The 51,453-nt window shown below is 39.1% G+C and carries 37 protein-coding genes; 16 read left to right on the top strand and 21 right to left on the bottom strand.

Translation table 11 applies throughout. The annotated features are described in order from the left end of the window. The first annotated feature begins 125 nt into the window (after positions 1-125). Complete coding sequence (locus BW935_RS16490; RefSeq protein ID WP_245802726.1) at positions 126-344, top strand: hypothetical protein; 219 nt, start codon at positions 126-128, stop codon at positions 342-344. Positions 345-695: 351 nt separating this feature from the next. Here BW935_RS16490 and rfbB read toward each other — a convergent pair whose 3' ends face one another. The 8 genes from rfbB to BW935_RS16450 all read right to left on the bottom strand — a co-directional run bounded on the left by rfbB (position 696) and on the right by BW935_RS16450 (position 13,979). After that, a complete protein-coding gene (gene rfbB / locus BW935_RS16485) occupies positions 696-1,745 on the bottom strand; it encodes a dTDP-glucose 4,6-dehydratase (protein ID WP_076502891.1) in 1,050 nt (349 codons plus the stop codon). 12 nt (positions 1,746-1,757) lie between these two features. Then, the gene (locus tag BW935_RS16480; RefSeq protein WP_076502890.1) at positions 1,758-2,810 is read right to left on the bottom strand and encodes an NAD-dependent epimerase; all 1,053 of its coding nucleotides are present in this window, start codon (positions 2,808-2,810) and stop codon (positions 1,758-1,760) included. A 311-nt stretch (positions 2,811-3,121) separates the two neighbouring features. Further along, a complete protein-coding gene (locus BW935_RS16475; protein WP_076502889.1) occupies positions 3,122-4,285 on the bottom strand; it encodes a glycosyltransferase family 4 protein in 1,164 nt (387 codons plus the stop codon). Positions 4,286-4,379: 94 nt separating this feature from the next. Further along, positions 4,380-6,071 carry a potassium channel family protein gene (locus tag BW935_RS16470; protein WP_076502888.1) on the bottom strand — a complete coding sequence of 564 codons (1,692 nt, stop codon included), beginning with the start codon at positions 6,069-6,071 and terminating at the stop codon, positions 4,380-4,382. Between the two features lie 160 nt (positions 6,072-6,231). Beyond that, the gene (locus BW935_RS16465; protein WP_076502887.1) at positions 6,232-7,350 is read right to left on the bottom strand and encodes a glycoside hydrolase family 16 protein; all 1,119 of its coding nucleotides are present in this window, start codon (positions 7,348-7,350) and stop codon (positions 6,232-6,234) included. 12 nt (positions 7,351-7,362) lie between these two features. Beyond that, positions 7,363-9,408, bottom strand: coding sequence for a PKD domain-containing protein (locus BW935_RS16460; RefSeq protein ID WP_076502886.1), 2,046 nt, complete (start codon positions 9,406-9,408; stop codon positions 7,363-7,365). Positions 9,409-9,420: 12 nt separating this feature from the next. After that, positions 9,421-10,893 carry a RagB/SusD family nutrient uptake outer membrane protein gene (locus BW935_RS16455; RefSeq protein ID WP_076502885.1) on the bottom strand — a complete coding sequence of 491 codons (1,473 nt, stop codon included), beginning with the start codon at positions 10,891-10,893 and terminating at the stop codon, positions 9,421-9,423. A 5-nt stretch (positions 10,894-10,898) separates the two neighbouring features. Continuing rightward, positions 10,899-13,979: a SusC/RagA family TonB-linked outer membrane protein gene (locus BW935_RS16450; RefSeq protein ID WP_076502884.1), complete on the bottom strand. Its 3,081-nt coding sequence runs from the start codon at positions 13,977-13,979 to the stop codon at positions 10,899-10,901. Between the two features lie 243 nt (positions 13,980-14,222). Between BW935_RS16450 and BW935_RS16445 the strand changes: the two genes are divergently transcribed. Beyond that, positions 14,223-17,075, top strand: a complete 2,853-nt coding sequence (locus tag BW935_RS16445; protein ID WP_076502883.1) for a triple tyrosine motif-containing protein — start codon at positions 14,223-14,225, stop codon at positions 17,073-17,075. A 113-nt stretch (positions 17,076-17,188) separates the two neighbouring features. Continuing rightward, positions 17,189-18,034: an OmpA/MotB family protein gene (locus BW935_RS16440; RefSeq protein ID WP_076502882.1), complete on the top strand. Its 846-nt coding sequence runs from the start codon at positions 17,189-17,191 to the stop codon at positions 18,032-18,034. A 265-nt stretch (positions 18,035-18,299) separates the two neighbouring features. On the opposite strand, the gene BW935_RS16430 is transcribed toward BW935_RS16440, so the two are convergent. The 5 genes from BW935_RS16430 to BW935_RS16410 all read right to left on the bottom strand — a co-directional run bounded on the left by BW935_RS16430 (position 18,300) and on the right by BW935_RS16410 (position 24,374). Beyond that, positions 18,300-20,993 (bottom strand): M14 family metallopeptidase, encoded by a 2,694-nt coding sequence (locus BW935_RS16430; protein WP_076502880.1) that lies wholly within the window; start codon positions 20,991-20,993, stop codon positions 18,300-18,302. Between the two features lie 432 nt (positions 20,994-21,425). Beyond that, positions 21,426-22,394, bottom strand: coding sequence for an MlaD family protein (locus BW935_RS16425; protein WP_076502879.1), 969 nt, complete (start codon positions 22,392-22,394; stop codon positions 21,426-21,428). Next, positions 22,394-23,155 (bottom strand): ABC transporter ATP-binding protein, encoded by a 762-nt coding sequence (locus BW935_RS16420; RefSeq protein ID WP_076502878.1) that lies wholly within the window; start codon positions 23,153-23,155, stop codon positions 22,394-22,396. The genes BW935_RS16425 and BW935_RS16420 overlap by 1 nt, the downstream gene beginning before the upstream one ends. Beyond that, the gene (locus tag BW935_RS16415) at positions 23,148-23,945 is read right to left on the bottom strand and encodes an MlaE family ABC transporter permease (protein WP_076502877.1); all 798 of its coding nucleotides are present in this window, start codon (positions 23,943-23,945) and stop codon (positions 23,148-23,150) included. Before BW935_RS16415 ends, BW935_RS16420 begins: the two co-directional genes overlap by 8 nt. Before the next feature lie 54 nt (positions 23,946-23,999). Further along, positions 24,000-24,374 (bottom strand): response regulator, encoded by a 375-nt coding sequence (locus tag BW935_RS16410; RefSeq protein ID WP_076502876.1) that lies wholly within the window; start codon positions 24,372-24,374, stop codon positions 24,000-24,002. 1,147 nt (positions 24,375-25,521) lie between these two features. Between BW935_RS16410 and BW935_RS16400 the strand changes: the two genes are divergently transcribed. Further along, positions 25,522-26,904 carry a TIGR00341 family protein gene (locus BW935_RS16400; RefSeq protein ID WP_076502874.1) on the top strand — a complete coding sequence of 461 codons (1,383 nt, stop codon included), beginning with the start codon at positions 25,522-25,524 and terminating at the stop codon, positions 26,902-26,904. Between the two features lie 1,835 nt (positions 26,905-28,739). On the opposite strand, the gene BW935_RS16390 is transcribed toward BW935_RS16400, so the two are convergent. Further along, positions 28,740-30,035: a nucleotide sugar dehydrogenase gene (locus tag BW935_RS16390; protein WP_076502872.1), complete on the bottom strand. Its 1,296-nt coding sequence runs from the start codon at positions 30,033-30,035 to the stop codon at positions 28,740-28,742. Between the two features lie 1,291 nt (positions 30,036-31,326). On the opposite strand from BW935_RS16390, the gene BW935_RS16380 reads away from it, so the two are divergent. Further along, positions 31,327-31,782, top strand: a complete 456-nt coding sequence (locus BW935_RS16380; protein WP_076502870.1) for a MauE/DoxX family redox-associated membrane protein — start codon at positions 31,327-31,329, stop codon at positions 31,780-31,782. A 127-nt stretch (positions 31,783-31,909) separates the two neighbouring features. Beyond that, positions 31,910-32,197 carry a hypothetical protein gene (locus tag BW935_RS16375; RefSeq protein ID WP_076502869.1) on the top strand — a complete coding sequence of 96 codons (288 nt, stop codon included), beginning with the start codon at positions 31,910-31,912 and terminating at the stop codon, positions 32,195-32,197. A gap of 71 nt (positions 32,198-32,268) precedes the next feature. Here BW935_RS16375 and BW935_RS16370 read toward each other — a convergent pair whose 3' ends face one another. The 5 genes from BW935_RS16370 to BW935_RS18485 all read right to left on the bottom strand — a co-directional run bounded on the left by BW935_RS16370 (position 32,269) and on the right by BW935_RS18485 (position 39,976). Further along, positions 32,269-33,618 (bottom strand): RagB/SusD family nutrient uptake outer membrane protein, encoded by a 1,350-nt coding sequence (locus tag BW935_RS16370; RefSeq protein ID WP_076502868.1) that lies wholly within the window; start codon positions 33,616-33,618, stop codon positions 32,269-32,271. A gap of 75 nt (positions 33,619-33,693) precedes the next feature. Beyond that, positions 33,694-33,837, bottom strand: a complete 144-nt coding sequence (locus tag BW935_RS18490) for a hypothetical protein (protein WP_175606686.1) — start codon at positions 33,835-33,837, stop codon at positions 33,694-33,696. A 10-nt stretch (positions 33,838-33,847) separates the two neighbouring features. After that, on the bottom strand, positions 33,848-37,066 hold the full coding sequence (locus BW935_RS16365; RefSeq protein WP_076502867.1) for a SusC/RagA family TonB-linked outer membrane protein: 3,219 nt from the start codon (positions 37,064-37,066) through the stop codon (positions 33,848-33,850). A 52-nt stretch (positions 37,067-37,118) separates the two neighbouring features. Beyond that, positions 37,119-38,477 carry a TlpA family protein disulfide reductase gene (locus tag BW935_RS16360; protein WP_084565980.1) on the bottom strand — a complete coding sequence of 453 codons (1,359 nt, stop codon included), beginning with the start codon at positions 38,475-38,477 and terminating at the stop codon, positions 37,119-37,121. Positions 38,478-39,820: 1,343 nt separating this feature from the next. Further along, positions 39,821-39,976: a hypothetical protein gene (locus BW935_RS18485; protein ID WP_175606654.1), complete on the bottom strand. Its 156-nt coding sequence runs from the start codon at positions 39,974-39,976 to the stop codon at positions 39,821-39,823. A gap of 430 nt (positions 39,977-40,406) precedes the next feature. On the opposite strand from BW935_RS18485, the gene BW935_RS16355 reads away from it, so the two are divergent. From BW935_RS16355 to BW935_RS16335, 4 genes are all read left to right on the top strand, one after another. Next, positions 40,407-40,796, top strand: coding sequence for a hypothetical protein (locus BW935_RS16355; protein WP_076502865.1), 390 nt, complete (start codon positions 40,407-40,409; stop codon positions 40,794-40,796). A 211-nt stretch (positions 40,797-41,007) separates the two neighbouring features. Further along, positions 41,008-42,084: an AbiTii domain-containing protein gene (locus BW935_RS16345; RefSeq protein ID WP_076502863.1), complete on the top strand. Its 1,077-nt coding sequence runs from the start codon at positions 41,008-41,010 to the stop codon at positions 42,082-42,084. A gap of 176 nt (positions 42,085-42,260) precedes the next feature. Beyond that, positions 42,261-43,118: a RipA family octameric membrane protein gene (locus tag BW935_RS16340; protein WP_076502862.1), complete on the top strand. Its 858-nt coding sequence runs from the start codon at positions 42,261-42,263 to the stop codon at positions 43,116-43,118. A gap of 7 nt (positions 43,119-43,125) precedes the next feature. Beyond that, positions 43,126-43,503, top strand: a complete 378-nt coding sequence (locus BW935_RS16335; RefSeq protein ID WP_076502861.1) for a TIR domain-containing protein — start codon at positions 43,126-43,128, stop codon at positions 43,501-43,503. 563 nt (positions 43,504-44,066) lie between these two features. Here the strand turns inward: BW935_RS16335 and BW935_RS18130 are convergent. Further along, positions 44,067-44,435 (bottom strand): hypothetical protein, encoded by a 369-nt coding sequence (locus tag BW935_RS18130; RefSeq protein ID WP_175606685.1) that lies wholly within the window; start codon positions 44,433-44,435, stop codon positions 44,067-44,069. 521 nt (positions 44,436-44,956) lie between these two features. Between BW935_RS18130 and BW935_RS16320 the strand changes: the two genes are divergently transcribed. The 6 genes from BW935_RS16320 (at position 44,957) to BW935_RS16295 (ending at position 51,205) form a co-directional block, all read left to right on the top strand. Then, entirely contained in the window at positions 44,957-45,217 is a 261-nt protein-coding gene (locus tag BW935_RS16320) for a hypothetical protein (protein WP_076502858.1), read from the top strand. A 330-nt stretch (positions 45,218-45,547) separates the two neighbouring features. Continuing rightward, entirely contained in the window at positions 45,548-45,673 is a 126-nt protein-coding gene (locus BW935_RS18800; RefSeq protein WP_262484376.1) for a helix-turn-helix transcriptional regulator, read from the top strand. 37 nt (positions 45,674-45,710) lie between these two features. Further along, positions 45,711-48,149 carry a sensor histidine kinase gene (locus BW935_RS16310; protein WP_084565979.1) on the top strand — a complete coding sequence of 813 codons (2,439 nt, stop codon included), beginning with the start codon at positions 45,711-45,713 and terminating at the stop codon, positions 48,147-48,149. A gap of 11 nt (positions 48,150-48,160) precedes the next feature. Continuing rightward, positions 48,161-48,817, top strand: coding sequence for a hypothetical protein (locus tag BW935_RS16305; protein WP_076502857.1), 657 nt, complete (start codon positions 48,161-48,163; stop codon positions 48,815-48,817). Continuing rightward, positions 48,810-49,370, top strand: coding sequence for an HNH endonuclease (locus tag BW935_RS16300; protein ID WP_076502856.1), 561 nt, complete (start codon positions 48,810-48,812; stop codon positions 49,368-49,370). Before BW935_RS16305 ends, BW935_RS16300 begins: the two co-directional genes overlap by 8 nt. Beyond that, positions 49,367-51,205 (top strand): Eco57I restriction-modification methylase domain-containing protein, encoded by a 1,839-nt coding sequence (locus BW935_RS16295; protein ID WP_076502855.1) that lies wholly within the window; start codon positions 49,367-49,369, stop codon positions 51,203-51,205. Before BW935_RS16300 ends, BW935_RS16295 begins: the two co-directional genes overlap by 4 nt. Positions 51,206-51,230: 25 nt before the next feature. Here the strand turns inward: BW935_RS16295 and BW935_RS18585 are convergent. Then, positions 51,231-51,453: hypothetical protein (locus tag BW935_RS18585; protein ID WP_217695381.1), on the bottom strand; the 223-nt coding region annotated here is incomplete at its 5' end.

Below are 51,453 nucleotides of genomic sequence, written 5' to 3'. Positions count from 1 at the left end.
ACCTCTGGGACACCCAAATTCAAAATCAAAAAATATAAAACATTATCTATCAAAGCCTTACGATTAAATGGGACTGACGACTGTCGAAGTCAGGAGGAATCGTCAGAAACTTGTATCCAACTACCATGAGCAGGTTAGGTACTCCTAGAAGCTACGCAGCATCATCTTATGGTGCTCCAGGTCCTACTGAGCAACGCTTATTTGATCAAGCCAAAGAAAGTGCTGCTGAAGCATTGGAAGTTTGGAAAGTCTTCTTCGATAATGACTGGAAAGCTTTTGAAGAAAAGGCTAGAAATACTAAAATCGATATCTTCAAGGAAATTGAAATGGTAGACATCAATTGATGCATTGATTATTAAACAAAAAAGGCCATCCGGAAGGGTGGCTTTTTTTTTATTTATTATGTATTTCCGCAATTAGAGTAGTAACCAATTTATAATCGGACTTGAACCAAGCCGATATTGATAGATACTAGATATTAATTGATATTGGCTATAAATCAAAGGTTTATTCTATTGTAATGACTCTACTAGTAAGAAAGCGGAGAATCTTCACATTAAAATATGAGTTATCTAAAACCTTCAGGATTTTGCAAATTATAAATTTCAATTGATGAACAAAATAGAGCAATTTATGGAGTAACCGTAGATAAGAATCCGAATCTAGTAAGATTTGATTATTAATTCTGATTACATTCACTTACCATAGTGCTCCTCGTAATACTTCTGATAACTTCCTGAGGTCACATTATTCAACCAAGCTTCATGCTCCATATACCAGTCTATGGTTTTACTAATGCCCTCTTCAAACTGCAAGCTTGGCTCCCAGCCCAACTCTTGCTTGATTTTGTGGGCATCAATGGCATAACGCATATCATGTCCTGCCCTATCCTTGACAAACGTGATCAGCTGCTTTGAAGTACCTGCTGCTCGCCCCAACTTTTCATCCATTTTATCGCAAATCAAGCGAACGATGTCAATGTTTTTCCATTCATTGAAACCTCCAATATTATAGGTCTCACCTGATTTCCCTCGATGAAATATCAAATCAATGGCTTTGGCATGATCTTCTACAAATAACCAATCGCGGATATTCTCACCTTTCCCATAGATAGGAAGTGGTTTATTGTTTCTAATATTATGGATACAAAGCGGAATCAGCTTCTCAGGAAACTGGTTAGGTCCGTAATTATTGGAACAATTGCTAATTACAGTATTCATCCCATATGTATTGGTATAAGCCCTCACAAAATGATCAGACGAGGCTTTGGATGCCGAATAAGGAGATTGGGGATCATAAGGGGTAGTTTCGAGAAAATACCCTGATTCTCCCAAAGAACCATAAACCTCGTCAGTAGAAATATGATAAAAAAGATGCTGCTCAAGACTCTGCCAGATTTGCTTGCAAACATTCAGCAGATTCACTGTGCCTATCACGTTGGTTTGGACAAATGCAAGTGGGTCTGAAATCGAGCGATCTACATGAGATTCAGCTGCTAAGTGAATCACATCTGTGATTTGATATTGCTCAAATACTCGCATGAGCTCCTCAGCATTCAAGATGTTGACTTTTTCAAAAAAGTAATTTTCAGCATGCTCTATATCTTTGAGATTTTCAAGATTGCCTGCATAAGTCAGGCAATCTAGATTTACAATCTTGTATGCAGGATAGCGATTGACAAAGAGTTTGACCACATGACAGCCTATAAATCCCGCACCACCCGTAATAAGAATATTCTTTGACATATTGAGCAAACTTTATTTTTTGTAAAAATCATTGTACCAAGCTACAAACTTGGCCACTCCATCCTCTACTGAGGTGCTTGGCTTATATCCTGTATCTTCGCTAAGATCAGTTACATCTGCAAATGTAGCTGGCACATCACCCTTTTGCATTGGGAGCATTTCCTTCACTGCCTCCACTCCTAGTGCCTTTTCTAATGCACCGATATAATCCATCAATTCCACGGGATTGTTGTTCCCTATGTTATAGACCTTGAAGGGTGCGTAAGAACTCCCTGGATCGGGATCGTTTCCAGACCAAGTTGGGTTTTGCTTGGCAGGTCTATCAGATACCCTAACAATCCCCTCTACAATATCATCCACATAGGTGAAATCTCTTTTCATTTTCCCATGATTGAAAACCTTGATCTTTTCTCCCTTTTTCATAGCATCTGTAAAAAGAAATAGCGCCATATCAGGCCTACCCCATGGTCCATACACGGTAAAAAACCTCAGCCCTGTGGTAGGGATTTGAAATAGGTGACTATATGTATGCGCCATCAATTCATTGGACTTCTTCGTGGCTGCATACAGACTTACTGGATGGTCCACATTGTCTGTGGTCGCAAAAGGCATCTTGGTGTTAGCTCCATATACCGAGCTCGAGGAAGCATAGACCAAATGCTTTACAGGAAATGCCCTACACGCTTCAAGAATATTCATAAATCCTTGAATGTTAGCTTGAATATATGCATCAGGATTTTCAAGGGAATACCTCACACCAGCTTGGGCCGCCAAATTGATGACTACATCAAATCTCTCTTTTTTGAATAAGTCCATCATCAATTGCTTATCTGAGATATCCATTTGGATGAAAGTATATCCTTTTAGACTGCTCGAATCGACAGGTATCCCAGCTTTAATAGCTTTTCTAGAAACTCCAGCTGCCTCAAGTCTGCTATATTTTAGATTGACATCATAATAATCATTGATATTATCTACGCCTACCACTTCATCTCCTCTCTGTATCAAAGCATTGGTCAAGTGAAAACCTATAAATCCAGCTGTTCCAGTTATAAAATATTTCATCTTTGAATGGGGGCTATTAGTAATTAGTTATTGAGTTGATTGGGGATTAGTTATTGAGTTAATAGTGGAATTGTTACTGGTTATTGAGTTGATTGGGGATTAGTTATTGAGTTAATAGTGGAATAGTTACTGGTTATTGAGTTGATTAGGGATTAGTTATTGAGTTAATAGTGGAATTGTTACTGGTTATTGAGTTAATAGTGGATTGTTTATATGTTGGAAAGTTGGAAGGATACAAGGTTGGAAGAGCTTGTCCGTGACGAATCCAACATGCCGACATCGGGCAGGTATCAATCAAACTCTAGAAGAAATTATTTCGATGATTCCTTTTTTAGAAGTCGATCATAGTTTTCTTTAATGAGCGATTGGACTTTCCTGCGATCAAAACTTGATTTGATTACTTGGTACAAATTGTCCGCTAGCTGTTGCATGTATTCTCTTTTGACATAAGCAAACTCTAGCGCTTCTTTCAAGACATCTGCCTTCTTTACTGGAAACATCAACCCTGTGCTCCTATCTGTCACTATGTCTTTATTTCCAATGATGTTGGAGCAAATGATGGGAAGTTGCATTGCTCCTGCCTCTAGCAAGACGTTGGGGAAGCCTTCCCTATGAGAAGCGTGAACCAAAACATCCGATATGGCCATGTAATGTGACACATGATCCGTCCAATCTATCTGAACGATCTTGGGATGGTCTTGAATCTGCCTCAAAGTATGGTCATCGATTGGATTGAGATCTTGCTCAAAAGAACCTAATAAAACCAACTTTGCTCTGTTGACAATCTTAGAGTCAAGAAAAGCCTTGACCAACTCTTCTATCCCCTTATCCTTGACCAATCTACCAACGGCTAAGATAATGAATTCATTTTCACCAGGCATCACACGCATGGTAGCAGCGACCAAGTGATTTTCTTTCAAAGCTTCTCTGCTGTAGTGCTGCAAATCCACCCCATTGCTTGAGCCATCACCAATGACTTTCAACTTATTGGGGTCGCAAAGTTTCTCCTTAATAATCAGCTCTCCAAGTGAATATGAATTAGGCCATACCTCTGTTGCATATTTGTAAGTCCAGCGCTCTGCTTTGATCAAGAGATTTTTCTTATTTTTTTCAGCAACCATATAGGGCAAACCAGCCACAGTATGGATTCTCACTTTGACTCCTGCCAACTTTGCTGCAATCATTCCCAGTAGACCGGCTTTGGGTGTATGCGTATGTACCACATCAGGTTTTTCTCTTCTCAAAAGCTTGTAGAGTAACCAAAGACAGTACAAATCCCAAAATGGTGTTATTTTCCTGGTAAATGGAATGACTTGGTGTTCGCATCCTTCTTTTTTGGTGATTTCATGAATCTCCCTACCATCTGCACTGACAATCAAGACTTCCCAACCAGCAGACTTCATGAAATTCATCTGTCCCTTGAGCAAAAGTTTGAGTGAAAGCGGAACAGTTGTAATTCGAATTAACTTTGGCATTAATACAGCGGGTTAAAAGTTCAAATATAGGAGAATATTCCCAATCCGCAGGTTTTAGACATCGTGATATTTTGTATGTTTCTCTAAGATAGGGCTAATCTTTGCCATATATTTCAAAGAATTTGTTTTCAGCCTCAACCGTACCAATCAAAATGATCTCAGCTCCTTTATTCAGTTTTGCCTGAGGGTCAGGATTGATTTCGGTTGCATCGTTTTCTTTGATTGCGATGACAGTACAGCCTGTTTCCTTTCTGATTGAGGATTCGAGGATTGTTTTCCCATTCAATTGTTTTGGAACTTTTACCCGAATCAAATCCAATCCTTCTGCCACCATCAATATATCCGAGCGTTGTAGCAGGTTCAATATTGTAGTAGCACCCATCGAAGCATAAGACATCACAAAGTCTGCACCTGCTCTGTGCATTGTTCCCAAGTTTCGTTCCAAAGTTGATCGCGTAATGATCTGAATATCGGGACGAAGCATTCTACAATAAATTGTAAGATAAACATTGGTATCATCATCATGTGAAGTAATGATCACACAAGGGGAGCTATCTATACCTGCGATTTTCAAAATCTCCAATTCTGCTGCATCACCAAGTATGGTCGTCTCTCTATCATAGATCCTCAGTGGATCCTTTTCAATGATTCTATAGTCAATGTTTCTCCCTGCCAAGGCTTTTCCAGTAGCCCTCCCTACCCTACCACCACCTATGATGATAATGGGTGCATTGATCTCGGATTTTACGCCGTACGTTTTGTTATATAATTTGACCTGTTCTTCAGAACCCGCCAAAACTAGCACGGTACTTTCTGAAATCAATGTGTTTGGTTGGGCGGTAAGGAATTTCCCGCGATCCCATACACCTACCACACTCACGCCAACTTCTTGCCTGAGTTGGGTTTCTTTGAGCATTTTCCCTACTAAAAATGACCCTGTTACCAAAGCTTCTGCGATTTGTAAATCATCGAACCTTCCCACTACATGGGCACAAGCATCACCTCCATTGGCTCTTCTTGATAAGAAAACACCCATAATCTCTCCCAAATGCAGCACATGCGTACTCCCTGCAAGCTTAAGAATATCATCAGAATGGGCGAAATTACAAGTAGTAATGATAGGAACATCCTTGGACATTTCCCTAATAGTAAATGCCACATTGGTGTTCAACACATCGGATTCAGTAGATGCTACGAGCGCTGCATGGGTTACCCTTGCAGCCTGGTAAGTTTTCGGGTCAACCAAGCTCCCTAACATCACTTTGACCCCCTTATCTCTTAGCAGTAAGCCTTCGGCAATATCAGAGACCAAAACCACATATTTGTAATTGAACCTCTTGAGCTTTTTGATCAGTGCTTCTGTGACAATCCCATATTTGGTCAAAATCACATGACCTGACATGTCTTCGGGGAGTTCGCTTGGAACTTTGGCCTGCTCTTGAGCTTTCATCCATGGAGAATAGAAGAAATTGATAAAAGTAAAGGGGAATAGCACCAACAAAAAAAGCATTCCAGACAACAAAACTACGATCGAAAATAATCTACCAGCATCAGAAGAAAATGTGATATCTCCAAAACCCAGTGTAGACATGACTGTCAAAGTCCAGTAAAAACCAGTCAGATAAGAGAAATTTTGTCCTTCTCTGAGCATCAAAAAATGAAAGATGATGGAGAAAACTGAGATCATCACCAGCAATGCCAACAAAAATCTGAATAAGGTTTTGAGATTTCTTCTATCAGGTCTATTTTTTAAAAAAAGCGTTACTTGTGTTGTTAAAAACTTCATATTTGTTTACTTAGCTTCCTTTATGTAAAGCTAAAATTATCTCTTTAAAAATCAATTGATTCAAATGGGTTTCTTGATTCCTATAAAAATCAAGGCCATTGGTTCCCCAATGGCCTTGATAAACTGTGATTCAAACTGAATCTACGAAAATGGTATAGGTTTAATCTTTTTGAAATACTCGGACATAATCTACCGCCAACTGCTGTGGGAAGATGGTCGAACTGTCTGGATTACCTGGCCAATTCCCACCTACTGCAAGGTTGATGATAAAAAAGAAAGGCTCTCTAAACTCACTCATGGATGTAGGTGTGATATCTTGCTCGTGGTATACCACATCATCTAGCAGCCAAGTGATTTTTCTTTCATCCCAAATAATACTATAAACATGGAAATTATCAGCTAGAACTCCTTCACTGAGTCTTTTCTCTCCACCTCTATAGGCATAAGAACCATTGTTGTCCCAATGTAATGTTCCATGTACTGTATTATCTCTTCCTGGAACATTGCCACCGATCATTTCCATGATGTCGATCTCACCACATGCAGGCCAACTGATATCCGTGATACTTTCACCCAGCATCCATAGTGCTGGCCAAATCCCCTGACCTCTTGGCATAGCAGCTCTGATATCAATTCTACCAAAAGTAAAATTCTTACGACCTTGGGTTTTGATTCGCGAAGAAGTGTAATTCTTCCCTCCCACACTTTCTTGCTTTGCCGTGATGATCAGATACCCATCTTTCACTTCTGTATTTTCCCTTCTGTAGAATTGTTGTTCATTGTTACCCCAACCGCAGAGATTTGGACAACCATCACCAATTTCAAATACCCAATCGGAAGAAAGACTATTAGAATTGAACTCATCATTCCAAACCAAGGAATAGCCATTATACTCCATGGGGGATTCAAATCCTGTAGATGGAAGCCCTAAGCCAAGGGTTTGCTCAGTTATGGTTACCGTTCTGGTCTCTTTAATAAAATCTGCTTCTGTCGCATGTGCTTGTACAGTAATGGTATACTCACCTGGAGCAGTGTACCTAAACGAAGTTCTGCTGCCAGTCACAATTTCTGGTTCTTGGTTGTTTGCACCAAATCCTACACGGAAGAAATTGGTTCTTTCGGCTGAGAAATTGACTTCTACCAACCCATCGCCTAATTCCTCCACCACTACATTCAAGTTGGTTGGGAGCAATACCTGCTCCACACCATTGTCTTGATTGCAGCTATTGGCTGCGGCAAGGGTGAGGAACAGGAATATTGCTTGAATCATTTTTGTCATTATAATCATTTTTTAATCGTTATCAGGAACTAGGACAAAAGTCCACCAAACAGCCCCTGAATCTGTAATATCAATGGCTATGGTCAACTCCTGCGTGCTACTATTATAGTTTAACACATCATAAGTAACCGTTTCATTTGTTCTAGGAGGTCCTGCTGAATATTCTCCACCATTGTAGGCTTTTGGAAGCGCAATAAATGCGCCAGTACCTGTCACTGAAATTTTTGCATTTGCTCCACCAGAAGCAGGTGAAAAGGAAAACTCGTGCGTTCCAGCACCCCATGCTTCTCCCGCAGTACCTACTAAGTTGCTGGCTGGTTGACAACCTTCAGAGCCAGTACCCATATAACTTTCAGCAAAAATATCTCCTTGTGGATCATAGCTGTATTCTCCATTTGACTTGAATATAAATAGGTCATTGAATAAGCAATCTCTTTCACCTGAAATATTATTTCCATTAGGGAAAAACTCATCACTTCCTGGACGCGGACCTACGCCAAATGCACCTGCGGCAGGTTTCAATTTCCAAGCTCTCTCTCCACCTCCCGTTAGATCTGCAACAGTTAAAGCTTCTTGACCTACTGACTGATCTGCAGCAGGAATTAATGTGAAATTCCAGAAAACGGAACCATCATTGGTGATATCGATGGAGATGGTCATTTCCTCTGTAGCTTCGTCATAAGCGATCACTTCGTAAGTTACGGATTCATTAGCTCTTGGAGGAGCAGCGCTGTATTCTCCACCGTTAAAGGCTTTAGGCAAAGCGATGAATGCACCTGTGCCCGTTACGGTGATTTTAGGGAATTCTGTAGGCGTTCCTGGAGTAAAGCTAAATTGGTGAGAACCTGATGCCCAAGCTTCCGCAGCAGTACCGATTAGGTCTTCCTCTGGTTGGCAGCCATCAGGAATACCCAAGTAAGCTTCTCCGTAAACATCACCCTGTGCATTGTACTCATAGGTTCCATTAGAATTGAAGATAAAAAGGTCATTGAACAGACAAGGTCGATCACCCGAAATATCATCTCCATTAGGGAAGAAAGAGTCACTACCTCTACTAGGTCCTACACCAAATGCACCAGCAGCTGGCTTCAGTACCCAAACTTTTCTTCCATTACCAACCAAATCACTTTGTGTGAAACTCACATCCGGATTTACAGGCTCTGGCTCTGGCTCAGGTTCTGGATCAGGTTCGAAACCTTCTGGAATCAATCTGATATACCAAGCCAAGTCTGTATTCGCTTGATCTACGAATCGTAAGAACATTTCATTTTCTTCCAATCTTACAATTTGGTAAGTTCTACCTCCTGCAAAATAGCCTAAGAAGCCACCCTGTGTTACAGAAAGTTCTGGTAATTGTCCCTCAGGCTCAACCAAAGACCACCTTAGATTATCTGGCGCCTCGTATGGTGCAGACAAATCGCCCACTCCTGGATCAAAAGCACCGGGGAAATTGCTGCCTTGTGCACTATTCAAATAAACAAGGCCATTGGTCTCCATCACAAATCTAAATCCATCAAGGAAAAAGGTATAGCGATCTGTGTACATTCCTGAGCCAGCTTTTTCATTGGCTACTGCCTGGTACCACTCAGGGAAATTACTTGTTGGGATATTTGGACCTACACCAAAGTGTCCTGCTCGCCCTGCATCTATTTTCCAAGTCTTTCCTTCCACAGCATCCACTCCTCCTGTCAATAAATTGAATATTGGCCTATCGAGCAATAATGGATCTGTCTGCTCAATCACAATATCTCTTGTGAAAGTAGCACTACCACCAGAATTGAAAACTGTCAAGGACACGGTATACGTACCAGCCAAAGGATAAGTACCAGTGATGGTTTTTCCTTCACCTGTTTGTCCATTACCTAGGTCCCAATTCATCATGAAGAAATCTCCATCTGCTGTAAATCTGAGGATGTTATCACTTTCAGCTGTAGGTGTGAAAGTGAAATTTGCATCTGCTTCTGTTGGTGGAGCACCATCTAAGGAATATTCCTCCACACAGGCCATGACTACCACGAGTGGTAGCAATAGCCAAAGGTATTTAAATATATTTTTCATGGTAATGTCTGATTAATAACCTGGATTTTGATTCCAAATACCACCCGCTAGGTCAATTTCAACTTGAGGGATTGGAAATAATTCATGCTTGCCTACTACAAACCCGCTGATGCGATCAGCAGCTTGTCCCGTTCTCACCAAATCCCAGAATCTGTATCCTTCTCCGGACAATTCCAGTCTCCTTTCTCTCAAAATAGCCTGGTATAAAGCATCACCAGAGGCATTGATTGCAGGCATATTGACACGCTCACGTACTTTGTTCAATTCAGTTCTTGCTCTTCCATCATTTCCAGACCTTTGGAATGCTTCTGCTGCCATCAACAATACATCTGCCCATCTGATCACTCTGTAGTTCAATGGACTCGTCAAATCATCATCTGGTAAGCCTCTTTCATCAGCTCTTTTGATGTATTTGTTTTGGTAGTACCCTGTATGACCACCTCCACCAATTGCGTATGTGATTTCAGAAGCATTTGGCTGTGAAGCTATGAAAGCATCAATGTCCAAAATTGTAGCATCTCTTCTGATGTCATTTGCATCGAAAGCATCGTATAGATCCTGCGTTGGCAGATTGTAGCTATTACCATCAGCATAGAAAGGGCCTTCGTATTGTCTTACACCATGAAAACCTACTGCAGCATTTCCATTTAGACAAATCAGACAGCCATAATCTCCACCTTGCAGACCCGAGAATTGTATGGTAAATACATCTTCAGATACATTTTGGTTGGCTACCAAAAACATGGTGGTATAATCAGGGAATAAACCATATCCCCCTGCATTGGTGTCAATCAAATTACCAAGTACAGTAGCTGCTTCTGCGAATTTATTTTGATATAACAAAACTTGCCCTAACAATGCTGTAGCAGCACCTGAGGTCAATCTACCTGTTTCATTAACAGTAGCAGGAAGTATTTCAATGGAAGCCCTAAGGTCTGCTTCAATTTGAGCATAGACTTCAGCCTTTGGTGCTCGGGGTGTACCCGATATTTCATTGATTGAAAGTCTTCTATCGATGATCAAAGGCATATCTCCAAAATACTTCACTAGGTTGAAGTAGAAGTATGCTCTCATCATCTTGGCTTCTGCTAGGATCAATTCTTTACCTGGAAAATCAATTTTATCCTGATTCTCAAAGATGTAATTGGCTCTAGCGATACCTGTATAATTTACACGCATCACTGCTCTCAATTCTTCATTGACTCCGCCATGATTCATGTCTTGAATCTCGTGAAGCCCTCTAGTATCATTGACACTTTCACCACCAGCGATGGAGTTGTCCGAAGCAATCTCTCCTATCCACATATTGAGATAGGCGGGCTGCATCATATCATAGACCCCTATGATGGCTCTGTTGAAGTCTTCTTGGGTATTGAAGAAGTTCTCTGCATCCTGAGTAAACTCAGGATCAATATCCAGCCAACTGTCGCAGGCTGAGAATATTCCCAAGGGAACAATTAATAACCATTTATATATTCGTCTCATGATTTTTAGAATTTAATGTTAACACCTGCCATGATGGTTCTAGCTTGCGGGTAGATACCATTATCCACACCTGCAAATAGTGGATTACCAGATCCCACATCAGGATCGAAACCTTGATATCTTGTCAAGGTTACCAAGTTGTTGGCAGCAACGTAGAATCTAAAATATTGCATGCCGATTTTTTGAGATACAGTAGAAGGAAGTGTGTATCCAAGCTGCACATTTCTCAATCTCACAAAAGAACCATCTTCAACATAAAAATCAGAGAACACTGTATTTCTTGTAGGACCAGTAGTCAATCTAGGCACTTCATTGGTAGTACCTGGACCAGTCCATCTATTGATGTTGTAAGCAAGCTGATTCGCCCAAGGCTGTTGTCTCTCGTAGTTTCTGATGATGTCCTGCCCCAAGGCTGCATAGATATTTGCTCCTAAATCAAAACCTTTGAAATCTACCGAGAAATTGAAACCCATCACCATGTCTGGAATTGGAGAACCGATCATGGTTCTGTCTGAATCATCTCCGAAATTGATGATCCCATCACCATTTTGATCTACAAATCTCAAATCACCTGGTCTTGCACCTGCTTGAGTGACTGGACTTGAAGCAATCTCTTCTTGTGATTGGAAAATACCATCCGTCTGATAGCCTATGAAATATCCTATTGGAAAACCTTTTTGGAATCTTGTAGCTACATTTCCTCCAACACTGAAGGCTGCACCAGGGATAAACTCAAATCCCTCCGGTACTGCCGTTACTTCATTGTGCAAAAAGGTTACATTGTAATCAAATCGGAAGTTGACACCTTCTTTTTTAGATGTTCCATATCCCAATTCCAACTCCAAACCTCTATTCAATACATCACCTGCATTGATCACAGGAGGAAATCCACCCGGACCATAAGAACCTAGCAAGGCTGATACATCAGGCTGGAAAAGTAGATCTCTGGTGTTTTTGATGAAATAGTTGGCTGTGAAATCTAGGGTATTGAACAAAGAGAAATCTAAACCGATGTTAGTTTGATAGGTAGTCTCCCATTTCAAGTCAGGATTACTGGTAGCGCCGATAGCTGCTCCATTGATGATCAGGTCATTGAACACATAAGTTGCGGAACCGTTAAGCAAACCTCTGTATCTGAAAAGACCAATCTGATCATTACCAGAAATACCAAAACTGGTTCTCAATTTCATGAAATCGATGAAACTCACATTGAAAAATGATTCGTCAGAAATCAACCAAGCACCTGAGATCGCAGGGAAATACCCTATTCTATTGTTAGGACCGAAATTAGACGAACCGTCTCTTCTCAAGATTGCTGATACAAAATATCTTTTTTGATAATCGTATTCACCTCTCAAAAAGGCAGAGGTCAATCGTTGTCTGCTTTGGAAAGAGCCTACATTATTCAAAAATCCTCCGGGAGCCTGATTGGCAGAAATATCTGCGAAGTTCAAATCATTGTTAGGGATATTGAATCCGGTACCATTCAATCCTTCACTTCTGTTGCCAACCAAGGAAACACCAAACATCCCTTTTACGGTATGGTCCTCCCCAAACTTATTTTCATAATTCAAGAAGGCTTCAAGGTTATAATCTAGAAAGGTATTTCTGGATTCAAAGACGTTAGCACCTCTTTCTATTTGCACTCCACCGACATCCACAAGTACCGGATCGAGATTCGCATTTCTTGAAGTATTGGCAAACTTACCTGGGCCATACCATACCAGTGGATTAAAAACCTTGGAATCGACCATCGCAAAGTTGTACCCTGCTCTACCTGTCGCTGTGAAATTACTATTGATCTTATATTCAATTTCTTCTTTACCAACGAGCTTATTTACCCAAGTATCATTGAAGGTATTTTGCATTTGTGCCAATGGATTAATGATATCATTGACATTGTCCAGGTATGAAAATCTATTTCCTACAAATATTGGCTCAGTTGGATAAGCATTGATTGTATTGTAGAGTACCGAACCTATACCACCTTGCGGCAAGCCTTTGCTTTCTTCTCTGGTATAAAGTAAGACATTGGTCAGTTTCACTCTCGGCGCAAGCTCTGTGATGAAATTGATTCTAGCGGTGTATCTCTCAAAATTAGCCTTCGGACCACCCACAATACCTTGCTGTCCAAAGTAGGATCCACCTATAGAGTATGAAGTTTTTTCAGAACCGCCTGTTACGGTCATGTTATATTCTTGAATGGGTGCTGTCTGGAATACAGCATTCTGCCAATCCGTCCCTTCACCTAGTTCTACATTGTTGAAAGGCATAGGTTGTCCGCCTGCTGCAAAAGCTTCATTTTTCAAAATGGCAAACTCTCTAGCATTGAGTAGGTCAAGCTTTCGGGCTGTTTCCTGTACACCGTAAAAAGCTGAAAAGTCCATTCTTGGTTTTGTACCAAGGTTTCCTTTTTTGGTTTCAATTAGGATTACACCATTTGCAGCTCTTACACCATAGATACCTGCTGTACCATCCTTGAGGACGTTGACAGATTCTATATCATTTGGATTGAGGGCATTTAGTCCAGCAGCATCGTAGATCACCCCATCTACCAAAATCAGTGGGTCATTGTCTCCAAAAGTGCCTAGACCTCTGATTCGGATGTTGGAGGTACCTCCAGGAGCACCTGAATTGGTAGTGATGTTGACACCGGCGAGTTGGCCTTGCAAAGCCTGATCTACTCTAGGCATATTCATCCTCTCTATAGCATCACCTTTGACCTGAGAAGTAGCTCCCGTCAATTCTTTTTTGGTTGCAGTACCGTAACCGATGACCACAACTTCATTGAGGTTGGAAACATCTTCGATCAGCGTCACATCAATGGTAGCAGCGGCACCTACTGTAATCACCTGAGGTTTGAACCCCATAAAAGTAAATTGAAGCTGATCTCCTGCCGAGGCATTGATCGAAAAGTTTCCATCGAGGTCTGTGACAGTACCTACCGTAGATTTCAGCTTCAAAACACTAACACCAGGTAGAGGAAAGCCAGTATCATCTTTGACTTGTCCTTTCACTACCTCTCCCTGTGCCCATGCTCCGTATTGGAGTGAGAGCACAATACACAATAGTAATAGTTTTCTCATTTGTTTTGGATTTATTGATTTCCGAATGTCGTTTGAAACTTCCATAACTAGAAAAAAAGTACTACATCAATACTACATCAAAAGCATTTTTACTATTTCACAAAAACTCAACATTGCAAATAAAAACATCGATTGAAATGAAATGAATAAGCATTTTTGATTTTTCAGAAAACTCATTCGATGATCTAAAAGACTACATCAATAAAAATTTATTAACTTAGAAACTAGATTATAATATCACATATGAAAAAGGTCTATTTACTCCTAGTTTTTCTCTTTCTTCAAGTCAGCATTTTTGCACAAGATATTGGCTTGCCTTTTTCTAAATATTACTCCAGTCAAGAGTATCAAGGGGGAATCCAGAATTATGCCATTACTCAAAGTACCAAAGGCCTGATCTACATTGCCAACAATTATGGGCTATTGGAATATGATGGAACTACTTGGAGGAGATATGCACTACCTTCAGGAACAAAACTGAGACATGTACAATTGGATGAGGATGGGCAAATTTATGTGACAGGTCAAGGAGATTTTGGGTACTTCACACCCAACAGAATCGGGCAATTGGAATTTCAATCCTTGAAAAATAAGCTACCAGAAGCTTTTAAAAATCTAGAAGAGGTATGGAAGGTTTATATCACCTCAGAAGAAATCCTTTTTTGTACAACCCGACAAATCTTTGTCTTTGACAAAAAACAAAACTACCGCTATGACCTCACCTCCAAGAGTGCTTTTGAGAGTTTTCACTTTCAAAATGGTCAGCTATATGTGAATGAAGTCAGCAGTGGCCTGTACACCCTCCAAAATGGTCAATTGGTCAGTATCAGTAATTCGGAACTTTTCAGTGACCACCTTGTCACAGGGGTGCTTCAGCTTTCTTCCAATCAACAAATCGTATTGACTAGGGATGCTGGAGTATTTGAACTTCAAAGTCAAGAGGTAAAGAAATGGAAGGATAATTTTCAGAGTGCCATCAATACCGCACTGCGCTTGAAAAATGGCAATATTGCCATAGGTACTCAGAGTAATGGGCTCTACATACTTTCAGAACGTGGGGCAACACTTCTTTATCTCAACAATAACAATGGTCTAAACAATAATTCTGTTGTTTCACTTTTTGAGGATCTTTCAGGTAACCTTTGGATAGGGCATAACAATGGTCTCACTTTGGTTGAGTTGAGTAAGCCATTTAGAAAAATCAATCAGTTCTCTGGGTTAACTGGCACTGGCTATCATGCAATTCTATATGATGATAAGACCTATTTTGGAACCAATAATGGGGTATATGTGCAAAACTCCGACCCAAAGGCTAAATTCATTGAAAATTCTACAGGGCAGGTTTATCAGCTGAAGTCCATTGAAAATCACCTTTTAATCGCTCACAATGATGGGGCATTTGTGATCAAAGGCAACCAAGCAAATAAAATTGAAGGACCTACCGGGATATGGAATTTCCAAAGATTGAAAAATCACCCAAATCTAATTCTGGTTGGTGGATACAATGGCATTTATCTGTATGAGATCAATCATGGGGAAGTTAGATTTTTAAGACAAATCAAAGGTTTTTCTGAGTCCAGTAGAATCATTGAACAAGATGATAAGGGAAATATTTGGGTAGCACATGGCTATAAGGGAATCTACAAACTTCAATTGGATCAATCGCTGGAATCAGTAAACGTGACTGCATTTGGGCCTGAATCAGGATTACCAACCAATACTTTGAACAATGTCTGGAAATTAGGCAATAGACTGATTTTCACCACACAAGCAGGGATTTTTAAATTCAATGACTCAGATCAGTTATTCGAAAGAGATCCCTTTTTCTTGAATTATTTTGGAGCCGGAGATGTCATTCATTACATGCAAGAAGATCAATTGGGTAATATTTATTTTATTGCTGAACATGAAGCTGGTGTATTAGAAAAAAAAGTTGATGGGAGTTTTATCAAGCACCATCAGCTATTCAATCAGCTCCTTCCCTTACTCAATGATGATCTTCAAAATATCGCAGCTACTAGAGGTAATGAAGTTTTGTTTGCGGCAAATGAAGGATTTATCCACTTTAGTCTCAACCAAAACACCTATCAGCCCAATGAATTCCCGACCTTGCTACGCTCGGTTTTCATAACTGGAGCAGTAGATTCTTTGATTTTTGATGGCAATGCCTATTCTATTCCTAATCAAGGTAAGCAAGAGGCCATCAAAATTCCATATCAAAAGGCCAACATTAGATTTGAAAGTAGTAATCCAACACCAAACAATGAAAAAGATCTGGAATTCCAATTTTGGTTGGAAGGTCTAGAACCAGGCTATGGCGAGTGGATAGAAAAAAGGGAGAAAGCCTACACGAATCTCAGAGAGGGTAAATATACTTTTCATGTAAGAAGTAGAAATCTATATGGTGAACTTGCTGAAGAAACAAGCTGGGATTTTGAGGTTCTGCCACCTTGGTATAGAAGTCAAGTAGCATATGGTGTCTATTTTTTGATGCTCTGTATATTTGGATTCACGGGCTATCTGACCATAGAAAAGAAATATCAGAAAAGGGCAAGACAACTGAAAAGCGCTTCTAGAAAAGTGATAGAGGCTAAAGATTCAGAACTTAGGAGTTCCCAAGAAGAACTAGAAAGGTTGAAGAATGAAAAGCTCAAACAGGAAATACAATTGAAAGATAAAGAACTTGCATCTGCTACCATGCATTTGATTACCAAAAATGGCTTCATTGATCATGTCAAAGGGAATCTCACGGGGATTATCAAGAAAAGTAAAAACCAGGAGGTCAAAAATGAAATCCAGAAAGTCATCAAGAATATAGAAAAAAACATCGCTGAAGATGAAGATTGGGAGCAGTTTGAGATTCATTTTGATCAGGTACATGGAGATTTTATGTCGAGGTTCAAGAAAATACATGAGAATCTCAGTCCTCAAGAAATCAAGTTAAGTGCTTATTTGAGAATGAATCTCAGTACCAAAGAGATCGCATATCTGATGAATATCTCGGTGAGAGGGGTGGAAATTGCCAGGTACCGACTGAGGAAGAAGCTGAACTTGACGAGGGAAGATAATTTGCAGGAGTTTATATTGAAGTTTTGATTATTTTTTGACAAAATACACTGTGAGATAAACAATTATAGGGTAAAAAATACTAGCTGGTTTTCTGTGGCTTTGTTTTTGAAAAAGTTGGTAAAAATAAAACAAACCAACTTATGAAAAGAGTCATAACAATCACTTTATTATCAGGGGCTTTGGTAGCTTCCTGTGTGTCGAAAAAGAAGTATGTAGCACTTGAAAATGACTACAATACTACTGCTTATATGTTGTCTGAGACTACAGCTGAAAAAGAAAAGCTGGAAGAAGAAAAGCGAATTCTAGAAGACCGCTTTGCTAGAATCGAAAGAAGGGTTGAGGAGTACAATGCTAAGATCAATTCCCTCAGGGAAGAAAGTGATAGCAAGTATACTTTGGATGGCGCTGTTCCTATGTCCAATAATGGCAGAGACAAATTGAAGGCTACGCTAGCCAATGTAGATCCAAATAAGCTCGCCAATGCCCAGACATTAGAAGATTCTGTGAATCTAGCCATTTCCCATAATCTCAAAAAATCAATCACCGATGGTTCTGCACAGGAGAATGATGATATCCAGATCGATATAGACAAGACTGTTGTCATGATTTCTGTTTCTGACCGTCTACTTTTCAACACGGGGAGCTACGTTGTCAGCAGAAATGCAGATGGATTACTTAGCAAATTGGCAGAGGTGATCAATTCAGAGCCATCCATGGAGGTCATGATCGAAGGACATACTGACCCAAGAAGTATCAATACGGCGATACTACAAGACAACTGGGACTTGAGTGTAAAACGAGCAACTTCTATTGTAAGGGCGCTTCAGAGCAAATACAATGTAGCACCAGAGAAACTAATTGCCGCTGGAAGAAGCAGCTACATGCCATTAGTAGATAATGATAGCCCAGAAAACATGGCGAAAAACAGAAGAACTCGTATTGTGATTATTCCTGATTTGGATAAGTTCTTTGCCTTGATGGAATAAGGGGATTTAAGATTGGAAAATTGGAAGATTATAAAATTGAAAAAAGCCTTTGAGAGGGATCTCAAAGGCTTTTTTTGGATTAATGAAAGATTAGTGATTATTCCTGAGTGTAGATTGCATCTACAATTACTTATCTCATCTACTATTCTGAAAATTAAAGGCGAAGGTAAATGTAAAAAACCTTCGAGGTTTTGGAAACCTCAAAGGTTAAGAGAGAAATGTTAAGAAACCTTCGAGGTTTTGGAAAACCTCAAAGGTTCTTGAGTTACTTTGTTTGGTAAAGGTTGTTGAAGAGCATTTTGAAGGTGCCATGTGCTTGAGCTCGGAAGGTGATTTCGGGGCCAAAGGCATAAAGCTTACCTTTTCCTACATTAGCTTCAAAGGCTACCACGCCATTTTTCAAATAGTCTTCTCCCCATGCCCATCCACTGACAAGCGGGGAAGTTTCATCAAACCATGCCAAAGGTTTTACACCTTGTGCATTGTCTGCCAACTTGAAAACAGGGGAGTTATTGAAAATCATGTTGGCTGATTGATTCATCCCGTAATTCACTGGGCTATCTGTTGCTATGTTGGCTCTGAGGATACTGCCAGGGATATAATATTTATCTCCAGTCAAGCTCCTTTCTCTGCCATCAGCAGTAGTTTCTACCAGCGCATTTTTTACAGGCAGTTCTAAATGATAAGCTAAAGAAGTTGCTGCTCCTACTGCGACTACCTTTCCTCCATTTTCCATAAACTGCTTGATGGCAGGTATGGAGGTATCTGTTGACAAAGTCCCCAGTAGTGCATGGTACTCTTCCGCGATATCAGCTGGGTCTGCTTGATTTCTAGAAGGTGAATTACCTAATCCTGGCATGCCAGGACCGATAAATAGCATGACATCATATTTGGCATTGAGGTTTCCTTTGTCAATCTCTTGTGGATATACCACTTGGAAAGGGAAGTTGTACTGCTCCAGCATCCATCTCACCCAACCAGAAGGCATAGAACCTCCATAATAGTCAAATAGTGCTATTCTAGAAGGAGTTACTTTTTTTGTATTTCTTGGTTTGGAAGCAGGGACAGCCTTGACTCCATGTTCTTGAGCTGCCTTTTGAAGGATATTTCTTCCTCTAGCTGCCACAAAGAATGAACCTGCCGGCATGCCATTTATATCTTCAGTTGTCCTTTGCACATCCACACCAGCCTTGAGTAAGTCGTTGATGGCTATAAAGGTATTGTTGACTCTTACATCTAACATGAATCCTGAACCAGCAGCCACAGTCTGAGCTGGCATAGGCAACACTTCACCATAAGCCAAGGCTTCAAAAGGACCATCAAATCCATCTAAAATCCTATCGAACTCAACTCCCATGGAAAATGCCAAAGTCCAGCCTGCTGCATCATAAGGTCTAACTGGAGGTCCCCCTGGATATTGGAAGTCATTTGGATGATCTTGTGGTTCAAACATATCCAAGATATGTGGTCTGAAAGCTTGTGCTGTTTTGACAATGTAAGAACCTTTTGGATAGGCCTTGCCATTGACTGAGAAATCTTCAGTGGCTTGGTGTACCTGAATACCTGATTTGATCAAAGCATTCAAGAACTTTACTGCTGTAGGGAAATCTGTTTGGTCTGCTGGAAGGATAAAGCCTCTAGGGTCTCTCAATTCAGGATCTTTGTAGATTTTGTCAAAAAACTCAGTAGGAACACCCCTTCTCCAGTTATTATTACCACTGTCATTGGATCTATCAGCTTCGAAAGCTGCTGTGACTGCGGCTGATCTTTTTGGATACTTGGTCCAGTGATCCATATTGCCTCTATCGATGGCATTTTTACCCATTTTGTAAATATTGAAAAGTAAGGCATCGGCATTTCTGCTGGCATAGTCCAAAACAGCATAATTCATCGAAACCGAATAATCAATAGATCTCTGGAAATTCCAAGCTTGAGGCTCTACTGGATAAGGAGTCGCATGGGTAGGAATCAATCTTTCAGGAACTAGTGGAATTTCAGAAGGTGTAGGGCTTCCGGTAGTTTCTGTTAGAATCCCGATGATGTTGTGGAAATAGGGGGTTGTTCTCAAGCCACCGTTCCACCAAGAGGAAAACACTGAACCGCTAAGTCTGGTATAGCCCGGCTTGTCTTCAACATTCAACCTGTTGATCATGGCAGCACCTACTCCATCCAAACTGGTCATGATCAGTGGATCAAAGACATGGTTGAAAGGATCTCTGTATGGAGGCCCTGCTACTACAGTTCCTGCTGGGGATGTTTGGTGGTGATTGTAGATGATCTGAGGAATCCATTCTACATATTGTTGTAGGGAAAGGTTGGTGGATTCTTTCATGTTGTTCATGAAAAAATCTCTGTTGTTGTCATGCCCCACATATTTCTGGTACATGTAAGGAGAGCGCATGTTTCTTTTCTCAGGATCTTCCTGACTCATGTACCAGTTGGTGATGATCTCCTGTCCATCGGGATTGGTATGAACTAGCAAAATCACCAAGTCATCCAATAACCTGAGAGTCTCCTCATCATTTCTGGTAACCAATTGGTAGTAGGTTTCGATCAATTGATGGGATGCTACTGTTTCAGTGGAGTGGAGTCCTCCATCGATCCATACTACTGGCTTGCCTATTTTGGAAAGTCTTTTGGCTTCATCTTCTGCCACCTCTGCCCTACCGAGTTTTTGGGAAATCTCTTTGTATTGCGCAAGGTTTTGGTGGTTTTTAGGAGAAGTGACGATCATCATCGGCATCTGTCTTCCTTCTTCAGATGGTCCAATTTCTACGAACTTTACTCTGTCGGATAGTTCGGCTACTTTTCTAAAGTAGGCATCCGTAGCTTCAAAGGTCGCGAGCATGTAGTCATCCCCGATATTGAAACCAAAGTGTTCTTTTGGTGATGGAATTTGCTGAGCCATGGTGACAGCAAAGAGCATGATCGCCAAAAAGGAGAGGTATATTTTTTTCATGGTTATATGATAAATGTCTATGGACGAAAATACGCTAAGCCCTAAACGAATCAAAACAAGGCTCTATGATCGGGAAAAAATGGGTTTGGAAGGAGGAAGGGAGAATTGAGAACAAGGTAATTTGGAGAGTGAAACATAAATCCAAGGCGAGTTTTTATGGAAAATGGAGTGAAATATGCTTTGCGATATAAAGTAGAAATAGGCCTACGGCGAAATAGGACTGGGAATAAGTTGATTAAGGGATTGGGGATTAAATTTTAGATTTCAGATTTTAGATTGGGGAATTGAGTAACTGGGGAATTGAGTAAAGTGTAGGATTCTAATCGATTACACGATTACACGAATCAACTAGTTATTGAAGGATAGGGGATTGGGGGTAAAAAAAACCCTTCGGATGGAAGGGTTTGGGTATTTTATTGAACGTGAGTCAGGTTAGTTTTCGTTGGCTTTGTTCATGCGTTTGAAGCCACGGCGGAAAGGCCAAGTGTATTCTAAAGCTTCTAATCCACGATTGAGGTTCATCGTAGAGCTATCAAGATTGATGAAAGTACTTTTCAAGGTTTCATTGAAAGCTGGATCATTCAATAGGGTTCCGATAGCATTGTCCGTGCCATTGAGTTTGTTGGTAACATTATTCAGATTATCTGTCATCTGCTTCGCATTATCGGCAGTTGACTGAAGGTCAATGATTGATTTTTGGAGATTGCCGTAAATTTCCTTATCGGTAAGGAGATCATGTACTAGATTTCCCTCTTGATTGAGACTTGCGGAAAGCTTTGATAGATCATTGGCCATTTGATTGCTTCTGATTGCTGTTCGCTCTAGGTTGAGCAGAATGTTTCTGAAATTCATCGCCAAGGTAGAATCTGTCAAGACAGCACCAATGATACCTTCGCCATCTGCAATTTTACCTGTCAGCACTTTGAGGTCATTGGTAATGGATACAAGGTTCTTATTATTTTCTTGGAGTGTTTCCATCATTTTGTCTGTATCCAATGGCATTTCAGAGATCAACCTGTCGCCATTTTCTACTACTGGAGCTTGGGAAGTACCTCCATAGATGACGATGATTTTGTTACCAATCAGACCATCAGAGCTGATTGTTGCTTTGGAATCCTTGCGGATATACTCCTTTGACTTGGATTCAACATTCATTTCGATCTCTACTTGAGAGTCTCCATAGAAGTTGATTTTTTTGACGGTACCTATTTTCACACCGGAGAACCAAACATTGTTACCTGTCTGTAGCCCTGCCACATCATCAAATACTGCTTTGAGGCTGATGCTTTTGACGAATTTCTTCTGCTGTCCCCCAAGGGTCATGATTCCTGCCACGAGGATGATGATTCCGATCAATACGAATACACCAACCAAAACTGTTTTTTTATTATCGTTTCTCATTATTGAATGAAGTTATAGTCGTAGAATGATTTCACTTTAGGGTCTTTGGCTTGTGCAAAAACCTCTTCGAAGCTTCCAATGGCTTGGAATTGTCCCTCTATCAGAACCGCCATGCGGTCACCTGTTACTTTGGCACAAGTGAGGTCATGTGTGATGACGATAGAAGAGGTATTGTACTCTTCTCTTACCTGATTGATCAGGTTATTGATATCAATGCAGGTAGTGGGATCCAAACCCGCCGTAGGTTCATCATAAAGCATGATTTCTGGCTCTAAGATCAATGTTCTAGCAATACCAATCCGCTTCTTTTGTCCTCCGGAGAGTTCGGCAGGCATCTGATTGATGGTCTTGGGTAAGCCTACTGAATCCAATAGCCCTTCCACTTTTTTATCTATTTCTTTTCTTGTCAGGTTTTTGACATTTCTCACCAGTGGAAACTCCATATTTTCTCTGACAGTCATACTATCATAAAGCGCTGAAGCCTGAAAAGCAAAGCCGATCTTCAGACGGAGTTTATTGAGCTCCTTGAGTGAAAGCTTGCTTGTATCTTGACCAAAGATATTGATGGTACCTTCATCCTGTCGAAGTAATCCAACCATCAATTTGATCAATACTGATTTTCCGCTACCTGATTTTCCCAAGACAACCAGGTTTTCTCTTTCATAGAGATCTAGGTCCACACCCCTGAGGACGTGATTATCATCAAAGGACTTTCTGACACCTCTGATTTCTACGATTTTGTTGGTGTAGTCACTAGGCATATCGGATGGCGTTTACGATTTGGAGTGCAAGTAGCTCTTCTATAAAAATCAAGAACATGGACATGACCACAGAGGCATTTGCTGCTTTTCCTACTCCTTCGGTTCCATTTGAGGAGTTGTATCCTTTGTAACAACCCACGATACCGATGGTAAAACCAAAGACTAGGGATTTGATTAGGGATGAAAATACATCCAAAAATGAAATCGCTTCGAATACTTGAACAAAGAAAGTGGATAAGCTGACCAATTCATTTTGATTGACATTGATAAAAGAGCCCATCAGCGCTACAAAATCTGTGTAAAGTACCAGTACAGGAATCATTAAGGTGGTGGCAATGGTTCTAGTTACCACAAGGTATTTGAAAGGGTTGATGGCAGATACTTCCATGGCGTCAATTTGCTCTGTCACTTTCATGGAGCCTATTTCTGCACCTATGCTGGATCCTACTTTGCCAGCGGCAATCAAAGCTGTGACCAAAGGTCCCATGGCTCGTATGATGGCGATAGAAATCAAGGCTGGTAGCCAAGATGTAGCGCCAAACTCTGAAAGAGAGGGTCTAGACTGATTGGTAAATACAATTCCGACGATAAAACCTGTGAGGGAGATCAGGGGCAATGACCTGTAGCCAATTTCATAGCATTGGCGTAGGATTTCCTTGAACTCGTAAGGGGGAAACCAGACTTCTTGAAAAAACCTTTTGACAAATCGAAATGCATCTGCCAGTCCAGTAAAAAACTTATCCAGTTTTTTTGACAATACAGGTCTGTTTCTTTCAATAATTTCTGACATAAGTATATTTTCTAACTGACGAAAGTAAGCAATTTGAATTAAAAATGATGAATATCATTCTAAGGGATTGAGTAGCTCTTCTATCACTTCGACTTGAAGGGGTTTGACTAAGAAACCTTCCACCATCTTGTAATCTTTACTTTTTGCGATGTCATCTGGATCCATTGATGAGCTAAGCATGTTGACTGGAACATGAATTTTCTTTTGCTCCAAAAGGTCAAGAAACTCCCAACCACTCATTTCAGGCATATTGATATCTAATAGCAATAGGTCTGTGGCGTTGACTTCTAGCCATTCTAATGCCGAAAAAGGATTCTGGAAGAAAATAAGTTCCAGGTCAGGTTTGATCCGTAGCATATTTTTCTTGTTGATCATATGCTGGATTTTATCATCGTCTACAAAAATGATTTTGTTGATTGCTTTATTCATTGTTTCAAAAAAGAGTTCTGTCTATGTTTTTGCGAGTTTCCATTAAAGTAAAAGAAATTACGGAGTTTTCGATTCTAGTGGTTCACTTAATTAATGGAAATTATACCTATTGCAAAAATAAGGTTTTATCTGATGAAGGGGAAGTTATTAGGGGATTTAGTTCGCTGAGGATTCGGGAGGGTTATTGAGGGATTAGTAATGAGGGTTGGAAGGATGACAAGTTGTGGAGTGAAATATGCTTTGCGAAATATGGTAGATATATGCCTGCGGCGAAATAGGAATAGGAACTAGTTAATGAGGGATTGGGGGATGAGGATTGGAAGATTGGGGGATTGGGTTCCCCGAGGAATCGGGAGGGTTATTGAGGGATTAGTAATGAGGGTTGGAAGGATGACAAGTTGTAGAGTGAAATATGCTTTGCGAAATATGGTAGATATATGCCTGCGGCGAAATAGGAATAGGAAGTAGTTAATGAAGGATTGGGGGATGAAGATTGGAAGATTGGGGGATTGGGTTCCCCGAGGAATCGGGAGGGTTATTGAGGGATTAGTAATGAGGGTTGGAAGGATGACAAGTTGTGGAGTGAAATATGCTTTGCGAAATATGGTAGATATATGCCTGCGGCGAAATAGGAATAGGAAGTAGTTAACGAGGGATTGGGGGATGAGGATTGGAAGATTGGAAGATTGGAAGATTGGGGGCTCGTACAGATTACCCAGATCCTCCCCGAGGGAGGTAAATACTTGGATTTTTTTGGGGGGAATGGGGCAGGTACTAGGGGAATGATTTTGGGAAGGGATCAAAATAGCGTTAATCTCGATTTAGATACAGCTAAATTATTTAGTGTTTGCAAATTATGGTTGCCCTAAACTTTATTTAAAGTGTATTATATCAATACGTTAGATCCTCTTGTGTTAATTTTTATTTAAGTATATTTTTTCTCTAGGCTTGTTATTGTAGTTATATTAATTTTAATGGATTTGAAGGAGTAATTAGGAGTTTTAGCTGTGATAAAACAGGTTTAAAGGGCAGTTTGAAAACTGCGTGGATGTGAGGTCCAAGACTAAGTCTTGAACCAGAAAAAGGTGGGCTTGGCTGTAGTTTTTAAAAAATTCTATATCTTGGTTGTTGGAATTAAAAGACGAAAATGAAGCAGCAAGAGGATAAGCAACCGATTGGATTAAGGAATAGAATACTACAAGTTTTACTCTTTTTCAAAGATAGATTTGATTTGCATGAGGGTAAGGAAGATGAGTTAGAGACCATAGATTATATCAAAAAAAACATTGAGTTTCGAGGTGCCAATCTCTGGATTTTGATCTTTGCTATCTTCGTTGCATCCGTCGGCTTGAATGTAAATTCCACGGCAGTGATTATTGGTGCTATGCTAATTTCTCCCTTGATGGGTCCGATCATGGGTATAGGCATGGCTGCTGGGATCAATGATTTTGAATTGCTGAAGCGATCCATGAAGAACTTGGGGATTGCTGTTGTCATCAGTATTTTGACCAGTACGATATACTTTTCTTTTACGCCCTTGAATGATGCTCAATCGGAACTCTTGGCAAGGACAGAACCTAGTATTTGGGATGTATTGATTGCCTTATTTGGTGGACTGGCTGGCATAGTGGCTGGCTCAAGAAAAGAAAAGTCGAATGCGATTCCAGGGGTGGCAATCGCTACCGCTTTGATGCCCCCACTTTGTACCGCAGGCTATGGCTTGGCCACTGGTAACTTGTATTATTTCTTTGGTGCCTTCTACTTGTTTTTCATCAACTCTGTTTTCATCAGCTTGTCGACTTATCTGATTGTAAGATTTATGAAGTTTCCCAAGAAGGAGTTTTTGGATCCAAACAGGGAAAAGACTGTAAAGCGTTACATCACCATTTTTACCCTGTTGACAATCATTCCGAGTATTTATCTTGCTTACAATATTGTAACCAGGACATTTTGGGAGAAAAATGCGAAACAGTTTGTCTTAACTGAGATGGATTTTCCAAGGACACAGGTCATAGCCAGTACCTATAGTTTCGCTTCTGATAGTAGTGGGATTGAGGTGTCTTTGGTGGGCGAACGGATCTCTGATGAGGAAATAGAGCGCCTACAGAAGAAACTCCCTGTCATGAATCTTCCTAAAACTTACTTAAAGATCAAACAAAGTGGTGATGGCACACCTGATTTGAATCTTCTGCGTTCGGATGTATTAAAGGATCTGTACGAGCGTAACGAGGTATTGCTACAAAGCAAGGATCAGAAGATTGCTTTTTTGGAGAGTGAGCTGTCCCAATATGCGGAATCTAGTAGACAGGTCATGGATCTAGCCAAGGAAGCGAAGGTGAATCATACTGGTCTGTTGACTTTCTCGATGAATAGGGCTGTATTGGCCAATATTGCTGAGAATAAGCAAGACACTTTATTGATGGCATATGCGAGGTTTCGCCAAAGACCAGGAAATCAAGAGCTGAAGCGCTTTGAGGAATGGTTGAAGGTGAGGACGAAGGCTGATACGGTGGCGTTGATTGTGGATTAGAGGGTAAGGGGAATTAGTTATTGAGTTGATTAAGTTAATTAGGTTAGAGGTGAAAGGGCTTGCTAAGGGGAAAAGAAATTGTTTAATTGTTTAATCGCTTAACTGCTTAACTGTTTAGGAGAGATCCCGTGGGGATGTGAGGGGTAAGGGGAATTAGTTATTGAGTTGATTAAGTTAATTAGGTTAGAGGCGAAAGGGCTTGCTAAGGAGAAAAGAAATTGTTTAATTGTTTAATCGCTTAACTGTTTAGGAGAGATTCTGTGGGGATGAGAGGGGTAAGGTGAATTAGTTATTAAGTTGATTAAGTTAATTAGGTTAGAGGTGAAAGGGCTCGCTAAGGGGAAAAGAAATTGTTTAATTGTTTAATCGCTTAACTGTTTAGGAGAGATCCCGTGGGGATGTGAAGGGTAAGGGGAATTAGTTATTGAGTTGATTAAGTTAATTAGGTTAGAGGTGAAAGGGCTTGCTAAGAGTGTAGAGGGGCAAAGGATTAAGAGAATTTAACTTTATGGATGATAATTGGGATAAATTATTGTGAAAATACCCTGAACAGGGTATTTTTTATTTGTGATAGGCTGTCTACTTTTGTTGTGGGTGATTTAAGCAACTTTTTCGTTTAATTTTATTCCAAAACTATGTAGAAATTGCTTGACTGATTTTTGGTATTCTACGAGAGTGTGGCGGGGTGATGGATTTGATTCATCACCCCGCCTTTTTTATGTGGTTGAATGGGGGTTGGAGGGATTTAGTTCCCCGAGGAATCGGGAAAGTGATTAGGAGATGAGGATTGGAAGATTGAAAAATTGGAAGATTGGAAGATTGGGGGGCGCACAGATTACGCAGATCCTCCCTGTGGGAGGTAAATGATCGGATTTTTTCTTTGGGGGATTGGAGAGGCTAGGGATTGAGTTATTGAGTTATTGAGTTATTAGTTGATTTGGGAAGAGGGATTGGAAGATTGGAAGATTGGAAGATTGGGTTGGAAGGGTAGAAAGTTGGAAGGTTGGAAGGTTGGAAGGATGACAAGTTATGGAGTGAAATATGCTTTGCGAAATACTATAGAAATATGCCTGCGGCGAAATAGAATGGAGTCTTGGAAAGGAATGGAGGTTGGGGGTTGAAGAGGTGATAGACTGGCTGAGAAATGTCTTATTCTCTTTAAAAGTTACAATTTTGGATGCAATTGAGATGAAAAATACCCTGAACAGGGTATTTTTTTTGGGTTGACGGCTAAGTAATTTTACGAAGGTGATTAAACGTTTTGATATTAATTTTCATCTGGCACTATATAAGGGAAGTTTGAACTGATTTTTAGAACCTTATCAAAGATCTTATTTATTTTTTTGGGGCACGGGATTTACGGTTTCCTGTGCCCCGTTTCTTTTTTTAGTGGAAGGAAAGAAAGAAAAAGGGAAAAGAAAAAAGGTTAAAGGAGGACGGAATGTTAAGAAATGATCCCATTGGATCATTTTAGTGACGGGCCAGGTTGTAGGGTTGGTTCCCCGAGGGGTCGGGGTGTCCCGAGGGATCGGGAGAAAAAGGTTAAAGGGGTACCACGAATTACTCTAATTGCACTAAATAGGGCTTTAGGAGTTTGAGATGTTCAGGTTGCTTTTAAAATGGATAAGCTAGTTTGGGGTGTTTTTTAATTTAGAGCGCTGAAGCGCTGGGATTGGTACGAATGGATCGTGCATAGATTCTTTGGTAATTTGCCACGGAGGGTTGGAGGAGGACGGAGGGATGGAAGGGAATGAAAATGTTTAATTGCCCCGAGGTGTCGGGGCTGCTTAATTGTTTAGGGGGAAAGTGAAACGTCTGAGGGTTTGGGATGGGATTTATAGTCTGGCGTCGACGTTTTGTTTGGGAAGAGTGGATTTGACGTCGAAGATGACTTGGTTGTTGGATTTTTTGAGATTCAGTTTGAGGAAATCTTGGTGTGCCACGGCTAATACTATGGCTGAATACTGATTTAGATTTGGGAGTTGTGATTGATCTAGCAGATCTACACCATATTCACGCTTTACCTCTCCCCTATTGACCCATGGGTCATATATATCGACTTCCATGTCAAATGAACGCAATTCATGATAGATATCAATCACCCGGGTATTGCGGTAATCAGGGCAGTTTTCTTTGAAGGCAAAACCTAAAATAAGCACCTTAGCCTCTAGGACTTTGAGGTCTTTTCGCATCATGTGTTTGATCAACTCAGTAGCGACGTGCTTGCCCATGCTATCATTGACCCTTCTACCGGCTAGGATGATATCTGGATGGTAGCCTACTTCTTGGGCTTTTTGTGCTAGATAATAAGGATCTACTCCAATACAATGTCCCCCTACTAGCCCTGGGGAGAAATTCAAGAAGTTCCATTTGGTACCTGCTGCTTCTAGCACTTCTTTGGTATCAATCTCAAGTAGATTGAAGATTTTGGAGAGTTCATTTACAAATGCAATGTTGATATCTCTTTGGGAGTTTTCGATCACCTTGGCTGCTTCTGCCACTTTGATAGAAGATGCCTGGAAGGTTCCAGCTTCTATAATACTTGCATATAGCTGGTTTATCAAAGTTGCAACTTCAGGAGTACTCCCTGAGGTTACTTTTTTGATTTTGGTAAGGGTATGTTGCTTGTCTCCTGGATTGATTCTTTCTGGTGAGTATCCTACAAAAAAGTCCGTATTGAAGCTTAGTCCTGATTGTTGCTCAAGTACTGGCACACAGTCTTCTTCGGTACAGCCTGGGTACACTGTGGATTCATAAATGACAATATCTCCCCTTTTGAGTACTTGTCCGACAGTCTTGGAAGCAGCTATCAGCGGGCTGAGGTCTGGTCTATGGTGTTTGTCTGTAGGTGTGGGTACGGTGATGATGTAAATGTTTGCTGCCGCCAGATCTACTGTTTGGTTGGTTAGCATCAATGATTCAGCATGAACTACTTCTTTTAGAATACTTTCCTCCACTTCCAAGGTATCATCTAAGCCTTTTTTGAGGGCATTGATTCTTGTGGTGTTGATATCAAAACCAAATACTTTATATTTTTTTGCAAATTCTACTGCTAGTGGTAATCCTACGTAACCTAGGCCTATGATTGCTAATTTGGAGTTGTTGAGGTCTTTTGAAAAAGCTGTTTGCATTGTTTTTAATTTAAGAAGGGTAAAGATAAGGGAAAAAGGGGATTGGGGATTAAATTTTAGATTTCAGATTTCAGTCCCGAGGGGTCGGGGAGATTTCAGCGCCGAGGGGTTGGGAGAAAAAAGGATAAGGGTAAAGGATTTCTCGCAACGGGCGCAACGAATGGCGCGGCGAACGCAACGGAGGGGTTGGGAGGAAAAGGAAAAAGGTTAAAGGGGGTAGAGGTTGATATATGCTTTGCGATATAAAGTAGATATTTGCCTTCGACGATATATGGAGAGTTGGTTAGAATTCGAAGTTCATCAGTAAAATATCGAATTACGAAGGGGAAAGAATTTGTTTAATTGCCCCGAGGTGTCGGGGCTGCTTAACTGTTTAGGGGGTTTAAGGGAAAAGAAAAAAGGTTAAAGGAGGACGGAACGTTGAGAAATGATCCCATTGGATCATTTTAGTGACGGGCCAGGTTGTAAGGTTGGTTCCCCGAGGGGTCGGGGTGTCCCGGGGGATCGGGAGAAAAAAGGGATAAGAGGAGAAAGGAATTAAACATAAAGGTCGCACTATCCCTTACTTTGGTACTACTTTGGTGTTACTTTGATACTACTTTGGTACTACTTTGCTAGGGCTCTCGTACTCGCAGAACTTGTCCCGGTACGGGAGGGTGCTGAGGTGCAAAGGAGTGGAAGGGGAAAGAGAAAAGGGGTACAAAGTACAATCCGCCACGGTGGACAAGGTGAATCAAGTAAAAGAGGAAAAAAGGTTAAAGGTTAAAGGGGCTCGCAAAGGACAGCTGAGGGGCAAAGGGATGGAAGGATGAGGGAAAAAATGTTTAATTGCCCCGAGGTGTCGGGGCTGCTTAACTGTTGAGGGGGAAAGGGTACAAAGTACAATCCGCCACGGCGGACAAGTTGAACCAAGTAAAGGAGGAAAGAAAAAGGTAAAAGAAAAAAGGGAACCACGAATTGCGCGAATTTCACGAAGGGGAGTTTTAGGAGTTTGAGATGCCCCGAGGGGTCGGGGTGGTGAAGTAAGGGGTTTGGGGTTGGAATGTTTTTGAATTTGGAGCGCTGTAGCGCTGGGATTGGCACGAAAGGGAATGCGTAGAGGTTCATTGGAATTGCCACGGAGGCTGGGAGGAGCATGAACTAGTTGGGTTTTGAGTTTTTGGGATGGTGGTTGTCGGCTGTGGGATGGTGTTTGACCGTTGAATTTTGATGTTTGTCGATTTGATTTTTAAATGTTGATTCTGAATCTGAGCTTTATTGCCATAACTCAAAGGTGAGAAAAACTTGAATTATGGGAGATGGGGTTAGAAATATTGTTTTGGAAATCTGTGTATTATTGCTTGCAGCATTATTTTTTTATACCGGAATCAGTAAGCTTATAGATGCTGAGCAGACTTATTACAGTTTGAAAAATCAGGTTTTTGCTGATTGGATGGTGAATTTGATCTACTACTCGCTCCCTCCTATGGAATTGATCACTGCTGTGTTTTTGGTAATTCCTCCACTTAGAGGTTTGGGAATCAAGCTAAGCATCCTATTTATGACTGCATTCACCTTGTATATAGGTATAGTGATGACTGGGTTTTTTGGAAGAATTCCTTGTTCATGTGGCGGAGTGATCAGTAAGCTAAGTTGGGGAGCGCATTTGCTATTCAATATTGTATTTCTAATTATTTCCATCAGTGCCTTCTTCTTAGTGAAGAAGAAAAGAAAAACTCAAAATTCTCATCTATTAAAGATCAAATAGGCAAATCCGTAACGCTATCTCTCTTACCAGGTAGGAGCATAGCAACAGCAGGGGGATAGTCAGTCGACCCTCTCAAAAATGCGAAAGCTGAATCGACTGGATAGTTCATTAATAAACACTAACAACCATGAACAATGTGATTAAAAACCTCCTACGAGGAGGTGTGCTGATGTTGGCAGCGGTATTTGCTTTTGCATTTACGCAGCCGAAACAGTCACCTGTATTTGCGTTCAATCCAATGACGCAAGAATGGGATAATTTGACAGCATTAGAGTTTGTGATAGGGACAGATTATATCTGTAACGAAAGCTCAAATATCTGTACTGCCAACTACATCAATGATGATCCAGTAAACGAAGACCCTATTCTTACAACAATAGTTGAAGGGGATTACATTAGACTGACCACAAAATAACGATGTGGTATAAAATCATCAATTAAATAAAGTAAAGGGTGAGATCATTGATTTCACCCTTTCTTTGTTAATTATCTAGGATTAGGAGTCATGCCACTTCTTTGAAGTTCATTATCAGGGATCTGAAAGGTGTACTTGGGGCTATTAATTGGGAGGGTATAGGTTTCTCCTACAATCTCTTTTTGTAAGGTAATAGCTGTATTTGGATCATTTGCTAATCTTCTAATATCAGACCAGCGAAGACCTCTTAATACCAATTGCTTCCTCCTTTCAAGGAGAACCCTTTGTAATGTTTCTTGGGCTGTGAGGTTTGCTAATGGCTGAAAAACAGTGTGATCAATCCGATGTTCCAATAGGTAGTTCAAAAGTTCGATTGCTTCACTGGTTTTGTTTTGCCTAGCCTTTGCTTCAGCAGCTATGATGATTATTTCATCATTGGCTATTCCTGTGAAATACAATAAATTACCCATGTATGAACCTCTGTATGCTCTTCCAAAAGCTGTAGGGGCTGCAAAAAACAGAATTGATCTTAAATCACCCTGCTCATATAGGTTCAATAGATTTGGATCAACGGGAATAGTTGGAAATGCTGAAAATGTATAGGTTATGGAATTGGTATTGAAAACCACCTCTTGATTGAACCTCTGAAAAGGTCTGGCAGGTGCTGGATTAATGTTATTATAATCCATTAGCTCCTTATTAATTGCTAAGGAAAGATCTGCAAACTTTTCGGCGTTTTGATAATCTCCTCTTATCAGGTAAATCCTAGCTAGTAAGGCATAAGCTGCTTGTTTTGAAGGTCTAGATTTGAATTGAGCTGATTCAGGAAGGAGGCTAATGGCTTCATTCAAATCAGTCAACATAAACTCATAAGTTTCTTCAATAGATGCCCTTTGAACAATAGTTGAAACATCTGAAAAATCTCTCAAAGGCATCCCCAATGGTTCATTCGCAACATCTCTGCTGTAATGAGGCATGAACATTTGCGATAACTGGAAATAGGCATGAGCTCTAAAGAACAAAGCGGCACCTTTGATTTCCTCCTTCCAAGCTATTTCGTTTGGTTTGATTTGAACTTGCTCTAATCTTTCCAAAACCACATTTGCATAGAATATTTGCTCAAAGGGCCTATTCCAGTCACCAACCAAGCCCCCTTCATAAATATCATCCGCCCAAGTGAAGGCATTTCGTTGAATTTCAGGAATGGCATTCCACCCTTGCGGAGTAGGGAGTAATTCATCAGCAGCGGCAATTTGTAGCGCTGGTGTAATGTTCATCACCAAGGCATCTGAATCCAGTAAACCTTGCAAGTCAATGAGGCTCTCGGGTAATAGCAGAGACTTTTCTGGCTTGACATCTAGAAAATCCTCACAAGAAGTAAGGAGGATTAGGGACAAGAGTAAATATGATATGTTTTTCATGATTATGTCGATTTAAGGTTTCAAATAAGCTCATCAGTAATGCTTGTAGCATCAAAGTCTGTCGACGGTTGAAAGTCATCTAAGCGTATGAGCATTTCGTTTTTGTTGTGGATTTTTATCAGGTATTTTATCATTTGGGAATGCATCTGTAATGATCAAAATATCGATTAATGGTTTGGGATTTGGGTTTAAACTTGTAATTGAAATTAGTTGCTGCATGATTGTTTATTTAAAAGTCAATTCTAAGACCTAGAGAAAGGCTTCTCTGCGGAGGCAATAATCTAAAATCAGGGTCTATTGGTTGATCTGTCGCTTTCCATAATAGGCCTATGTTATTGATGTAGGCATATATCTCGGCTCTTTGAAAAGGAAGACTTGAGAAACTTTTCCTATCAAGTGTATAGGCGATGCGAATATCTTGCAGTCTGATGTGATCACCCTTTTCGACGAGTGCGGACGAATTGCTGTAGAAATTATCCCTTTGTGCATTATTTGTCAGCGGCCTTGAAGGGACGATTGTGGTGAGTTCATCTCCTGGCTGTTGCCATCTACTTGTGTAATCTCCATGGAGTGGGTTGCCGCTAAACATGATACTATACCTTACAGATTCTCTTCTAAAGTAATAGCCCAGTCTATATGCTATATTGAAAGAAAGGGAGAGGTTTTTCCATTCGACATTATTTCTCATAGCTCCAAATGCAGTCGGGGTAGCACTTCCGTGAAATACCAGCGATTCGGGTGTCACAGCATTCATTACAGCGGAATAATTTGAGCTGGGTTCTGCGTCTAAAAAGCCCATTGGATCACCTGTGGTGGGATCTAAGCCTGCAAATTGATAGCTATAGACTGCAAACAATGGATTGCCTGTCAATGGTACAGGTGGGAAATTTTGAGCCCCAGCTCCATTCTGCAGATAGGATGCTACTGCTGCTTGCAGTTCATAATCCAATACCTCCTCTTTCAAGGTAGTCAGGAAAAACTCCGAAGTCCACCTGACTCCTTTGTCCACAAGTGTTGATCTCAATGTGAGGTCAAGTCCTCTGGTCAGCGTAGAAGCTGTATTCCCTCTGAAAGTAGTCACCCCAGTAGAAGGTGCATAAGGGATGCTTCCTATCAAATCAATCCCCTTTTTGCTAAAGTATTCAATAGAGCCAGAAAGAATGCTGTTTTTCATTTCAAAATCTAGGGCGAGGTTTGTCGTACTCACTCTTTCCCATCTTAGGTTAGGATTTGGTGGGTTTTGAATTCGGGCAAATGGCAAACCTGTATTGGTGCTCAAGCCAGAGAATGCAGAAGTGATGTATGCAGAGATGGTTCTATCTAAATTGCCATTGTACCCATAGGTCGCTCTGACTTTGAGGTATGGAAGCCAGCTGCTATTGTAAAAGCCTTCTTCCTGAACCTGCCAATATCCTCCTACTGACCAAAGCGGGACTCCACGCATGTTTGCATTGACACCAAATAGGTTAGAAGCGTCTCTTCTTGCACTTGCGGAAAGACCGTATTTATTGTCGAAAACATAAGCCCAATTGGTATAGTAAGAAAGAAATCTATCGGTAGTGCCAGATAAACCCTGTAGGTTAGGAATTCGAGATTGGGTAGCTCTATTTACTGAGAGCGGGAATTCGGAGATTAAATTAACGGGTTCGGAGAAAGCCAGCTCATCTCTGTATCCAAAATACCTGGTTCTGGTTAAGTCAAAAATTACATCTTTGATTTCCGTCCCGGCGATACCAGTGACCTGATGTTTGTCTTGGTATATTCTATTGTAGTTTATTTGAAACCTACCATTGTGACCTCTGGAATTTCCTTGTGAAAAATCTAAGATTCCACCCAGTGGAATTGGTCTTGTCAGGGTTCCATCTGGGTTTTCTTGTGTGTATCTATTGATGAGGTTTCTTACAAAGTAACTTTCAGCAGAGCGATGATGGTTTTGCGTGTTTTGGCTTCCCCAATATTGGTAACTTAACTCAGCCTGAAGCCCTGGAATAATTTCATAAGACCCTCTAAAGTTAATTCTATAATCATTGAGTGTGCTTTTGTTGTCAATTTCGTCAAGGTCATTCAATGGAGCATATCTCCAATCAAGGTAACCTAAGGCTTCTTTTTCCTCTATAAATTCTCTTCGGTAATCCTTGACAATATGGATAGGGTTACCCATATCATCTACCAAAGCTGCATAAGGTGAGAGTCCTAGTCCTGATGTTGAATTCATTTGGGATTCACCTTGGTTGTTATTTTGGGTAATGGCATTTGTATAGTAAATCCCTGTATTGACCTTAAGTTTGTTGTTGTCTGATTTGAAAGTATTGGTGAAGTTTATTGAAGTTCTATCTCTTCCATTTCCTATCAGGTTGTTGGCTACCTTATCATGACCAAGAGAAATTGCGTAATTGTGGTTCTTTGATCCACCTGAGATATTGAAACTATGCTGCTGGTGAGCTGAAGGTCTATAGAAATACTGCTGGAGGTCATTCCTAACATCCCTTTGGGCGAGTAATGCTAATTGACTATCCAGGGTATTTTGATCAATACGTCCATCTCTTTGTGCAATCAATAGTTCAACGACTGGTGATACTGGGGCTCTCACGATAGAATTCTCAACATTGTTGTAAACTCCTTGGGCAAAGAGTTCCCTTTCAAGGCCAATGAAATCAGCAGGGCTGATCTGAGGTCTATAAAAGAGGTCGGGTCTTTCACTTGAGGTAAAATTACCATTGTAAGTCACCTTCATCTTTTTGTCGAAAGCTCCTTGTTTGGTAGTAATGATGATCACGCCATTGGCAGCTCTTGCTCCCCAAATAGAAGCTGCTGCGGCATCTTTTAGGACAGTTATACTTTCTACATCATTGGGGTTGAGCGTTGAGATATTTCCTTCATAGGGGAAGTTGTCAATGACGATAAGTGGCTGGTCATTGGCGAAAATGGTACTTCTCCCACGGATACTTAGGTCAGGTCTATCTCTGCCTTGCACCCTTCTATTGAATATTAAGCCAGGAGTGACATCTTCAAGCCTGTCTAGTATATCTACAGACACTCTTCTGTTGACAAGTTCTCCATCGATTTGTACAAAGGAACCTGTAGCTCTTTCCTTGGGCAACTGTTGGTATCCTGTCGACACCAATTCAAATTCCTGCATAGCCAAGCCTTCATCCGACATTTTGATAATAAGGTTTTCATTATAAGGAATTGTAAGGGTGACTTTTTGGGTTTCAAAGCCGAGGTAACTGATGGTCAATTCTACTTTACCTTCTGGTAATTGAATTTGAAATTCCCCATTTTCATCAGTGACTACTGCCCTATTTTCATCTGCATAGATGATGGTTCCTGGAAGTGGTGCGTTATCCGATTGGTTGACCACCTTTCCTTTGAGTAGTGTGGCATTCTGCGCCAGCATGCTATACTGTACAGCAAAGGCAAGCATGCAAGAGAGTAAAATTTTCTTCATGGTTGTTGATTTTAGATTGAGACAATTGAATTAGTTTGGTACTCTTTTGTAATTAATATGTATCTGAGATCACTAGGACTGGCAATTTTTCTTTCTGGGCTATGAAGTCAAGGCCATAAGGTTCTAAGGCTTTTCTGATGCTCTGTATATCTGTCATGTTTCCTTGCAGCTGCAAATCGATATTGTCACTCAATCCTGACTTATCCACTAGGGTGGCATCCAAGTCTTGGAGGTATTTGGTATTGAGTATGGAAATCAGCCAACTTACTTTCCTATTGGTCATGGAGAATTCTGAGAAGCTGTCTTTGAGTGTGGATTCAGAGCACTTGGTTTTCAACTGTGCTGCTTTTTCTTCATCTGTAATTACAAGGGCCCAGATATCTATATCTTCCATGATTACCTGGGCTTTATATTGTGGGAAGTAGCGATTGAGGTCATCCCGCATGATTTCAAAAGCGGCATCTCTGAAATTCTCAGCCAAAAAGAGTTCGTAGCAAAAGGCATTTCCTTGTTTCTTCCAGTCGGTATATTTTTGGCCAGAACCATCGAATTGGATATTGTCTAAGTGCTGAACTTCTAGTCGAAGCCGATTTTGAGAGAAAGTAGTTGTAAGTTCTCCATAGGCCAGTTTGTAGAGCTGGATGATTCCCATGTTATTGACAATGATTCGCTCGACTTTTCTGTGCTCGTCAAAATGGACTTTGTAAGCCCCAATAAGCCCCTCTGTAAAACCAGCTATGGAACTTTGAAAAAGCAGTGATTCTGGCTTAATAATTTTGGATTCAAAGTAGGGCTGCTCGAGGTATGAGGTTAGTAAAGTCATGTCTCTTTGGTTGAGCATGGGGGCATTGTCTTCTAAAGCTTTTTGGATATTCTCTGCTGTGACCTCAGAGGATTCGGTAAATGCCAGCACATTCCCTTCTTGATCTATCCATACATAGTGTGGGAGTATTTTATGTGGGAAAATGGTTTTGAGGACAAGGTCATCCGTAACCATGGGCTTATTGATGTCCTTCAGCTTGGGCATTCGAGAAAAAAGCTTTGCTACCTCCTCTTTGTCCTGATAGGTGACTGGAAGGATATCTAGATCATCTCCGAAGGCTTTGTCTAGGCTATCTAACTTGGGAAAGCTCGCGATGCATGGTGCACACCAAGTTGCCCAGAAGTCGAGGATCAGAAGTTTGCCTTTATAGTCGGAGATTTTAATAGGCTCTCCATCATTGTTGATAACATTGGTGAATTTGAAGTCGGGGATTTGGTCGCCGATTTTCAGTTCTCCGACTGCTTGTGGGGATTGGGCGAAGGCTACTTTTGTAGCTAGTAGGAGGAAGAGGGTTAGAAGGATTTTTACCACAGATGAACACGGATGGACACTGTTGAAAAGTGATTTGGGAAGTTTAATTGGATTCATGGGATTAGGTATTTGGTTACTGGGTTAATAGTTATTTGCTCCGAGGGGTCGGGGTAGTGGTTTAGTGAAGACCTTCGAGGTTTTTGGAAACCTCAAAGGTCTCGTCAAGAAGAAAGGGAGGCCGGCGGGGTTACGGTTGTTTGGGGTTGTGCCGGCCTGGGGAGTGAACTCCCCCACTCCACCGTCCAGTAGTGTCGTCACCGTGTGTGTATCCGGACTACTTGGGTTTATATTCGTCGTTTAACCTTATGAGGAAAGTAGACGGGGAGGCCCTGGGGATTTCAGCCCCGAGGGGTCGGGGAGATTTCAGCCCCGAGGGATCGGGGTGTGATTGGAAGGTAGGGGGACGGGTTGGTTTCATGGGAAAGGAGGTTAAAGGTTTGAAAGTTGGGGGTTAGTGGTTATTTGCCCCGAAAGATCGGGGTTGCCCCGAGGGGTCGGGGTGGTTGATTGAGCCCCGAGGGGTCGGGGTGGGATTAGTTATTGGGTTATTAGGTATTAGAAAGTTGGAATGTTGGAAGGTTGGGGTCATAGATTGGAAGATTATAAGATTTGAAAATTGGAAGATTGGATTCGTGTTTGAAGGTTTGGAATTTGGTAGGTTTCATGGGGGGTTGTTTTTTGTTTTTGGTTGATTGAGCCCCGAGGGGTCGGGGTTGATTAGTTAATGGTTGATTTAGTTATTGGGAATTAGGGATTAGAAAATTGGGTTATTGGTTGATTGAAGTGTGTGCATTAACCTTTGAGGTCTTTTTTTGACCTCGAAGGTTTTAGAGATTTGAGGAAATTGCCTCGACTTATTGAGTTTCGTGCTTGTCGACATGTAAGAAAAACCCCAGCGCAGTGCGCAGCAATGTGGACCGCTGCCAACCAGTTTAGCATTACTTGTTTTTAGGGTTAGAAATTGAAGACACTGGCCAGGGTTGTGACTTTAAATCTTAGATCTTAGTCCCGATAGCTATCGGGAAGATTTAAGATTTGGCATAGGGGTATCCTTTGATCATCTTGGGGATGATTGAGGCTTTACTTTTCACATTGTTCCTTGGGTTATGCATCCTTTCTTGTAAAAAAAGGGCATAGCTGTATCAGGCTAGAAAAACTTGCGTTTTTTCAGCTGGTACAAGAACAGGGAAAAGTTCCTGATGGCTAAGAAATAAGTATTGGATCTTTCGGATGGTGCTTCTGCAGGAGCTATATGATCAGAAAGATTGCGAGCGCACCCATTAGCGTAGATAGGTTGGAAAAACGAAGTTCATCGGGGGCTCGTCTCGAATGGGAATACCTGAGCTATCCTGAGGGCTCTAGCTAGCAGTCCATGGGATAGTCAAGACCGAAAGCAGATCTCAGACAGGAGATTTGATGATATTGCGCTGAATCTCTTGTAGGGAGATGATTCTACCGAGCTGATAAGGGGAAGTGCAAGCCAAACCCTCCACCCTGCTTGGCAAGGTGTGCTGCGGTCGCGCAAAAAGATTGATGTGTGTAGTGCTCGCTTTCATAATAATAAATTTTATCAAAACGTCTCTTGAGCAAAAAATAAAGCCATTGGTGTGAGCCCTCTTTCTTGCCTAAACTGAGGTACCGCCAAGCACCTTGGAACAAGCAAGCGAGTAGCTCACGCCAATGGCGTGAGCATTTCCCACTTCGTCTCGTTCCTTATTGAATTTGGCGGTTTTCAGTTAAGAGACAGCAGTGCGAATGCTTCGAAAATCAAATCGAATTATTCACGAATATAATATTTTTCAATCTATGATAAACTTTAATTCAGTTGTAAAATATGATAATTTCATATAACCCTTCAAACTTAAAGAATTATCAATAGACAATAATACATATTATTATATATAAATACAACTTTTTACATATTTTATTTACACATATTTCAAGATTAACTTGTAAATCTATTTAATAGTAATAAACGGGGTTATTTTGGAAACAATACACAGGGGGAAAATTCTTAAATCAATAGTAAAAGCACACGCTAAAACTGGTTCTAAAATAGCCAGTGATGCAGGGTATAAAGATGGTACTATATATAAGCATTTTCAAAAGCAAGACTTACCTTTTGAAATAATTATGAAGTATGGTATAGCTATGAACCACGATGTTTCAATTGAATTTCCAGAAATAATAAATGAACCATCATATCCAAATTTTAAGAATAAGTTAAATAGCTTGAATTCAATAAAAAGTGATAATATTGAAAATGAATGGAAGGAAAAATACCATACTCTTTTAGAAAAGCATCACGAAATTCTTTTAACAAATATTTCACTAAAAGAAAGAATATCTGAGCTCGAAAAGCTACTAAAACAATAGAATCAACTAATATTAAAGTGAATCAAAACAAAAAAATAGGAGCACTAACTATTGAGAATGAAAATACCCTGAAGAGGGTATTTTTTGTTTATGAGGGAATAGGTAGGTTTGATAATTCGGAAATAGACGCCATAATGGCATCTATCACTCCGAATTGGAATGCTTCACGCCATAGTGGCGTGAAGAAACTCGTTGTGCAAAATTTTAAAAAATGAAAGAACTCATACAAAGACTGTTAAAAGGTGAAGGAGAATTAAACCTATTACTCCTTGAAGCTAATGAATATGCAGAGTCCTATAATGATACAGAACTCGAACAATTTATTAATAACGAATTGAATGGATACAATTCAGAAATACCTTCTTACAGGAAAATTAAGGGTGAAATTATATGTACAATTCAAACTGCATATGGTATCCAAAACAATACTCCAATTGATTTATCAACTGTGTCAGAAAAAGTGGGTTTTGATTTTAATATCATTCACATACCTGATGGTATTGGCTTTATTCAAGACAACCTAAAAAACATTACTAAAGATATAGTAAAAAGACAGCTTCCACAAGAACTCGTGAGTTCACTTAACCAAATTGTTAACTACAATAATCCAAATATAACCGTACTTGAAGCTTTCCATCAATTCGGGAAAAGTACCCTTCAAAATATTTTAACAGTTGTACGGGAAAAACTGATTCAACACCTAAGAAGATTACAAAAATCAGCAAAACCAACATCACTAAAAAATGTGCAAAAAGAATCTAATACTAAAGTAGTAAGGGAGAGAATTGATGTATTTGTAACGTATGCTTGGGAGAATGACCAACACAATGATACTGTTATTTCATTTGTAGACTTCTTAAGAAAAAAAGGCTATAACGCATCAATGGATCGATTAAAAACTCAAGAAGAAACTGCAATTCATTTCAAAAAAATGATGATTGAAGCCTTTGAGTCTAATCAGAAAATAATAACAATACTCTCTCCAACTTATAAGCAAAAAGCAGACTCAATGAAAGGTGGTGTTGGTTTTGAGTTTTCTATGATTTTAGATGAAATTGAGACTAATCAGAATAAATTCATTTTTGCTCATTTTGGAAAAAGCGAAAGAGATGAAATTACACCTAAAGGAATTGCAGGAAGAGAAATATTAAACCTTAAATTAGAACAAAATATTGAATTTGTCAATTTACACAGCAAACTTCAAAGTAAAAACACAATTCATTTTACAGATGTCTCTGAACAGATTGAAGAAATTCAACAAAAAGAAATTAAACCATTCAAACTATGAAAAACTTTGCACAACATTGTATAAGCATAATGCGAGCTGAAAAGTTAAAATCAAGCATTTTTTTTCCAAATAAACTTTACTCGGGCAGACAGTGAATCGCTTTGAAATCCCGCACTACGCTTATACTTGACCGTTATAGGGCAATTTAAAAGACGACCAACAACAATAAGACAGAAATGAAAATATTTATTTGTTACAGAAGTACTGACAAAGATGAAGGAGACGACATCATTTCTGCTTTATTGAAAGATTCAGAAAATACTGTTGCAATATTAAAACAGACTGAACACGTTGACAATTGGAAAGAAATTGTTGAAGCTAAGCTAAAAGAAAGTGATTTTGTAGCATTCTTAATCGGAGAAGAAACATTTAAAAGCGAACAGATAATTTGGGAATATGCAAAAGCAAAGAGCCTGAATAAACAAATAGTTGGTATTAAACTCAAAAACGCTTCTGAAGAATCTATTCTTTTTTGCCAAGGTTTTCAAGTATTTGACAACTCTAATCAGACATTGAAGTATCTCGACAAAATTTTTGTTAGTGACCGACTGCTTAAAATTGAGCAATACAAAATAATGGTAAGCTCAACAGAGAAGGTGACTGATGCAAGGATGAAAGTAAATAACTTGTTTTTCACAATAACATCATCAATATTATCAGTAGCCTTTGTATTAGGCAAGACATACAGTTTTATTCCTTTGAGTGTTGTCGCAATGACAATTCTAACAGCCCTCGCATTACTGACGACCTATTTTTGGGAAAAATTAGTAAAATCATACGGAAAATTAAATACAGGGAAATTTAAAGTCATTGACAGAATTGAAAAAGAGTTACGAACTAATATGTTCGAAGAAGAATGGCGAATCTTAACTCAGGAAATAGATTATGAACCAAATACAAAAACAGAAACTAAAATAGTAACACGTTTCAGACTATTCATTTATCTAACCCTAATTATTGAAATTATTTATTTGCTCTATGAATTATTTCAAAATTTCAATCTAGCAGAATGTATGTGCAATCATCTAAAATAAAAATAAAATGGCAAAAAGAATTTTTACAAGCTTTGCAATTGAAGATGCAAGAATTAGAGACCTATTTGTAGGTCAAGCAAGACACGACAAAGTTCCTTATGAATTAGTGGATATGTCAGTCAAGGAACCTTGGAGTAGTGAATGGAAAACTAAATGCAGAACTAAAATAAAGGGTTGTGATGGTGTCGTAGTTCTAATTTCAAAAAACTTAAAAAATGCTGATGGAGCAATTTGGGAAATCAATTGTGCAAAAGAAGAAGGTATCCCAATATTAGGAGTCTATATGACAGGTTGTAACATATTTGATTCTCCTAACGAATTGAATGGTATAAAAAAAGTAACTTGGACTTGGGCAAACATTGCAGATTTTGTTAATGGACTTTAAAAAGTATTTTTTATGAACGCAGATAATTTCAAAATTAATCTTAACCAAAATCTTTGGGGATTATTGTTAGCATTACTGACTCTTGGGACAGCTGAGTATTTTAGATTATGCACACTTTATTGGTTTGGTATAATTCTGAGCAGTTTAACAAGTATTTCATTTGTCGTGACATTATTGGCCTACACATTAAACTACTGGAAAGGTAAAATGAAGAAATGAACAATTGATGAAGAGAAGAAAAACGCCCTATAACATTTAGCCCACTAGAGAAAAGTCCATGCAAAAAGCCCTGATTGATGTGAAAATCTATTAGGGTCCCGATAGCCATCGGGATACGTGGCTGTTGACTGACATCCGCAGGGTGAAGGGCTTGGTAGGTAGAGATGCTCTTTACTTTTTGTTCCCGTGATGCCACGGGACAGGCTCTGATATAATTGGGACAAGTTACATCAGCGCTCAAGGCCATCGCTGGCTTCCCAGATAGGAGGAACTCCATCCCTATCGGGAGGCAGGCCATCCCTATTCGGGAGGAAATCCTGGATCTCCCGTGTAACCGTCCCGCATTAGACGGTTATTTTTGATTTATTTATTTCTAATTTACTAATATCAATATTGGTAAGCCTTCTTTGCTCTTTAGCTGCGAGATAAGCCCGATCATATTCTTCCAAACTCTTCTTAAGAAGAGCATAATCGTCACCGGAAGGAAAGATAATCAATCTGGTGAAGGGATTTTCAAAGTTTAAAGGTATAAGAGGGAAATCCTCCCTTCGGAAAGGTCTCCCGATTCTTTTTTGTAAGCATTCAAGACAGAGCATTCCATTCCCTACTCCATACTTATTCCAAATATCTTTGGTCACCATGTAATAGTTGTATCTCGGATTTGTTGTTCTGATTCCACAATCTTTACAATTTCTGTCTGCTGATTTTTTCATATTGGAAGATAAATTGGTCAAGTATATATAAATAGTTCTCAAGGTGGTTAAAGTCTTCAATCCTGCTCGATGCAGATGGGTTTGGATCATGTATAATCTAGTTTTCAAACTATTTCTTAGCCTTGCTACTAGCCTCCATGACAACAATCAAAAAAATATCCCCCACCTTGAAAAGGTAGGGGACCAGCCTACAGTTGGCTTGAGCGATTAAACCGCTTTCTACTAATTACCTGGCTATCTTCAGAGTGTCTTACTACAAATATGACTTTCTCACACATTTCAAGAATCAGTGTTTTTGGATAATTGAAGATTTTCTATTGATCCCCATCCTCCATTGCTTCATACAATATAAATCCCATTTTCATATTCAAGTTTAAAAAACTGATTCTTAAATAAACGGTAATTAGTCGTTTAATGTCGGCTAATTCACTCAACTTGTTCTGGTCTTCGCCTTCTAAGATTTATACACTTTGGTTATTCTACTAACAAAAAAATCCCAATAATCATTTTATATTATTAGAATGAAAAATGACAATCAAATCAACAAAGAGAGACTTAGAGCCGAGCTCAGTACCCTTGAATCAAGAATTCAAGCGAAAATCATCCACCTCTGCCTAAGCAACAAAAAGCTTCCTTTCGAAAGACTTTCCAAAGGCCGACAACTCAAAGACTCAATCCGCCAAACCATCCAATACCTTGATCAAGGAGAATTTGAAAAAGTTGAATTATACCTAAAAGAACTGAGTTCACAAGGGCTCATCATCAAAACCCCATTCAATTAATCCCCTATATTTACAAAAACCTTAATTTAATCCGTAAAAATACCCTGTTCATGGTATTTTTTGTTTGTGGGGGAATGGGTAGGTTTGGTAAGCTATCTCTTAAAATAAGATAGTGTTTATCATTATATTTTACTCAGTTCAAATAATCCTAAATTCAAGAAATAAATATAATATTAAAGTTTAAAAAAATTCAACACATTTAATTTTGCTCTTTTGCAGAAACAGAAAACCAGATCAATTTCTTTTAAAATCAATATCTTTGCACCGAATGCAATTTAGATGAGCCTAAAAGCAATAAATAGAATCAAGGTGGTGCTAGTTTAGGAGAACCTGAGCAGTAAATGGCTTGCCGAACAACTTGGTAAAAACGAAGCAACAATTTCTAGGTGGTGCACTAATGACGTACAACCTACTTTGAATACATTAGCTTCAATTGCTGAATTACTTGGTGTTTAGATTACTGACTTGATAAACAACGAACAGAAATAGATAAATGGATAATGCAACCAAAATATTAGAACTAAAAAAAAGGCTCTCTGATGAAACTCAAAAAGTCCAGCCAGATAGTGCTTTGATTGCATCCATTAATGAAGAAATCGAAGAATTAGAAATCACTCAAATTCCATTTACTGTATCAGCAAGAACGGCTCGACTAATTGGACAAGAAAACTTCGCAAATGCTGAGGGAGCTATAATTGAGTTAGTAAAAAACAGTTATGACGCAGATGCTTCTGTTTGCATAATAATTATCGACCCTGTTAATGACAGTATTCGCATATTAGACAACGGTGATGGAATGACAGAAAAAATCATTCGTAATCAATGGATGACCATTGGAACTGATGATAAGAAAGTTAATTTTAAAACGAAATCAAGAATAAAAACAGGGGCTAAAGGGATTGGTAGATTTGCATTGGATAGACTCGGGAAATCTAGCGTTATGATAACCAAAACTTTAGATTCTGAGAGCCTTGTTTGGGATGTTGATTGGAATCAGTTTGACAACTCAGGAGCAGTAATATCAGATATTAAAGCAACTCTGCAAATTGGTAATAGTGATTTTTGGGGTGAAATTATTGAAATGCAAAATTTCACTGGATTAAAAGAACCTATTATTGACCATTGGAAGGAAGAAAAAGGAACCTTAATTTCAATTGATAATCTTAAAGATACTTGGGATGAAAGAGCTACTCAATCTTTGTACTCCAATTTAGAAATTCTAGTACCACCTTTAGAAACGAATATTTTTCAATTATTTCTTTATAGCACCTTAGAACCTGATAAGTATGGTAAGGTTCTACCAACGTTATGTGACGATTATGATTATAAAGTTACTGCAACCGTAAACGATAGTCAATCGGTTTCAATTAAAGTTTCACGTAACGAATTAAACTTTGGTGATTTAAGGAGAATTGGATTTTTTGAAAAATCCAAACTCAATGAACCGCAATACCAATTTAGTGCATTTGAGAAAGGTGAGTTTGAAATTACAACTAAGCTAGAAACGCTGATAGCTGGATACAAAGGAATTGATAAAAACAACAACCTTAGTAAAATTGGAGCATTTACGTTTTCATTTTACTTTATGAAAAGAGGTGGCGGCCAAGAAAAAGATGAAGAGGTAGGCAAATATCCTTATAAGGCTGTAAATTATAGTAATAGAACAAGTTGGCTTGATAAATTTGGAGGAATCAAAATTTTTAGAGACAATTTCAGAGTACGCCCATATGGTGAAACAAAAAGCAGCTCATTTGACTGGTTAGATTTAGGTAAAAGAGCGTTAAGTAATCCAACAGTTACAAGACCAGGTTATAGAGTTCGTCCACAACAAGTATATGGTATTGTAAATATTTCGAGAATTGACAATATTAATTTTGAAGATAAGTCAAGCCGAGAGGGACTTCAAGAGAACGACACATTTACACTTTTCAAAGAGATATTGAAATCAGTAATAGAAATTTTTGAGCAAGACAGAAATCAAATAATGATGACTCTCAAAAAGATCTATGACGAGAATAATAAAAAAGCTAAAGCCAAAGAAGAGGCAGATAGGATAATTAAGAATAAAAAGGATAAAAAAAGTGATTCTGACTCATCTGATCCTAGTGCTGACAAAGACACTTTAATAAATGCAATAGAAGCATATAAAGAAGATATTGAGGAGTTGCAGGATGAGCAAAAGATTTTAAGAGTATTGGCTAGCGCCGGTTTGATCGTGACATCCTTTGCTCATGAATTTAAAAATCATGCTGATAGTATATTGCCTCGCACATATGAGCTTTTGGAAGTCCTTAATCAAGTAGTAGACGAAGCTAAAGTAAGTCAACTTCCTGATTTTTTTAATCCTTACAAGATGTTGGAGGATATGAAAAATCAAGATATCAGATTGAAAGCATGGTTAGATTTTTCAATTTTATCTGTCAGGAAAGATAAACGCACAAGCAAAGTGATTAATTTAGTGGCTTATGTTGAAAGTTTAAAAAGAATTTGGACTCCTCTACTATCAAGACGAAATATTAAATTAATAGTGGACAAAGGCAATTTTTTGGATGTTCGGTTTAAAGGTCACGAAATCGATTTAGATGGAATATTTCATAACCTTATAGTAAATTCTGTAGATGCATTTAAACGGGAAGATTCTTCCCCTGATCGACAAATTAAAATAAGATTCTCGATTAATTTCAATGAAAAATTAGGAATAAGTACAGTTTACGAAGATACAGGCCCAGGTCTTTTAGATGAAATTATTGAACCTAATAAAATTTTTCAACCTTTTTTCACTACAAAAAGAGATGATAAAACAGGTGAAAAGACAGGTACAGGACTTGGAATGTGGATTATTAAATCTAATGTTGACGGTTATAATGGAGAAGTTGAAATATTAGAAGCTAGGCCAAACTTTAAAATAAAAATTCTTTTGCCGCATTATTAAATAGAAAATCGATGAGTAAATTCAAAATTGCATATATTGATGAATCAGATGAAGAAATCGGAAAATTTCAACGATTTTGTTTTCCCACTTTTGAAGTAATTCCAATTACTCCAAAAGCTTCAATAGAAGAAACATGTTTAACTATTCTGGAAAACCATGTTGATGCAGTAATATCTGATTTTGAATTTTCAGAACAGGTAAGTGATATTAAATACGATGGTACAGACCTCATCAACCTTTTCTTATCTAAAAGAGAGGGGTTTCCTGTTTTTATTTTCACTTCATATGAACCCGAAGCTATAAGTAAAAGTGATGATGTAAATATTGTATACGAGAAAGGTGAGAAATATTTAGCTGATGGCTCAGGAAACATAACAAAAAATCAAAGATTAATTGAACGAATAAAACTTCAAATTGAAAAATACAAACACAAATTAGAAACTGACGAAAAAAGACTTTTAGAATTAATTGCTGAGAGCAAAAAAAGAAAACTTGATGCTTTGGAAAAAGAAGAATTGGCTGAATTAGACTCTAAAATAGAAAAAGCATTAGATAAAGAAAGTAGAATATCGAATCTTCTGAGGGATGATAAAGAAGCATCAGAACTTTCTCAGTTACTAAAAAAGGTTGATGAACTGGCTAAATCATTAGGGAAGAAAGATGAGTGAATTACCATTTAGAGAAGTTCCGCCTAAAAGGAGTTATGCTGGTAAAAAATTATCAGACTATAGAAGGTACAAAGATTTCTTAGCTCAAGACTTTGAAAATAGATGTGGATATACATATTGTCTAGATTTTTGGTTTGGAGGCAAACCAAATTTTCAAATTGATCATTTTAAACCCAAATCCAAGTTTCCCGATTTGGAAACAGATTACGATAATCTAGTTTATTCTTGCTCGTTCGTTAATAGAGCTAAAAGTGATGATGTGGGTTCATACCTTGACCCTGTAAATGAAGATTACAATACACATTTCTACAGAGATGAATTAGGAAATATCTACCCTAGAACGGAATCTGAAGCGGCAAGATATATGTACATAAGATTGAAGTTGTATCTTAAAAGACATAGTATAATTTGGATGCTAGACCAACTTGAACAGAGGATGTTTATCCTACAAGAATTAATAGAACACTCACAAAACGAACTTGCAAAATCCTTATTAGTAGAAGTTACAATGCGGTATAATAATTACAAAAGACACCTCAGGGCCATTCAATGAAAAACGCTTTCAAATATTTAAGTCAATATTCTACAACTCCAGAACATGTGGACAGGCTTATTATTTCTGCATTTCTTGAAATCAACAAATTAGAGCTAAAGAAAAATAAACTTCTTAAGTTGTACTCCATTAGTAGCAAAAGTAAGGAGGAACACTCATCACTTCTTGAATTTGTATCAGCAATCTATTCAGATACAAAAGCATTTGGATTCGAAGAACTCATTGAACTTTTTGAATTTGTTATTTCTCCAGCAGACAGAATTATTAACGGTGCGATTTATACACCTCAAAACATTAGGTCTTTTATCGTTTTAGAAGCGTTTAAGAAAATCAACGCCATAGATAATTCTATTAAAATATCTGATATCGCAATGGGCTGTGGTGGTTTTTTATTCAATGCATCTATTGAATTAAAAAAGAGAACAGGCAAAACTTACTCAGAAATATTTAGAAACCACATCTTCGGTTTAGACATCCAAGAGTATTCAGTTAATCGAACTAAGTTGCTTCTCTCCTTATTGGCTTTGCAATCAGGAGAAGATATAGAAAAATTTCAGTTCAACTTATTTCAGGGTGATTCCCTAGATTTTGATTGGAGTACTGCGATAGCTGACTTCAATGGGTTTTCCATTATACTAGGAAACCCTCCATATGTTTGTGCAAGAAATCTTGACAAAGAAACTAAAGAAAAATTAAAGAATTGGGAAGTTTGTAAATCAGGTAACTCAGACTTATACATTCCATTTTTCCAAATTGCAATTGAGAATTTGGCTGAAAATGGCACTCTTGGATTCATCACTATGAATTCATTTTTCAAAAGTCTTAATGGAAGAGCTTTAAGAGATTATTTTCAAAGAAAAGAACTTGCTATTTCAATTATAGACTTTGGCTCTGAACAGGTTTTTAAATCAAAGAACACCTATACTTGTATTTGTTTCATTGAAAACAAGAAACAGCAATTCATTTCATATGCAGAATCAGAAACAAAACAGCTGGCAGGTAAACACTCTTTTAAGAAAATTAAATACAACATTCTTGACTCTAAAAAAGGTTGGAATTTAAAGGACAACAAAACAATATCAAAAATTGAGTCAACAGGAATTCCATTTGGTGAATTATATCAAACGAGACACGGTATAGCAACCTTAAAGAATGATATTTATATTTTTAGACCAGTTTACGAAGACGAGAACTATTTCTATCTACAAAACGGAAGTCTTTACAAGATTGAAAAAGGCATTTGCAAGGATATTGTAAACTCGAATAAGTTAAGCAGAGAGGTTAGTCTAAATAACCTTAAGGAGAAAGTGATTTTCCCATACGACCAACAAGAAAAACCTAAGCTACTTGATGAGAATCTAATGAAGGAAAGTTTTCCTGAAGCATATAAATATCTACAGAACAAAAGAAAGATTTTAGCAGAGAGAGATAAGGGAAAAGGGAATTATGAAAACTGGTTTGCTTTTGGCCGAACGCAATCATTAGAGAAGATAAAAAATAAAATGTTCTTCCCAAAGTATTCGGACAGGACACCAAATTTCATCATTAATTCTGATGACGACTTGCTTTTTTACAACGGACTTGCGGTAGTTGGTAGCTCAGAGACAGAAATGGAAATTATAAAAAAAATAATGGAATCCAGCATCTTCTGGTATTACATCAAGACGACTAGTAAGCCTTACTCTTCTGAATATTATTCATTGAACGGAAATTACATTAAGAATTTTGGAGTTTGTGAACTGACAGAAAAAGAAAGGAAATTTTTAATTGAAGAGACAGACCAAAATGTATTGAATGAATTTTTTGAAGACAAGTATGAATTAAAAGTGACATAAGCCCTCGCTATTTGTGGCACATTTTTCAAAACCGCTCAAGCCATTTCACAAGCCAAAGTTTTTGCAAAAGATCCACTAAGCCTACGCACCAAAACAGACAAGAATTGACAATGAAAAAGACGACAGAAAAAGAAGGGCGAAGGCCTAACATTTGTATCCCTCCGACCAACCCCATCTTGTAAAGAATGGATTTTATTTTGGACGGTATTCTTCCCAGTTTGATGGGAGAAGTTGATAAAGGTCTTTTT

The sequence above is a fragment of the Belliella pelovolcani genome, assembly GCF_900156785.1.
In the GTDB taxonomy this organism is placed as follows: domain Bacteria; phylum Bacteroidota; class Bacteroidia; order Cytophagales; family Cyclobacteriaceae; genus Belliella; species Belliella pelovolcani.
This window is presented reverse-complemented; position numbering and strand designations above follow the sequence as displayed.

Bases quoted from the DNA above. Each gene is read 5' to 3' on its own strand.
- BW935_RS16490 (WP_245802726.1), top strand. From the start codon at position 126: ATGAGCAGGTTAGGTACTCCTAGAAGCTACGCAGCATCATCTTATGGT.
- rfbB (WP_076502891.1), bottom strand. From the start codon at position 1,745: ATGTCAAAGAATATTCTTATTACGGGTGGTGCGGGATTTATAGGCTGT.
- BW935_RS16480 (WP_076502890.1), bottom strand. From the start codon at position 2,810: ATGAAATATTTTATAACTGGAACAGCTGGATTTATAGGTTTTCACTTG.
- BW935_RS16475 (WP_076502889.1), bottom strand. From the start codon at position 4,285: ATGCCAAAGTTAATTCGAATTACAACTGTTCCGCTTTCACTCAAACTT.
- BW935_RS16470 (WP_076502888.1), bottom strand. From the start codon at position 6,071: ATGAAGTTTTTAACAACACAAGTAACGCTTTTTTTAAAAAATAGACCT.
- BW935_RS16465 (WP_076502887.1), bottom strand. From the start codon at position 7,350: ATGACAAAAATGATTCAAGCAATATTCCTGTTCCTCACCCTTGCCGCA.
- BW935_RS16460 (WP_076502886.1), bottom strand. From the start codon at position 9,408: ATGAAAAATATATTTAAATACCTTTGGCTATTGCTACCACTCGTGGTA.
- BW935_RS16455 (WP_076502885.1), bottom strand. From the start codon at position 10,893: ATGAGACGAATATATAAATGGTTATTAATTGTTCCCTTGGGAATATTC.
- BW935_RS16450 (WP_076502884.1), bottom strand. From the start codon at position 13,979: ATGAGAAAACTATTACTATTGTGTATTGTGCTCTCACTCCAATACGGA.
- BW935_RS16445 (WP_076502883.1), top strand. From the start codon at position 14,223: ATGAAAAAGGTCTATTTACTCCTAGTTTTTCTCTTTCTTCAAGTCAGC.
- BW935_RS16440 (WP_076502882.1), top strand. From the start codon at position 17,189: ATGAAAAGAGTCATAACAATCACTTTATTATCAGGGGCTTTGGTAGCT.
- BW935_RS16430 (WP_076502880.1), bottom strand. From the start codon at position 20,993: ATGAAAAAAATATACCTCTCCTTTTTGGCGATCATGCTCTTTGCTGTC.
- BW935_RS16425 (WP_076502879.1), bottom strand. From the start codon at position 22,394: ATGAGAAACGATAATAAAAAAACAGTTTTGGTTGGTGTATTCGTATTG.
- BW935_RS16420 (WP_076502878.1), bottom strand. From the start codon at position 23,155: ATGCCTAGTGACTACACCAACAAAATCGTAGAAATCAGAGGTGTCAGA.
- BW935_RS16415 (WP_076502877.1), bottom strand. From the start codon at position 23,945: ATGTCAGAAATTATTGAAAGAAACAGACCTGTATTGTCAAAAAAACTG.
- BW935_RS16410 (WP_076502876.1), bottom strand. From the start codon at position 24,374: ATGAATAAAGCAATCAACAAAATCATTTTTGTAGACGATGATAAAATC.
- BW935_RS16400 (WP_076502874.1), top strand. From the start codon at position 25,522: ATGAAGCAGCAAGAGGATAAGCAACCGATTGGATTAAGGAATAGAATA.
- BW935_RS16390 (WP_076502872.1), bottom strand. From the start codon at position 30,035: ATGCAAACAGCTTTTTCAAAAGACCTCAACAACTCCAAATTAGCAATC.
- BW935_RS16380 (WP_076502870.1), top strand. From the start codon at position 31,327: ATGGGAGATGGGGTTAGAAATATTGTTTTGGAAATCTGTGTATTATTG.
- BW935_RS16375 (WP_076502869.1), top strand. From the start codon at position 31,910: ATGAACAATGTGATTAAAAACCTCCTACGAGGAGGTGTGCTGATGTTG.
- BW935_RS16370 (WP_076502868.1), bottom strand. From the start codon at position 33,618: ATGAAAAACATATCATATTTACTCTTGTCCCTAATCCTCCTTACTTCT.
- BW935_RS18490 (WP_175606686.1), bottom strand. From the start codon at position 33,837: ATGCAGCAACTAATTTCAATTACAAGTTTAAACCCAAATCCCAAACCA.
- BW935_RS16365 (WP_076502867.1), bottom strand. From the start codon at position 37,066: ATGAAGAAAATTTTACTCTCTTGCATGCTTGCCTTTGCTGTACAGTAT.
- BW935_RS16360 (WP_084565980.1), bottom strand. From the start codon at position 38,477: ATGAATCCAATTAAACTTCCCAAATCACTTTTCAACAGTGTCCATCCG.
- BW935_RS18485 (WP_175606654.1), bottom strand. From the start codon at position 39,976: ATGAAAGCGAGCACTACACACATCAATCTTTTTGCGCGACCGCAGCAC.
- BW935_RS16345 (WP_076502863.1), top strand. From the start codon at position 41,008: ATGAAAGAACTCATACAAAGACTGTTAAAAGGTGAAGGAGAATTAAAC.
- BW935_RS16340 (WP_076502862.1), top strand. From the start codon at position 42,261: ATGAAAATATTTATTTGTTACAGAAGTACTGACAAAGATGAAGGAGAC.
- BW935_RS16335 (WP_076502861.1), top strand. From the start codon at position 43,126: ATGGCAAAAAGAATTTTTACAAGCTTTGCAATTGAAGATGCAAGAATT.
- BW935_RS18130 (WP_175606685.1), bottom strand. From the start codon at position 44,435: ATGAAAAAATCAGCAGACAGAAATTGTAAAGATTGTGGAATCAGAACA.
- BW935_RS16320 (WP_076502858.1), top strand. From the start codon at position 44,957: ATGAAAAATGACAATCAAATCAACAAAGAGAGACTTAGAGCCGAGCTC.
- BW935_RS16310 (WP_084565979.1), top strand. From the start codon at position 45,711: ATGGATAATGCAACCAAAATATTAGAACTAAAAAAAAGGCTCTCTGAT.
- BW935_RS16305 (WP_076502857.1), top strand. From the start codon at position 48,161: ATGAGTAAATTCAAAATTGCATATATTGATGAATCAGATGAAGAAATC.
- BW935_RS16300 (WP_076502856.1), top strand. From the start codon at position 48,810: ATGAGTGAATTACCATTTAGAGAAGTTCCGCCTAAAAGGAGTTATGCT.
- BW935_RS16295 (WP_076502855.1), top strand. From the start codon at position 49,367: ATGAAAAACGCTTTCAAATATTTAAGTCAATATTCTACAACTCCAGAA.